The sequence below is a fragment of the uncultured Zhongshania sp. genome (assembly GCF_963975605.1).
Taxonomy (GTDB): Bacteria; Pseudomonadota; Gammaproteobacteria; order Pseudomonadales; family Spongiibacteraceae; genus Spongiibacter; species Spongiibacter aquimaris.
The window spans coordinates 288358-346028 of record NZ_CAXBHN010000001.1; the positions used below are offsets into that span (position 1 = coordinate 288358).

Here is a 57671-nt window from a genome sequence, read left to right on the forward strand (position 1 = left end):
GGTGTTGTTTACGACACCGAAACCTACGCCATCGATGAGGCAGAGACCGCGAAGCGCCGCACAGAAATACTCAAGGGTCGACTTGCCCAAGGTATCAGCTGGGATGAATTTATGGCGACACGTGTCAATCCTGAGCCACCACCGGCGGTGCCGTTCTTTGGTCGTTGGAATAACTCCGAAGAGTTGTATTGCGGGCCATTCGGTAAGGCGCTGCCGTCCGAGTTGCCTCCTATCATCATGCCGGACCCAAAGGATGTAGAGATCCAGCAGCTAAAATCGCAGCTTGCGGCGTTGCAAACGCTATCTTAAGGGCTTTCGAAATTGTTGATAGGTGAATAGAAAATGATGGTAGAAAAAAACAAGACAGGTCCGGCAATTTGGCTTAATGCCCATGCTTTCGCAGAGCATGTACTGTGCGGCGGTAGGGCGCTACCGTGGGCTAATAATACAGAGTTCGCCGAAGTATATAAAAAGCTTCAGGGTATCCTCGAAGCTGATCGAATCAGTGTGCCCTTGATGGGGTTTTTAGACAGCTGGATCGATAGGCATCCCCATGTTTTGCAAACAATGGCCGGCAAAAGTCGTGTTCGTTTTGCGATAAAACGATTTCTGACAAACCAGGATTTACGCGCAGATATGCTGGAGTGGATGACAGTGTGTTGCGCGATGGTGGACACGGAGGTGGTGCTAGAGATTCCGTCGAATGCGGCCCTTATTTCGTGGGCGCATGCTCGTGCCAACCCCGCCGCGAAAATTGAGCCCTTGTCTGACCTCGATATTGACTCGACCTCAGTGTATCTGGCGGACACCGTGAGACAGCTAAAGCCGTCGGGAATAGCGGGTATCGTTAGCACCTTGTCTGAGTCGGATTTAAATGCCGGTGCCAGCGTTGAGCTTTATAAACCCCTGGCGAATGTCGCTGAAAATTATCACTGGCAATTTGCCTTTCGCAAACCGTTGGTCGGCACACAATTTGATAGCCAGCAATATTATTGCCTGGGTGATGATGCCGGTAGTGACAATACAGATTTGGTATCGCTCTCAGCCGAATTTTGGCAGGAGAGTGAAAGTAAGACGGCAGCGCTAGATAGCAAATGGGCTTACGCAGAGCTACCAGGTTTTGTAGAGCCCGAAGTTGTTCGAACAAAGATCGCCGCACTGCGTCAGCAATAAGAAGGAGAGTCTGATGTCTGTAAAGGAAGGTCAGTGCTTGTGGTCACCCACAGAGGAATTTGTTGCTAGCAGCAATATGACGAGCTTGATGTCCTGGTTGAAACAACAAGGAATTGCGAGCTGTGATGACTATAGCGCGCTTTGGCAGTGGTCGGTGGCGGAGCCAGAAGACTTTTGGGCTGCGCTGTGGCGATATTTTGAGGTGATATCGGATACCCCTTATCAGCAGGTTATGAGCAGCCGTGAAATGCGGCCTGGGGTGACATGGTTTACTGGGAGTAAGGTTAATTTCGCGGAACATATTCTCCGGCATAAAGGGGATCATCCCGCCATATCGGCGATGTCAGAAAGTGATTCGCTCAGCGTGCTTAGCTGGAATGAGTTACATGAGCAGGTCAGGCGGGTCGCTACTGCGCTGCGCTCATTGGGAATTGAACCAGGCGATAAAGTCAGCGCGGTACTACCGAATCGCACAGAAACAGTTGTCGCGATGCTTGCAACGATAAGCGTTGGCGCGGTATGGAGCAATGCGGCGCCTGAGTTCGGAACTCAGGCGATTCTTGACCGGCTTGGGCAAGTTAGCCCAAAGCTGGTCCTTTTTTGCGATGGTTACACCTTTAACGGCAGTCGGTTTGATCGCACACAGGTGCTGTCGGATTTGCTTGCTAAATTACCCTCAGTTGAACAGCTGGTGCGGTTAGATGTGCTCGGCGATTGCCCGGCCTTTAATACCAAACTTCCGGTTCAAACGTGGCCGACGCTGCTGAGTACAGAGGACCCTGGTGTTGAGGGATTTAAATTTGAACGGGTAGGTGCGCGGCATCCCCTTTGGTTTGTTTTTTCCTCAGGTACGACAGGCTTACCGAAAGCCATTGCACACTCCCATACTGGCGTCTTAATCGAAATGTTGAAGTTCATGAGTCTTCATATGAACTTGAAGCCGGGCGACAATAGTTTCTTTTACACAACGACGGGCTGGGTCATGTTTAATCTGCTAGTCGGCATGATGTTGTCGGGAGCAGGAATTATTTTATATGACGGTAGCCCAGTTTACCCCAGTACCGATACCTTGTGGCGTTTGGCCGAAGAAAGTGACGCTACGCACTTTGGGGCTAGTCCCACTTATGTTCAGCTAATGGAGGCCAACCATATTGTTCCCAAGGATCATTTTGCGCTGACAAGATTATCAACAGTATTGGTTGGTGGTTCGCCATCAATGCCATCCACTTTTGATTGGTTTTATCAGAATGTGAAGTCAGATATGTGGGTAACCTCCCAAAGTGGTGGCACTGAGATTGCAAGTGCATTTGTGGCAGCCACACCGACGCAGCCAGTTTATGCCGCAGAAATACAGGCTCGGGCTTTAGGTATGTCGGTAAAGTCTGTCGATGATCATCAGCGTGAATGTATCGATCAAGTGGGTGAGCTAATTTGCGATCTACCATTTCCATCGATGCCTTTATATTTTTTAAATGATGAAGATGGCGAGCGCTATCAAAAGTCCTATTTCGAAGATATAGCCGGTGTTTGGCGGCACGGCGATTTTATAAAAATCAATGGGCGGGGAGGTTGTTATATATATGGCCGTTCTGACGCTACTTTAAATCGCTTTGGCGTTCGTATTGGCACCGCAGAGATTTACCGCACTGTCGAAGCCGTAGCGGGTGTCGCTGACAGTCTTATCGTGTGCGTCGAGACTGAAAATGGTGGTTTTTATATGCCACTGTTTGTGGCTTTGGAACCCGGTGTTGAGCTAGATGATAGCTTGCGCAATACGATTAAGTCAGAGTTGAAAATGCAGTGTTCTCCGCGGCACGTACCCGACGAGATTGTCGTTGTTGCAGAAGTGCCTTACACCCTAACTGGCAAAAAATTAGAGGTGCCAGTCAGGAAGTTACTAAAGGGGGCGAAAGCGGCTGAGGTGGCTAGTGCGGGCTCTATGAAAAATCCAGATAGTTTGAATTTCTATATTGATTTTGCCATAGAAAGGCTAGCTAAGACTGTCTGACTTTGTATTCCGTAAATTTAGATTTCGATACGTAAATTCTAAAACTGCACAAATGGGTAGTGTGAGACATAGCCGCATTTTACATAAACTGAACTTGCTACTCAGAATGTTCAATGCAGGCTAGATTTATTTCATTGAGCGCATGAAAATATAAAAATAAGGATGAGATAAAATATGTCCCCAAAGTATAGAAGGAAATGTCCCCCTTTTGTTATTAGCCTCGTTTCTCTTTCCATTATGATGGCGGCAGCCACGTTTGCACAGGCACAGGACGGCATAGATAAAAAGAGCTCGCGAACCCGCAATGCCTTACTAGAAGAGGTGGTGGTTACGGCGCAGCGGCGAGAGGAGAACCTAAATGATGTCCCTATTGCGGTTACTGCGCTGAACGGTGAGCAGCTGGATATCCTAGGCGTAACTGACACCCGTGATCTCAATATCATTGTTCCAGGTTTTTCAGCGTCTGAAGGTGGGTACGGTGCGCCGGTCTATACATTGCGTGGTGTTGGCTTTCCAGATTCAACCTATTTTGCTAGCCCGACAACTGGGGTCTACATCGACGAAGTCAGTATGCCGTACTCCATTATGTCCAAAGGTCCTAATATTGATGTCGAGCGGGTCGAAATTCTGAAAGGCCCCCAGGGCACATTATTTGGCAGAAGCACAACGGGCGGGGCCATAAACTATATTGCTAAAAAGCCGACTGACAATTTAGAGGCGGGTGTGACTGCGTCCTACGGTCGATTTGATCGCAAAGATCTAGAAGCCTATGTAAGTGGCCCAGTGTCAGACAATTTGCGATATCGTTTTGCTGGGCGCTATATTTTGCAGGGCGATCCTTGGCAATACAGTAATACAGATCGCAGCCGCGAGCTGGGTGAGCAGGATAAGTTTTCTCTTCGATCCATCTTTGATTGGGATGCGAGCGACGATGTGAATGTGCGGTTGATGTTGGCTGGGTGGCGAGATCGCAGTGATAGCCGTGCCGGACAGCCGGTATATTTTAATGCGCAGAACCCCCAAAGTGATTTGCTGGCATCGGAAAATGTGAAGAATTATCCGTTTATTCCAGATTCTGATGACCCGCGTGCCGCCGAGTTTTGTAAGGGGCATTCCTCCTGTGTAGACGTAAATGGTAAACCCTACGATTTCACCCAGGATGAAACCTTCTATCAGGCGGCATTGCGTCTTTCCTGGATGTTTACGGAGACCGTCGAAGGTATTTTATTGGTTTCATATAATAATTTTGAAGCAGATGGCAGCGAAATTCCCGCTTCGTCTTATTCCGAACGACATATAGAAACTACGCTTTTCTCTGAAATTGAAAATGTCGACGTTGAGTTCCGATTAACGGGAAGCGCCGAGCTACTCAATGGGCCAGTTACGTGGACTGCCGGTCTGCATGCTACCCCACATGAAACCGGAACGGATTATCGTCTGTTTGGTGCTAGCGATAACAACAGCGTTTTTTATGTTGTTCCCCTTGTCGGCGCCTTACCGGGGCTTGACGATATAAGTCTATTGGGCAGCTATTACATTGGTGATGGGGAAATGGAATACCGTTCTCAATCTGCCTTCGGTAACGTCGAATGGCAATTCACCGACACATTAAAAGTGACCGCTGGAGCCCGTTACACTGATGAGGAACGGGATTTCAACGGCTGCCTAGCAGATGACGCCAAAGATAATAATACCAATGTAAACCTCGTGTTCACGGCATTGTCACTGCAGCGCGCGCTACTTGCATTAACCACTCCAGATGTCACCACACCCGGTGAATGTATTACCCTTACCGAAGATGGCCAGTTTGATCGCTACACAGATAATCTAGAGGAGCACAGCTTGTCTTGGCGTCTCGTTGGGGATTGGACGCCGAATGACAATGTACTGATGTATTTGTCTAGGTCGCGGGGCTTTAAATCAGGTTCATTCCCGGTCACAAACACCACCGATCAGGGGCAGTATGTACCCGCCCGCCAAGAGCAGGTTGACGCCTATGAAATTGGAGCTAAATTAAACTTCTTTGATCGTCGTTTGCAGCTCAATACTGCCGCTTTCTATTATGACTATGTCGACAAGCAGCTCTTTTCGCGTATTCAAGATCCGCTATTCGGCTCGCTACCACAGCTACAAAATGCGCCATCGTCCAAAGTTACCGGCTTTGAAATAGATATATCAGGATCACCGTTTGAAGGCCTATACCTTTCTGCCGCAGGTGCGTATATCGAGACCGAGGTTAAGGAGTTTCCGAATGCCTTTAATACCCGAGGCCAACCGGCAGATTTAACGGGCCGAGAATTTAACTATTCACCGAAGCTGAGTTATACGATTTTAGCGGATTACAGCTTACCAATTGGCAACGAATATGAGGCCGGTGTTGGGGTAGATTACAGCTTTAAAGATGAAACCAATTCTACCTTAGATGGTGACCCGTTCTTTGCACATGACGATTTCGCTATCACAAATGCGCGTTTGCGTTTTGGACGATCAGATGCGAAATGGATGGTGACGCTATACGGCCGAAACGTATTTAACGAGTACGCGACCACGGGGCATGTGCAGGTGGTAAGCGACATCGTAACGCGATACGTCAGCGATCCTCGCACCTACGGCATCACGTTTGATTATAAATACGACTAATTTTTTTTGCCGTGCGAAAAGCGCGGATTTTTTAATTTCTAGATCATAGTCGATACTTGCTAGCGCTTTATTAGGGGGTTTAATGAATCAGGTTCTTGTCGCTGGTGTAGGCATGGTGAAATTTGCCAAGCCTGGAAAGCAAGCTCCCTACAGAGAGATGGCTAGCGAGGCAGTGAGTGATGCATTAAAAGATGCGGGTCTAAATTACTCGGATGTTCAGCAGGCATTTGCCGGCTATATATACGGCGATAGCTGTAGTGGTCAGCGAGCGATCTATGATGTTGGCATGACCGGTATTCCGGTGGTTAATGTCAATAATAATTGCTCCTCGGGCTCTAGTGCGATTTATCTTGCTAGGCAAGCCATTCTAAGTGGTGAAGTGGATTGTGTTCTCGCCCTGGGATTTGAAGAAATGCCCAGCGGTGCAATTGCATCTCAGTGGGATGATAGAGAATCGCCATTTACTATTTTTGACGAAGCCTTAGACAGGCTAGATTACCCGGCCGCCCCGTTGGCGCTCCGTTGTTTTGGCGCTGCTGGCCATAGCTATATGGAACGCTATGGCGCAAAACCTGAGTTGTTCGCGCAGGTAGCGGTGAAAACCCGTAATCATGCGGTGAATAACCCCTATGCCTTATTCAATACGCCGCTTTCGCTTGCCGAGGTGATGAACTCACCGATGCTATATATGAACTATCTCACCCGACTAATGTGCTGTCCGCCAACCTGCGGCGCGGCGGCAGCGATTATATGTAGCGAAGACTTTGCAAAGCATCACGGTATTACCCGAGGTGTCGTCATTGCGGGACAAAGCATGGCTACGGATAAGCTCGACAGCTTTAGCGATCCGATGAACTTGGTGGGTTCGAGTATGACTAGACAGGCAGCAACTAACGCCTATTCCCAGGCGGGGATTGATGCGGCGGATGTGGATGTCGTTGAGCTTCATGATTGTTTCACCACAAACGAAGTGCTTAGTTACGAAGCTTTGGGGCTGTGTTCTGAGGGAGGAGCGAGTCGTTTCGTAGCCGATGGCGATAATACGTATGGCGGGAAAATTGTTGTAAATCCGTCTGGTGGATTGATGTCTAAGGGACACCCCATTGGAGCAACCGGTTTAGCCCAGTGTTTTGAATTAACAACCCAATTGCGCGGAGAGGCTGGGGCGAGACAAGTTACCGGGGCGAAGGTGGCTTTGCAGCATAATCTTGGTTTAGGTGGGGCCGCGGTGGTTACTGTTTACGCAAAAAGCGTTTGATAGCGTAACGGCATCGATTTGGGCTTCAATACAAGTCGATGCACGTTTTCTTGCTGTGTATTCAGTATTTCAAACTACATTGGCGCCGAATAACTAACCCACTAATGCCATAGGAACTTCATGACCCCACTCGGTATGCTCAATTCTGTGGTAGCTACTCGCTTCTAGCAGCGTTTCTTTTACCATGGCTAACATGCTGACCCAAGCGGCTTTACCGTCACCACTAAAATCGTCGCCAAGTGCCATCTCTAATGTTTCTAGCATAGCTTGTATAAAAAAATCGTAGTGACGTTCGTTGATGCCTTGTTCGCTATAGCGCTGTCCCATATTGTGGGCGACTACTTTGAGTCCATCCATATTTTCTAATGAGTGCACTGTGGTGCAAAGCATATTGATGAGCTTGCGGTCTTTGCCGTTATCCGCGCAGTTAAATAGGTTTCGTAAATCGGGTGCCAACTGAAACAGGCGTGCATAGAAGATCTTGGCAAAAGGCTTGCCGATGGACTTCACTGCCTGTAACTGCGATTGAACGATAGCTATTTGCTTGGGTGTCATGGTGCGCCTCATTTTGGTTGTCGGCGGCTGGCGATAGTGGATCGTCGCGTCGAGAAAAATTTAACTCCTTACTTGTTGGACAATGTACTCCGGTGGTGATGTCGTGATTATTCGAAATTACCGAGGTCTGCATACATAGATTGCGTAGTGAATTGCGGTAATTCACTACATCTTTAAGGGGGGATACCGCAATAAGGCTGAGACGCGCTATTTGTGAGGCAAATAGCGCTTAACGTCGAGCTTGATAGGGCGCTTATTCTGCGTTTGCGGCACCTAAAAATGCGGGGTTTTCGCCACCACCATGCACGGTTAGGGTTGATCCGCTGATGTATGAGGCAAGATTACTTGCTAGAAATAGGCAGGCGTCACCGATATCTTGGGGTACGGCCATCCTGCCCAGTGGAATCGTGTTACCTACCGCAGCGATCCCCGCCTCGTCGCCGTAATGCAGGTGAGCTTGCTCAGTGCGAATGAGTCCGGCGATGATGGTGTTGGTGCGCACCTTGGGTGCCCATTCAACGGCGAGAGAGGTAGATAAGCTGACTAAGCCCGCCTTTGCAGCACCGTAGGCCGCAGTACCTGGCGATGGTCGGACTGCGCTTACCGACGCAATATTGATAATAGCGCCACCGCTGTCTTGGGTTTGCATGACTTTGTTACAGGACTGTGCGAAGTTCAGCGGTGCCAGTAGGTTTAGTCGAATAATGGATTCTGAGAATCTTGGCGACACGGTGGCGGCGTCAGCAGCTGGCGCTCCGCCGGCATTGTTGACGAGCACGTCGATGCGACCGTAGTCGCGGACAATGGTATCGACGAAACTCTGTATAGCATCGGCGTCCCGCACATCCAGTGGCAGAAATACAGCGGTATTGCCATCTGCGGTGGGTAGCTCATCAGGTTCACTGCGGCCGCAGATAATGACGGTAGCACCGTTTTCGAGGAAGCGTTCGCTTATTCCACGGCCAACACCTTTGCCACCGCCAGTCACGATAGCAACCTGGCCCTTAAAGTTTAGTCTGTTCTGCATTCCCACTCCGTCGCACATGTGATTTGATAAGCTTTTTTATAGGCTGTGCCATTCCGCTGGTTGCTCCGGTATAAAACAATTCCAGCTGTTTAAGCTTAGCTAGGCCAATCTACGTTAAGTTTACCGTATTTTGATCGCACGGAAATGGAATATACAGGGACGTCAATTTTCTATGCCAATATGAAATTGCCGTAATACGTGGCCTGTAGCGTGGTTTTCGACAAGGGTAGTCTGAAGGGACTAATCTGTAATGCTTAATTGTTTGAGCGCTGGCAACTGATTAAATGCAGCTTGAGTGGGCACTCCTATTAAATGAGAACGATTTGGGCTGGAACACCCGCGTATTGTTATTTTGAATGCCTAAAACGATCGGATTTGTTTGATGATAGACCGTTTTTGACAGTATTCTCGCTGGGTCAACATGTATACACTAAACCTTATATACACGGTATTTTGCTTACTTCGGCGCTTAAATAATGAGCATTAGACGTCGCAGTCTGCATGACAAACTGAATAACAATGCGAGATTTCTACATGAGTGAAAGAAAAGCAGTAGTGGCAATTTTAGGTGGAACCGGCGGTTTAGGAACTGGTTTGGCGAGGCGTTGGGCCGAGGCCGGCTACCCAATCATCATCGGTTCACGCACCCAAGAAAAAGCCGAGACTGCGGCGCAGGAATTGCGTGAGTTAATGCAAGAGCGCGGAGTAGGGGACGTATCGGTTAGGGCAATGGATAATGTCGCTGCGGCCAATGCGGCAGATATTTCCGCATTAACTGTGCCCTTTGCTCACCATGCTGACACGCTGCTTAGTGTTAAGGCCGCTTTGCAGGGCAAAATCTTAATTGATGTGACCGTGCCCTTGGTACCGCCAAAGGTTGCCCGAGTGCAGCTGCCGGCTGAAGGCTCAGCGGGACAGATTGCCCAGAATATTTTGGGTGAGGACGTTAGTGTCGTATCGGCCTTTCAGAATGTGGCGGCAGTGCATTTGCAGGATGGCAAAGGGATGGACTGCGATGTCTTAGTGTGCGGCGACAATAAAGAAGCGCGTGCAAAAGTGATTGAGCTGGTCGAGGCGGCGGGGCTGCGTGGTTTTCACGCCGGTAGCATCGCCAATGCCGCTGCAGTTGAGGCAATGACCTCGCTACTGATCTTTATCAACAAGCAATATAAGTGTCACGCTGGGATCAAATTAACGGGCTTGGACCATTAATCCAACATGACGTCGTCATTGCTTATTCACGCGCTAGCTGGGATCCCAATGGTGGAGCCCGGCGATAATCTGGCGGATCTTATTCTCAAGGCCTTGGATGACTCCGAATGGGTGTTAGAGGATGGTGATGTTTTGGTGCTGGCGCAAAAAATTGTGTCTAAAGCGGAAGGCCGTTACGCCTATTTAAACGAAGTAGAGCCCGGGCCCGAGGCGATTGCCTTGGCGGCGCAGTGCGATAAAGATCCGCGTCATATGCAGGTCTTGTTAAATGAGTCCCGCGAGGTTATTCGTCGCCGACCGGGGGTGGTGATTGTTGAGCATGTACTCGGCTATGTGCACGCCAATGCGGGCATTGATCGCTCGAATATAAGCAGCGATGACGAGAATCCGCGTTTGTTACTGTTGCCCGAAAATCCCGATGGCAGCGCGGCTGCATTGCGTTCGTCGCTATCGGCGAGCACCGGCAAAAACGTCCATATTTTGATCAATGACAGCGCCGGCCGGGCCTGGCGCAATGGCACCATGGGCTTTGCGATTGGCACCGCCGGATTTGAGGCATTGGAAAACCGCGTTGGCGAGCAAGATTTATATGGCCGACCACTGGAAATTACCGAAGTTGCTGTGGCCGATGAGTTAGCCGCAGCGGCGTCTTTTATGATGGGGCAAGGTGACGAGGCGCTGCCGGTGGTATTGATTCGCGGTGCACAACTGCGCCCATCAGCGCTTGGCTCCGCGTCTTTAATCCGCGACCGAGAGAAGGATATGTTTCGCTAATGGCTGAGGTAAGTCTCCCCGCGGAAACAGCATTTAGCGGCGGCGTATTGGCCTTAAGTGGTGGTGTTGGTGGTGCAAAGTTATGCCGAGGTTTAGCGGCAGTGTTAGCCGCTGAGCAACTGACAATCGTGGCAAATACCGGCGATGATTTTGATTATTGGGATTTGCGCATCTGCCCTGATCTTGACTCGGTGATGTATGCCCTTGCGGATTTAAACGACGAGGAGCGCGGCTGGGGCTTGCGGGACGAGACCTGGCGAACGCTCATTGCCATGCGCAGATTGGGTGGTGATGAATGGTTTCAAATTGGTGACCAAGATTTGGCAACCCATATGCTCAGAACGCAGCTTATGGCTGCCGGCGAAACCTTGTCTACCGCAACGCAGCGCATAGCGACGGGCTTGGGTATTTGTCACACGCTGTTGCCGATGACTGAGCAGCCGGTAGCGACCAAGGTGAACACCGCTCAAGGTTGGCTAGATTTTCAGCATTATTTTGTGCGCGATAAATGTGAACCTGAAGTGCTCGATCTGCGCTTTGAGGGTGTGGATTCAGCTAAATTAAATCCACTGGTAAGCGAGATGTTGACGGATGCGAGCTTGGCGGCCATTGTAGTTTGCCCGTCGAATCCCTTTGTCAGTATTGATCCGATATTGAGTTTGCCCGATTGCCGGCGTTTGCTAAAGGCGTCGTCGGCGCCCGTTATTGCAGTGTCACCGATTATTGCAGGCCGTGCAGTAAAGGGGCCTGCGGCGAAGATGATGCGGGAATTAGATATGCCAGCCACGGCGCTGGCGGTGGCGGAGTATTACGGTGATTTGCTGGATGGCTTTGTATTGGATGAGGCCGATGCGGAGTACATGGATGACATTGCGGCCATGGGCTTAGCAGTTAGCGTGGCACCGAGTTTAATGACGGATATTGAGAGCAAGATTTCCTTAGCGAAAGACGTGTTGGCATTTGCGGCAAGCTTGCGGGCTTGAGGGTTTTCGCATAACAGGTTGGCAAAACACATTCATAGAGATCTTTGCAGGAAGCGGTGTTTTGTTCTCTGGCAGAGGATGAAATAGCAATCGTGCAAAGCTCTTTCATAATAAAAGTGAACGGACAGAAGCGTATAACAATATGTGGGCACTATTGCCGTTAAAAGATTTTGTGCAGGCCAAGCAGCGTCTTGCGGGATGTTTGACCGTGTCGGAACGCCGAGGTTTATTTCATGCGATGGTGGAAGACGTTCTGACGGTCTTAGCTGCGCACCCGGGATTTGAGCGTATTGTAGTGGTGTCGGATGATCCCGCTGCGCAATTATTGGCAGAACATTTTGGAATAGATTGCTGGTCTGAGCGGGGTCTTGGTCGCAGTGGCTTAAATGGCGTCGTCGCGGCGGCGCTGCAGGAAATGGCGACACTCACACAGAGCGAATCTAAGGTGAGTGTGGCAATGGTTATACACGGCGATTTACCGCTGCTGGGTGAGAAAGAGTTGGATTTACTTATTTCTCAGCACGCTGCCCTAACACTGGCTCATCCTTCCGCAGTGAGTATCGCCACGGATAGACATGGTCGCGGCAGTAATATTTTGATGTGCGACCCTGCGCGGGTTCCGGCCCTGTCTTATGGCCGCGACAGCTGCGCAGCGCATCAAGCGTCAGCCATGGCAATGGCGTTGCCCGCACAAGTTATTTCCCTGCCGGGGATTGCCCAGGACATTGACACCCAAGAAGATCTGCAGCGCTTGCTGGCGATGATTGCCTTGCCCGCCGCAGAGCGAACCTTGGCCTATTTACATCAAAATGGCATCGCGCAGAGATTAAAACAATTGGCTAATGGCGCAGCAAATACACCTGTACCCACGTGGAGTGTCGTATGAGCAAAGGGCTAGCCGTGGAACACGCACTTGCGGCAATACTGTCTCACGTAGGCGATGATGGCCTGAGCACCGAACAGGCATTAGCGCTTGCCGACATGACCGAAACTCAGGCGCTGATGACGGCGGCGGCAGGCTTGCGTGATCGTGGTTTTTACAATGGCATTAGCTATTCCCGCAAGGTTTTTATTCCGCTCACCTATCTGTGCCGCGATGTTTGTCATTACTGTACCTTTGCGAAAACCCCTAAAAAAATAGAGCAGGCCTATTTGCCCGTCGATGACGTCTTGGCTCAGGTAAAAGTGGCGGAGAGCATGGGCTGCAAGGAAGCGTTATTTACCTTGGGTGAAAAGCCTGAACTTCGCTATAAGGCGGCGCGGGATGCCTTGGCGGCGATGGGCTTTGCCAGCACACTGGAGTATCTCGCTCATGTTGCTGCTCGAGTGTTGGCAGAAACCAATGTGCTACCTCACATAAATGCGGGTTGCATGGACGATGCGGAAATCGCGATGCTCCGGCCGGTCTCGGCCTCAATGGGCATCATGCTTGAATCTGCCTCAAGCCGGCTTTGCGAAAAGGGCATGCCGCATTACGGCTCTCCAGATAAAGACCCCGCACTGCGGTTAGAAACGATTGCGCGAGCGGGCAGAGCATCGGTGCCATTTACCTCTGGTATATTGATCGGTATTGGTGAAACCCGTCGCGAGAGGGTGGAATCTCTCTTGGCACTGCGCGATCTGCATCAGCGCTACGGCCATATTCAAGAAATTATCGTTCAGAATTTTCGCGCTAAACCCAATACCAAAATGGCGACGGCCCCTGAACCAGATTTAAATGAGTTGCTGTGGACTATCGCGGTAGCGCGTTTGATTTTTGGCGCAGACATGAGCATTCAAGCGCCGCCGAACTTGAGCCCAGGTGTATTGCCGCAATTGGTTGCTGCGGGCTTAAATGACTGGGGTGGCGTGTCGCCGCTTACGCCCGATTTTGTCAATCCCGAAGCGCCGTGGCCGCACTTAGAGAACTTGGCGCAAGAAACCGCCAGCGCAGGGAAGTTTTTGCACGAGCGTTTGACCATTTACCCTCCATATGTGCGGCAATATACGCGCTGGCTAGACGCTGCGCTGCATACCAAGGTTTTACAATTAAGCGATGGCCAAGGTCTTCCCAAGGAAGATGATTGGGTTGCGGGGCAGGATGTGGCTGCACCAACTGCCGACTTGGCACTGTTGCGATCAGAGTCCGCTTCATTAAAGAACTACGGGCCGGTATCTGCTGATATTGGCCACTTAATTGATCGGGCACTACAGGCAGAAGCATTAAGCGAAGCTGATATTGTGCGCCTGTTTAGCGCCCGTGGCAGTGATTTTGCTGCGGTGTGTCGCGCGGCGGATCAGCTGCGGCAGCAGCGCTGCGGCGAACGAGTGAGTTATGTTGTTACCCGCAATATTAATTACACCAATGTGTGTTATTTCAAATGTCAGTTCTGTGCGTTTTCCAAGGGTAAGCTAAGTGAGAATTTGCGCGGTCGGCCCTATGATTTGTCAGGCGAAGAAATATCGCGACGCGCAATTGAGGCATGGCAGCGCGGTGCCAGTGAAGTGTGTATGCAGGGCGGAATTCATCCCGAGTACACAGGCCAAACCTATCTCGATATTGTGGCCACGCTGCGCTCGGCTACACCCGATATGCACATTCATGCTTTCTCGCCATTAGAAGTGTGGCAGGGAGCTGAAACCTTGGGCCTGGATCTGGAAAGTTATTTGCAGAAATTAAAAACAGCTGGCCTACACACTCTGCCGGGAACTGCAGCAGAAGTGTTAGATGACGAAGTGCGAGCCGTATTATGTCCAGACAAAATAAACTCTGAGCAATGGCTGACGGTGATGCGGACAGCTCACAAAGTGGGTCTGCGCTCAACGGCAACCATCATGTATGGCCATGTTGATAGTTATCAATCGTGGGCACGGCATTTATTGCGGGTTCGACAAGTGCAGGTGGAAACCGGCGGTTTTACCGAGTTTGTACCGCTGCCCTTTGTGGCGTCAGAAGCACCGATTTACCTAAAAGGAAAGTCACGGCGCGGGCCTAGTTTCCGTGAGGCGGTGCTGATGCACGCCGTCGCGCGACTGGTGTTCAATGGCTTGATCGACAATATTCAAGCCTCGTGGGTGAAGATGGGCGAACAAGGTGTAGAGGCGTTGCTAAATGCCGGGGTCAACGATCTTGGTGGCACCTTGATGAATGAGACTATCACTCGCGCTGCAGGCGCTGTGCACGGCCAAGAAACGGCGCCAGAGCAGATGGAGGCGCGTATTCGTCGCGCTAATCGTCAACCGTTTCAGCGCAATACCCTTTACGGGCCCGCAGATGAGCAGCAGAGTCAGCGCTCTCGCGTTGCCGCTCCGCTCGATGAGATCGTCAATACACCCGCACATAAATATGAGCGCAGTAAGTTGGCCGCTGACGAGGCTTTGATTGCGGTCGGATAAGTCTTGTTGCCAAACATAAAGGAATAAGGAATGGGCATTTATGCATTAACAGGCGGCGCGACTGGCATTGGCGCGGCGATTAAATCGCAACTTCGCGACGCGGGTCACAAGGTGATCGTGGTTGACCTCGTTGAGGGTGATGTTTGTGCAGACTTGTCGGAGTTGGCGGGTCGACAAAAGGCCATAGATGGCATTCGGGCGCTGGCACCAAACGGCCTCGACGGTTTTATTCCCTGTGCCGGTTTGGGGCCATCAGTACGACCTTTTTCACTAATCACAAAAGTAAATTACTTTGCCGCCGTAGCCGTCACTGAAGGACTTCTCGATTTACTCGTGAAGCGCAAAGGCAGTGTAGTGATGATTTCCTCTAATTCCGCGGCCATGGTTGGGCACGATGATTACGTCGAATTATTGTTAGCTGATAAAGAAGCGCAGGCCTGCGAATTCGTCGACGGCAAAGATGGCCACACTGCTTACGCGGGTTCAAAGCATGCGCTAAGTTGTTGGCTGCGTCGCAATGCCCCTGACTATGCGCGGCAAGGTGTGCGTATAAACGCTGTGGCGCCGGGCATTATCAATACGCCGCTGAGTGATAAAGTTCTCGCCGATAAAGATCTTGGCCAAGTGATGAAAGATTTTGGTGACAGTGTACCGATCGGTTCAATTGGTAAGCCTGAACAAATCGCCGATGTGGTGTGCTTTATCTTGAGCAGCAAAGCCAGCTTTATGGCGGGATCGATTGTATTTGTCGACGGCGGCCACGACGCCATGTTGCGTCCAGATCAGTTCTAGTTAATGTGTTAGCACCAGCCCGCTTGCCAGCGGGCGGTGTTTTTTAAATCCCGCCAGTCAATTTCAAATTCTCGCTTGGTCATGATGGCTTCCACGAGGCAGTGAATCACCTGGCCATCCTCATCAAACTCGACTTCTCGAATCAAAAAGTGCTTTTCTTTGCGCTCGGGCTTAAGCGCAGTCCATTTACTGTTGAGGAGCTTTTTGGGATTTAAAGGAGTCATGAGTAGTCGTTGTGTGTAGCTTGTTATATAGATTTGCGATTGCTCAGTGTACGTTGAGCTCAGCGTTCTAGATGAACGTAGACATAGCTGCGTAATTTTCCGTGCAATAAATGCTTCACTTGGAAATGCCTTGGGATACGCTGATAATACTGCCTCGCGAGCTGTGTTGGTAATCGCGATGTCGGAGTTGTCATGTCGCTAGTTTATCCACTTATACCCATTATTTTGCCGATTATATTGTGCGCCGCCATCGGCGTATTTTGGGTGCGTTTACGCCAGCCTTTTGATCATGACTTTGTGCGGGTACTGGTACTGAGTGTGGGTACGCCTGCGCTGATCGTGGGTACGCTGGGAAAAACAGAGATTGGCGCTGCGCAACTCCAGCACGTCTTGTATGCCAGTATGTGCATGCTAGGTTTTAGCGCTTTGTTTGCTGTGCTGTCCTGCTTGATCTTGCGCGTTGATTTGCGCAGTTTTCTGGTGCCCTTGGTGTTTGGCAATTTTGGCAACATGGGCTTGCCGCTGTGTCTTTTTGCCTTTGGCGAAGAGGGACTTGCAATTGGTTTGGGGATATTTCTGATCTCCACCATCGTCCACTTCTCATTGGGGGCCGCGATATTAAGTGGCAAGGCGATGGTCAAAGGCGTACTTAGCTCGCCGATCATATATGCGGGTGCGATTGCCTGCGTGCTAATTTTAAATCACTGGAGCTTGCCGCTCGCGCTGCAAAATACCTTGAGTCTCTTGGGTGGGCTTGCCATTCCGCTGATGCTAATTACCTTGGGTGTATCCCTGGGTTCGCTGAAATTGCACGCGGCCGGAAAGTCGATTGGTCTGGGTGTGCTCCGCTTAGTTGTTGGGCTCGCCGGCGGGTTCGCTGCCGTGTATTTTTTGAATCTCGAAGGTATGGAGCGCAAGGTACTGTTACTGCAGTCCGCTACGCCGGTTGCGGTGTTCAATTATTTGCTGGCAATGCAGTATAAGCGTGAAGCTGATGTGGTGGCGGGAATGGTGGTGAGCTCAACCCTGATCAGCTTTGTTAGTATTCCGGTGTTGCTGTATTTTCTGGGTGTTTAGGTGAGCTAGCAAGGCAGCGATGGACTTCGCTGCCTGTGGGTTCTCGCATTAGCGCACAATGATTTTCTTTTTAGCTCGGGCAATTTCAGATTCTAGTCTTTGGTATATCGCCTTGACGTCTATGTCGCCGCCAACCGCTGCGCGACTTGATATTTGGGTGACAGGGAATATCGCCTCGTCTTTAAAGGGCACCTCTAGGGCGCGACTGCGACCTAATCTGTCGATATAAATGACCCATTTGAGACTGTGTTCCTTGCGCAGATAGTCGCCCATGACAATACCCATTGCCTGCAGCAGGCGGGTTTGATCGCCGGTGACGATTTTGCGGTCCAGCAGGGTTTGTATCAGGCGAAGGTCATTGTCGCGGCTTTCGCCGAAACTGCGCCCGAGTTCAATGCGGCTGAGGTCATTTAGCTGCGTGCGGCTATCCTCCATATACTTTTCATCTAAGGGAGTCATGGGGTCAGTGCGCCAAGGATCGGCTATACTCAGCGGCGCCAAAATAAGCAGAAGCACTAGGGCTGGGAAACGCATTGGGTTTTCTCCTGTCTCAAGTCGGCAAAACGTTGGTTTTCTAAGGCGTTTGATTGCAATTAACGCAATTTGTTTCGCAAAAGTGGCTAAGCCTAACCGGTTTACAGTGATTTGTCCCTTGAGCTGTGTGGCACTGGCCAGTACCATTAGCGGCTTGCACCAAATTTGGAGATAGCGGCATGATTTCGGGTAGTGTAGTTGCCCTGGTAACCCCGATGCACAGCGATGGCAGTATTGACTGGCAAGCGTTGTCGCGTCTTATCGAATGGCATATAGAGCAGGGTACAGACGGTATTGTTGCAGTGGGTACCACTGGTGAGTCTGCGACCCTTGCAATGGATGAGCATAAAATGGTCATCAAGGCCTGTGTTGATCAAGTTGCTGGCCGCATTAAGGTTGTGGCGGGTACCGGTGCCAATTCGACAGCCGAAGCGATAGAGCTGACTAAAGTCGCCCGTGAAGTAGGCGCAGACGCGTGCCTACTGGTGACGCCATACTATAACAAGCCTACCCAAGAGGGTTTGTATCGCCACTATATGGCGATTGCCGATGCGGTGGATATTCCCCAAATTTTATACAATGTGCCGGGTCGTACAGCCTGTGACATGTTGAATTCAACGACGATTCGCTTGTCAGAGCACCGCAATATTATCGCGATCAAAGACGCCACCGGTGACGTGGCGCGCGGTAAAGAATTGATTGATGCGGTCGGCGATAAGCTGGACGTGCTGTCTGGCGATGACGCCACAGCCGCAGAACTGATGTTGTTAGGCGGCAAAGGTAATATTTCGGTGACCGCCAATATTGCCCCTGCAGCGGTAAAAGCGGTATGTGTGGCGGCGATGTCTGGTGATAAGGCAGCGACTATTGAGGCGGATGCACCATTGAGAATATTGCACGAGCGTCTTTTTGTTGAAGCTAACCCCATCCCTGTGAAATGGGCTTTGTTAGCCATGGGGATGATGGAAGATGGCATTCGTTTGCCCTTGACGGTATTAAGTGAAGCGGCACAACCACGCGTTAGTGAAGCGCTAACGCAAGCGGGATTATTAGACTAGATGAGCACTTTTATGCGCAGCACCAGTTTTCGATTAACGGTAGTGGGTCTGGGGCTGGCAATGTTGTCGGGCTGCTTTGGCGGCGATGGGATGTTTCGTGATCGCGGACATGATTATCGTCGTGCAAAATTAAGCGCGCCAATTGAGTTGCCGCCGGGAGTGCGTTCCGACACCCTTGATGACCAATATGTGGTGCCGGGAATACAAAACCACAAGCCCCTCGAAGGCGAGTTTGAGGTTTTGCGGCCGGAGCCACTCGCAAAGAATGTAGGGACTGCCGAGGTTAAAATTCAGACCTTGGAGGACCGCAGCTGGATATTGCTAGATGGCGACCCGAACCAAGTATGGCCGCGTATGCGGGTTTTCCTTGGCCGTGCAGGTTTAGAAATTGCAAAAGCGGACGGTGAGGCTGCCATTATTGAAACCCAGTGGCGCGATCCCAATGGTGATGGCGCCAGCCGCGAGCGTTTTCGCTTCCGCCTGGAAGAGGGTGTACAGCAGGGAACCAGCGAAATACACGTGTTGGTCCAAATAAACGGCAATGAGCAGTGGCCGGCAAAGTCGGATAGCTCTGAGCGTCAATCACAGATGGTACGAGTGGTAGCCCAGTACTTGGCTGACCAGGAGACAGCTGGGTCGGTGTCAATTTTGGCGCAGCGCAAAGATGGTCAGGGTAAAATATTTATAGAAGGTGGCGAGGGTGGCCCGGATAGTCGCCACTTGCGCCTGGAGCTTCCTGTTGATCGTGCATGGGCTGCGCTGGGGCTTGCGCTGGTGAAAGCCGGATTTGAAATTGAAGACGAGCGCCGCGAAGTTAATAAGTATTGGCTTACTTACGTTGATCCAGAGGCTGAGCAGCCGAGTTGGTTTGCGCGTACTTTTGGTGCTCGCCGTAATGGTTTGAGCCGCTATGTGGTTGAAATGCAGGAAGTCGGCCCAGAAAAAGCCCGTATTTACTTAAATTACCAAAAGGGGCGTCGTCTCCGAGAAGCAGAGCGTGAAAGATTGCTTACTCGCATTATGGGGTATTTGTATTAGTGCGCTTTGCATCGCTGGGTAGCGGCAGTAAAGGTAACGCTACCCTGCTTGAAACCGATCAAAGCTGTGTGCTGATTGACTGCGGATTTACCATTAAGGAAACCGAACGGCGCATGGCGCGTTTGGGGCGGTCGCCGACGGACCTGGCCGCAATCTTGGTTACCCATGAACACAGCGATCACATCAAAGGTGTGCTGCCACTCGCTCGAAAGTATAAGTTGCCAGTATATTGTAGTCATGGCACCGGTGAATACGGCCAGCTTCGGCTTTCGCATCACTGGCAACATTTAGCGCTGGGAACTGAAGTGGATATTGGTGGTATTGCTGTGACGCCAGTCGCTGTTCCACATGATGCCCGTGAACCCTGTCAATTTGTGTTCAGATACCGAAAAAAAACATTTGGGCTGCTCACGGATTTAGGTAGTATTACGCCCTTCGTTCGAGAGCACTACCGGCGCTGCGATGCCCTGCTTTTAGAATGCAATCACGATGTCACCATGTTGGCCAATGGTCCTTATCCGTATTCACTAAAACAGCGGGTGGGCGGCGATTGGGGGCATTTGAATAATCAGCAGGCGGCTAGCTTGCTGGCTGAAGCAGAAGTGGAGCATCTCCAGCACGTGGTGATGGCCCATTTAAGTGAACAGAACAATACCCCCGCCTTGGCGAGGGCAGCGATAGAACCGATGTTGGCAAACAGTGACGCGCTGCTGTCTGCTGATCAAGAGGCTGGTTTTGACTGGCTTGAAATAGCGTGAATTTATTGTGCTAATGAGGCAAACCATGGAAAAACGCGAAGAGTTGTATTCCGGCAAGGCAAAATCAGTATACAAAACTGATGACCCTGACCGTTATATCCTCAATTTCAGAAACGATACCTCGGCCTTTGACGGTTTGCGGGTAGAGCAGCTGGATCGCAAAGGTATGGTGAACAACAAGTTCAATGCCTTCATTATGCAGGCATTACAAGCCGTGGGTATTCCCACCCATTTTGAAAAGCTGCTGTCAGACAACGATGCCTTAGTGAAAAAGCTCGATATGTTACCCATCGAGTGTGTTGTGCGTAATATTGCTGCCGGTTCGATCGTTAAGCGGTTGGGCGTGGAAGAGGGTAAGGAGTTAAATCCGCCTACCTTCGAAATGTTCCTTAAAAATGACGCCCTGCATGACCCGATGATCAACGAGTATCACATTCGGTCTTTCGGTTGGGCAAACGACGCGCAGCTAGACCGGATGAAGGAACTGACCTTTAAAGTGAACGACGTGCTGAAGAGCATGTTCGCTAATGCCGGAATGCTTCTGGTGGATTACAAGCTGGAGTTTGGCGTATTCAGCGACGGACAAATTCATCTCGGTGATGAGTTCTCACCAGATGGCTGCCGTTTGTGGGATGCCGATACCCGCGAGAAGCTGGATAAAGACCGCTTCCGTCAAGGCTTGGGCAACGTCGTTGAGTCATACGAAATTGTTGGGCGCCGTTTAGGAATTGATTTCGACGCCTAATTTAAACACAGCGAGTTGTAGGATGATTGTCATAAACGGGCTTTATCCTACTCTCCGCTAAACACCCTCTTCTCAAGATCTAAGTTTACATGACGAGATTAGTCCACAAACATCGCTTATCGCTGCTGGCAGTATTATTACTGTGCCTTAGCTGGTCGGTGTGGTTGCAGGGTAATCACGTCCATGTTGCGGAACACTCAGCGATTGATGCCTGTGTGGTCTGCCACTACAACGCGGCAAGTTTGCCGTCCACGACGAGCAGTCCCGATATTATCCGCACGGCAGCCGTGTTTTCGGATACGGTGTCGCTTGCCGTATTTGTACTCCTTGTCACATTGCGCCCACCTGCGCGCGCCCCACCTGCAAAACTCATCGTTTAAATCTCTGGAAGTGTCGAATTTATTGAATGCGTACAGCGAGGCTTAGCTCCTTGTTTACTGTGCGCGCGATTATTTTATGGGCGCGTGCTAGTTGCTAGCAGCGCGTGAGTTCGATGTTTCCTGAATAGCATGTTGATTCGGTAGTCGCGCGACTGCCGATTGCGATGACTTGATACGCAGGATGTTTTCTGATGAAAAAATATATTCTATCTTCGCTGGTAGCAGTAAGTGCTGCGCCGGTGATGGCCGCAAATGAAAATCGTATGGAGCATGTGTTGGTGACTATGCCAATACATAAAAAGGAAGCGCAAACCGCCTTACCGGTAACCGTTTTAGATGGCGCCGAGTTGCGACGCCGAGCAGCGGCAACGATTGGCGAAACCTTAAATAATTCGCCGGGCTTGAGTAGCGCAAGTTTTGGTCCTGCGGTAGGGCAACCGGTTATTCGCGGTCAGCAAGGGCCGCGAGTACAGGTTCTACAAAACGGCATGCAAGCCTTAGACGTTTCTACCAATAGTGCAGATCACGCTGTGTCAGTAGAGCCTATTTTGGCAGACAGTATTGAGATACTGCGCGGGCCGGCGACAATGCTTTACGGCGGCGGTGCAATTGGCGGCGTGATTAATGTGGTAGACGGGCGTATTCCTGCTAAGCCGGTAGACGGTGTTGAGGGAGTCGCAGAGCTGCGTAGTAGCAGTGTGAATGACGGCCGCAGTGGCGTTTTTAGAGTGGATGCGGGCGACGGTCAGTGGGTTGTGCACCTCGGCGCGTTGTACCGAGATTGGTCTGACCCAGACATTCCGGGCTTGGCGATAAATCCCCGTAATGTTGACGACGTCGACGAGAGCACTGACGGTAGTATAGGCAATGCCAGCGGGCGAACCCGCCGCCTAACCCTGGGTAGCAGCTATCACTTCGACAGTGGCTACTGGGGTTTAAGTTATTCCGAACTGAGTAATCAATACGGTATTCCCTCCGGCGTTCATAATCATGATGAGCACGAGGAAGATCATGATGACGAAGACCATGATCATGAAGAGCATGATGAAGAGCACGGCGAAGCGGGTGTTAGCCTCGTTATTGAGCAAACGCGCTGGGACATGGCGGGTGATTTCCATTTCGGCGGTCCCATAGACCTCATGCGTTGGCGTCTAAGCTACAGCGATTACCAGCATCAGGAGGTTGAACCCAGTGGTGAAGTGGGCACCACATTTAGCAAAGAGGCCTGGGCTGGTCGCGTCGAGGTGTCCCATGCGCCGTGGGGACAATGGCATGGAGTATGGGGCTTGCAGTGGCAAGATGCCGATTTTTCGGCCTTGGGCGAAGAGTCATTTGTGCCTGAAAACACCACGCGATCTGTCGGCCTTTTCTGGCTGGAGGATTACCACGCCAAGAATTGGTCGCTGGAAGCTGGACTGCGTGCAGATGTTGATCGTTTAGAGATATCGCAAGCGATTGCTGATGATCAGCAGGACACGAGTTTTAGTGCGTCACTAGCGGGTATATACGATATTAATGAAGTGTGGACGCTGTCGCTTTCGCTGTCAGAGTCGCAACGCGCGCCGAATGCGGAGGAACGCTTCTCTAATATCGGTAATACCGTTGAACAATATGTTGTTCACGGTGCAACGGGTGCTATTGAAGTTGGTGACGTAAACCTATCAACTGAAAAATCACGTAATGCCGATTTTAGTGTGCGAGCAGATATTGGTGGTTTAAGCGGGAAGTTGACTGCGTTTCACAATGAGTTTGCAGACTATATCTACCTTGATAATACCGGTACCGAGAGTGATGACGTGGAAATTCTGCAATATCGCCAGCAGGATGCAAGGTTTACGGGGCTCGAATATGAGTTTAGTTATACTCTGTCGGCAGCCAGCACAGCGCAGCAATATGTAGTGACATTATTTGGCGATCGCGTGAGCGCTGAACTAGATAGCGGCCAAAATGTGCCACGTTTGCCACCCGGGCACGATGGTTTGAGCCTAGCGTGGCTATGGCAGCAGTGGCGGGCTGATGTGAGCTATGTACACGCCCATGCGCAGAATAAAGCAGGTGTAAATGAGGCGGCCACCGCTGCTTATAATCGCTTGGACGCCAGTATCTCGAGGGAGTTTAACGTGGCGGGAAATGACTACACGATTATGCTTTCTGGGCACAATTTGGGCGATGAAGAAATTCGTAGCAGCGCTTCTTTTATTCGTGATTATGCGCCTGAGGCGGGAAGAAATATCGAACTTGCGCTGCGAGTTAAATTTTAGTTTTTTAAAAAGTACGTTAATTTCAAGTAAAAAAAGCCGCAAAGATAGAACTCTTGGCGGCTTTTTTTGTTTGGGTTCGGTAATAATTTCAAATTTTCATATAAGTTCACTAATTGTAATTAAGTCGTAATTCTTCCCTGCCGGGGAACAATCAGTAGACAGCTCGTGTCAGATCACCTGAATACGCAAGTAAGCGGTATGGATTAACGTTTGTTACTGTTCTAATGGGTTTAACGGAGTAAAGCACTATGAATAGAGATCAGGCTGAAGGCCGGTGGCGTGAATTTACCGCGAAAGTGAAGCAGGAATGGGGCGATCTGACGGATGATGAAGTATTGCAAGCCGAAGGCAATATTGACGCGATCGCAGCTAAAATTCAGCAGAAATACGGTGACTCAAAACAATCCGTAGCAAAAAAGCTGAATCAATTAATGGAGAATTTTGAAAAATGAAAAAATTATTGGAAAACTTAAAATCTACCCAAACCAGCAAATTGTTAGTCGCATTTTTCTTGCTGTCGACTACCGTTTTTGCCATGAGTGCATGCGAACAAAAAGGTCCTGCTGAGAAGGCCGGTGAGCAGATTGACCAAAGTATGGATAGCGCTAAAGATTCATACAACGAGGGTGTTGAAGAAGTGAAGGACGAAATAGACGATCATAGCTAACCCTGGCATGATGCAAATAGATCCGTATTTGGGTCGTATCTTTAAGTACCTAGAAAGCCAGTTGGAATGACACTAGTCTTAGTGGATTATTTCAGCTGGCTTTTTTTATGGGTTAATTTATTGCTAGGCAATACAATGTCGCCAGTGTCATTAATTCCTTGAGGCAAGGTGTGCTATCTAATTCCGCCCGTTTAGATCGATTTCTCAGTGTCCGTTTAGGGATTAAGCGAGGGGATGTTCGTCTACTTCTCGCGCAAAAGAGAATAGAAGTGGACGGTGTTTTTGCCACTGATATCAGTCAGCTTGTTGGAAAATTTTCTCGTATTTGTTTGGACGGCGAAGTGCTGACTAGCAGACAAGCGCGCTATTTGATGATGAACAAGCCGGCAGGTGTGGTGAGTGCGACCAAAGACGATAAGCATAAAACAGTTGTCGATTTGCTTTCGTCAGGTGAGGGCGCGGGCTTACATATTCCAGGTCGTTTAGATTTTAATACCACTGGTTTATTGCTATTAACTGATGATGGGCGGTGGTCGCGGCAATTGAGTTTGCCCGAACGTAATATCGCCAAAGTATATACGGCGCTATTGGCGCAGCCATTAGACGATTCCTATATAGCAGCATTTGCCGCAGGTATGTACTTCTCTTATGAAGATGTAACTACTCGACCGGTGATTTTAGAAATAATATCGGATTATGTAGCAAGACTTCGGCTCGTCGAAGGGCGTTACCATCAAATAAAGCGAATGTTTGGGCGCTTCCAGAATGAGGTCTTAGCATTGCATCGCGACGCGATTGGGTCTGTCGTTTTAGATCCCGGTTTAGCGCCTGGCCAGTATCGCAATTTGACGCAGGACGAGATCTTAGCCTTGGCGTGTTAGTGGAATGTTTAATTGCGATAGCCGCAAGGCGCTATTGTTGCGCTTCTTATTTTATACTTCGCCGCTGAAACAATGATAACTCGCCAATTTGGAGCGATAGCCGTATATGGCTGATTTACCCATTCAATCTGTGATTGCCGATATTCGCTCAGTATTGGCGACCGGCAATGAACTCGTTTTAGAGGCGCCACCCGGCGCGGGTAAAACAACCTGCGTACCATTGGCCTTGCTGGCGGAAGCGTGGCTTGAAGGGCAGCGTATTGTGATGTTGGAGCCCCGCCGGATAGCGGCGAAATCCGCTGCGGAGCGTATGGCTGAGCTGTTGGGTGAGCGCACCGGGCAGACCGTAGGCTACCGAATGCGAATGGAAACGGTAGTCGGTCCGACGACTCGCATCGAAATCGTGACCGAGGGCGTTCTCACTCGTATGTTGCAGGACGACCCCTCGCTAGACGGTATTGGCTTATTAATTTTTGATGAGTTTCACGAGCGAAGTTTAGATGCCGACCTCGGCTTGGCACTTACATTGGAAAGCCGAAAATTATTTGCTGATCTCCGCGCAACACCGTTAAAGCTATTGATCATGTCGGCGACCTTGGACGGCGATCGAGTATCTGAATTATTGAACGGCGCGGCAATCGTACGCAGCCTCGGTCGTCAGTTCCCCGTCGCATTGCGTTATGGTGACGCTTATAGCCCGCAACAAGATCTAATAAGCCGTGTTTGCTCTACCGTTCGCCAAGCGCTGGACGAAAATACGGGGAGTATTTTAGTATTTTTGCCAGGGCAAGCAGAGATCCGTCGCTGTCTTAGCCGTCTTTCTGAGGATCACTTTGGGGTGTCTGTGGTGTTAGCTCCGCTGTACGGAGATTTAAGTCTTGCGGATCAGCGTCGCGCAATCGCGCCGGCAGAAGAGGGTTGTCGCAAAGTCGTGCTGGCGACGAGTATTGCTGAAAGCAGTTTAACAATCGAAGGTACTACGGTTGTGATTGATTGTGGTTTGTCGCGGGTGCCGGCGTTTGATCCTCGCACGGGAATGAATCGCTTGGATACTCGCCGTGTTTCGCGTGCCTCGGCTGAGCAACGCGCTGGTCGTGCGGGGCGTTTAAGCGAAGGGGTGTGTTATCGACTGTGGAGCGAATCGCAAAATAATGATTTATTGTCTTATAGCGAACCAGAGATCGCACAAGCGGACTTGGCCAGTTTGTGTTTGCAATTGCATCGCTGGGGAATGAGTGATCCAAGCGAATTGCAATGGATGGACACGCCGCCGAGCGCGGCATTTCAGCAGGCGACAGATTTACTGCAAAAACTAGGTGCTTTGACGACAGACTCCGGGGCGCGCTCAATTAGTTCGCATGGCGAGTTAATGGCCGGTTTACCGCTTCATCCGCGCTTAGCACATATGCTTTTAAAAGGACGGGAGCTCGGTCACACCGTGCTCGCGTGTCAACTGTCAGCCTTGCTGAGTGATCGCGATTTTGGCCCCAGAGGCGCTGCCGATATTCAACTGCGACTGGATATATTGAACGGTGATATGGCGATTGATCGGCAATCTAAATCGCTAGTTAGTCGGTTGCAAAGACAGCAGCAACAGTATTTAAAAATATTGTCGCGTGTTCAGACGAGGCTCAGCCCTGTTCCGGAGATTGCGGTAGACGCCGGTTTGTTATTAGCCTTCGCGTATCCAGATCGTATCGCTAAGCAGCGGCGTGAGCGGGGCTGTGATTATGTATTAAGTAACGGTCGAGCGGCGGTGTTGCAGGAGTCTGACGGTTTGCGCGCTGCCCCTTATATTGTTGTCGCGTCTCTGGGTGGGAAAGCCGGACGTCGCGACGATACCATTTACCTGGCGGCGTCTCTGCCGGTATCTCATTTTGATGGAGCGCTAGCGGAATTGGTCGACGTCAATTGCACCGCCGAGTGGAGTGAGGCTAAAGCGCGATTTGTCGCCGAGCGTCGGCGCTCAGTGGGAGCAATTGTTCTACATACCGAAACACTTGCGAAGGTACCTGGGGACGAAAAGCGTAGAGCCTTACTGGCCTTTGTGCGCAGGCGTGGTCTGGCGGTATTTGAATGGCCGGAGCCAGTATTGCAGTGGCGTGCACGGCTTAGCTTGCTAAGACAGTTAGCGTGCCAGCCGGGCAAGTGGCCAGATGTGAGTGATGAGGGTTTGCTTGAAAGTTTAGAAGACTGGCTGTCGCCCTATTTGATTAGTGTGAATACACTGCAAGATTTTAAGCGTTTAGATCTGGCGAAAATAATGACGGGCTTGATAGATTGGCCACAGCAGCAGGCCCTAAAAACATTAGCACCTGAATCTTTCACGGTACCATCCGGTTCCGTAAAGAAAATTGATTACTGCCAGTCGCCGCCAGTATTGGCAGTGAAATTACAGGAAATGTTTGGTTGCCAAGACACGCCGCGTGTTGCCGAGGGGCGGCAGGCTCTGGTAGTTCATTTACTCTCTCCCGCGCGTCGACCTCTACAGGTCACCCAGGATCTTGCCGGATTTTGGCGGGGTAGCTATCACGATGTAAAAAAGGAAATGAAGGGGCGTTACCCTAAGCACCCCTGGCCGGATGATCCAACGACCGCCGTCGCCACGGCGCGCTTAAAACCCAAGCCTTCGTCTAAATAGCAAATTTACGACATAAAAAAGGCCCCATATGGGGCCTTTCGTTTGCATAGTGATTAAGGCTTAGAAGCGCACTGCCCCGCCGATGATGATGCCATCGGAGTCTGCATCACCGCCAACATCAAATATTCGGGCAAATAGCTCAACTTGCTCATTCGGGAAGAAGCTAGCTTCAATGCCAATCTCATCTGAACTGAAGTTGCCCACGTCTATCAGTTCTGCGTCTACGCCCAAGCCAAACATATTGCTGAAGTAATATGTGCCGCCAACACCAATACGGTAGCCATCGTCACTATCAGCATCGATATAGCCAACGCTAACATCATAGGCGACGGAGGCACCTTGATTCAGTGAATTTACGCCATGGAAATCGACATTCAGATAATCAACGTCGTTATTGTTGTCATCGTCCTGGCTTGTGTAGCTGACAACAACGTCGCTAGTTTCGCTAAGATAAGTACCCACGCCGATTCGAACTGCGTCGGTGTCGTTGTTGCCATCATCTTGTGTAGTCCAGTCGGCCTCGATGATAAGGTTTGTAGCTGTGACGAAGCGACCGCCAATATTGGTGGTGTCTTCGTCATCGGCATTTGGGAAATCTGGCTCGACAGTTAGGAAAGCAAAGTTAACAAAAGAGGATTTGTCGAGAAAGGCGGCCTCTGCGAGAGGTCCTTTACTGGTGTCGACTTTATCGAAATGGAATTCGCCACCAACACCGAAGCCATCAAAATCAACCGTATTGCGCTCAAAATCAGTGTAAACTGCGCCCACTTCAAATTGGTAGTCTGCATAGGCTTGACCAGTCGCTGCTATGGCGATGGCGCTTGCTAATAGTAGTTTTTTCATTTTGTTCACTCCCCGTAAGAACTGAGCACCACGATAAAGATCGTCTGTGACACAGCTGTTTCCATTGTGTGATATTTTTATATTTCCATAGTGATGCACCGAGATAATGCGATTGCTTTATTTTGGTGCGATCGCGACTGAGATTAACACAGTATTTTCAGCGGAGGGAGTAGCGGGGGGCTGGTATTATTGCCACAAAGTGGTGCCGAAACGTGGCTTATCGCTGTTGTCCGTAGTCTGCGTATTGTGCCAATACCTCAGCCATTTCCTGTTCGCTTAACAAGGTGGGGCCGCCGTGTTGTAGGCTGAAATAGTAGTTTGCTGCTAACTCTTCAACTTCTTTTGCTAAGGCTAGGGCTTTGATCGGATCGCTGCCAAAGGCAATTTGACCGTGGTTTGCTAATAGGCAGGCTTTGCGCTGTTGAAGGGCATGACTCACCCGTTCCGATAGCTCCTTACTGCCGTATAGCGCGTAAGGCGCACACGGTATGGATGACCCTCCCGCGACCGCAATCATGTAGTGGAAGGCCGGTATCTCTTTGCGTTGGCAGGCTAATACTGTGGCGTAGCGAGAGTGGCAGTGAACAATGCCACCTGCCTCGGGGTGATCTTGGTATACTTGCCAGTGCATCCGCCATTCGCTGGAAGGTTTTAATTGGCCGCCAGTGATTTGCCCGTCCGGTTTGATATAAACCAGATCGCTTGGCCTCGTATTCGCGGCGATTTGGCCAGTGGCGGATATCAGCATGCCGTCATCAGGAGTCTTTACAGACGCATTACCACTGGCGCCGGGACTGAGCTGGGCTCTACTTAGCCCGTGAAGCGCGCTAACAAGCAGCGCGCGCTGTTGCTCCCATTCCACTATGCCGCATCTCTCAGTGCCTGAATCCGCTTTTCTAGCGGCGGGTGAGAGCTAAACAGGGCAGCTAGATCGGTTTTCTTTTGGCTGCTAATGGCGAGGGCGGTCATTTCACCGGGCATGTCGTTGGGCAGCCCCTGTTGCGCTTGTAAACTTTGCAGAGCCGCAATCATATCATTGCGACTGGCTAGACTGGCGCCTGCGGCATCCGCACGAAATTCTCGCCAGCGCGAAAACCACATTACGATGGTCGAGGCGAGAATCCCTAAGACCATTTCGGCAAAAAACGTCGTGACATAATACCCAATGCCGTAGCCGCGCTCAGTTTTAAATACCGCGCGGTCAACCGTGTGCCCGATAATGCGTGCGAAAAACATTACAAAAGTGTTTACCACGCCTTGTATTAAAGTGAGGGTAATCATATCGCCATTGGCAACGTGACCAATTTCGTGCGCGAGTACGGCGCGTACTTCGTTGGGCTTCATTTGTCGTAGTAAGCCTTCCGACACCGCGACCAAGGCCGAATTTTTGTTCCATCCCGTAGCGAATGCGTTGGCTTGGGGAGACGGAAATATACCGACCTCTGGCATACCGATTCCTGCTTTTTGGGCGAGCTCCGCAACAGTCTCGAGCAGCCAGCGCTCGTTGCTGTTTGCTGGTTGGGTAATAATCTGAGTGCGGGTCGAGCGTTTCGCGATCCATTTGGAGATCAGCAAAGATATCAGCGAGCCGGCCATACCGAAAACGGCGCAAAAGATCAGGAGAGAGCCCAAATTCAGGTCGACACCGTTTTGCGCCAAGAGACTTTCAACCCCGAGTAAACTCAGGGTAATACTGGCAACCAGCACAACGGCCAAGTTTGTGGCCAAAAACAGAAAAATACGCATCATGGGAAATAATTCCGGTAAGTGGATACTGCCTATTAGATGGAGGTTCGTGCGGCTAGTTTCAAGTTACTGACGACGATTTTCGTCGCTATCCTCAGCCAATATAATGTCGTCAGCTGCTTCCCCTATATGGTCTGGAGTGCTTTCGTCAATTTGCTCATCGTCGGCCAGTAAATCGTCGACTTGGCTCATGATAGCCGGCCCGGCTTCCACTTTAGGATTTGCAGTTTCATCCGTTTCACATTCGAGGGGGTGGGCGCGCAGTTCAATATTTTTGCTGCTTTGTTCAAATACCACGTTGATGGCCTCATCGCGGTGAACCGTTCTGTACAGTACGCGTTTGTCGCGGCCATCAACCCATTCCAATTGTTTGTTTAGGTAGTGTCCGTGCTGATTCTGAATAACAAATACAGTAGCCATTATTGCCTTACATCATGTTGAAATTGTGAAACAAGTGGGTAATTTTAAACTGTTTGACGCGGGGCTTGAATACGTCCCTCGTCTTCAAACTTTAGGGTCATCGAGTAGTATATCTTTGGCGTCATTGATCTGGCTGGCTAGGAAGTCGTTGCCTCCGCGGTCAGGATGAATTTTTTGCATAAGCTTGCGATGCGCAGCAATGATATCGTCTTTGCTGGCGCCAGCTTGCAGGCCAAGTACTGATAAGGCTTGAGCTCGGTTCATTGCACTGTTTGATTTTGGCTTTGATTGTCCCTGACTATTTTCACCTTGCTGCTTGCTAGCCCCAATTTTGTTGTAGGCGTATTTCAATGCCAGCTGCCGTATAAATGGCAGCGCGCCGCCGATAAGACCGGCAATCCAAGGCACTCGACCGGTTAGTGATAATAGAACTAATGCTGCTGCGCTGAGGCCAATGAGCAATGTGACGTAATAGCCACGCCGCTCCTTGGCAGGCTTGCTTTGCACTAGTTTTACAAAACGATATAGGCCGTACAAAACCACGGCGGCAAAGAGCAGACGAATTATCATGTTTATCCTTAAGTCGACGCGGCACGTTATTTTGCATGCCATCGCAATTTTTAGCTGTGCTAAAGTATAAGGCCTCGAGCGTCATATACCCACAGTTGTGACGACGGTGTTTACCTTCTAATAACGGATTTGTAGATGGCTTCTGGTTTTTCACCCGCGCAGCGCTTTGTATTATTTCAATCTTTATATCAGGCCAGTCAGTCCGGCGATAATAACTGGGATCAGGTCGTTGCTTTGTTGAGCAAGGGGCAGCAAGCGGCCCAGCGCGCAAAGCTCGACAGCGTGGCGGCGCAGTTTGCCGACGGTCAGCGGGTGATGCTGGAGGAGTTGCGGGAAGGCGGTGTTTTTTTAGAGTGGGAACTGCAATTTTTGCAACTGGGTTTGGCCGTGGGGAATCTCGCCAAAATGTATTTGCGCCTTGCTGAGCACTACCGCTTAATGGCCGAATTTCAGCAGAGTGTAAAGCGTCACACGCGCTGGCCTTTAGTCTTAGTGATTGCGTTTGCGGTGATATTGCCGGCTTTGGCTGTGAGTGCAGGAGTCACTGCCGGACCATATGCGGGGATCGCTATGGTTGCTGGTGTATTGCCACTGGTATTGGGTTTTGTGTTTTTAAAGATAGCGGCTGGTGTGCCGTTTTTGGCGCGCGGTATGACGTCACTTTGCTATCGTTTGCCGGGCTTGGGAAGGGCCTTGGCACAATACCAGAGTTACCACTATATGAATCACCTTGCCGATTGTATTGCTGCCGGTTTCAGCTTGCCACAGTCTTTGAAGCAGTCAGCGCGGCGCTTACCCGAGTCGCCGATCAATAGACGATTTCATAAATTAGCAGCAGAAGTGGAAGCCGGTGAACAGTTTTCTGCCGCGTTGTTACGAAGTGGTATTTTGAACGGGGTGGAGTTGCCGTCGGTATCTAAGCTGGGGGAGGCTAAACAAGTGCCAGCCCAATTAGGGCTGGCGATACATCGGGTTTGCGAGGAACAACTGACTTTCTGGTCGGGCTATTTGCCCTGGTTACTACTGGGTTTACTGCCGTATATTGTCTTGCTTAATGCATTGTTTCTCGGCCGCTGAGCTGTTCCAATTCTTTCACATAGTGGCGGCGATCTGACAATTCGCTTTCAATGGCGAAACGTTCAGTGTTGCTTTGCCATTCGGCGTTCTTCAATAATTCCCACAATTTGCGGCTACATAGGTTTTTAACATTCATATCATTACTTTGCTTGTTCATCTTCTTCTCCTTACTTTGCGCTCTCTGCGCCTTCTTCCATCATCACTTTAGTTTTGCATCGGTTTGCTTACCGTTCACTACTATCTATGCTGTCCGTGACAGCCTTATGACAACGCCATTTTTTTGCCTGTTTAGTCGAAATTTATTGACCCATATTGGTGCGATGTCAAAAACATGGTCACTGTGGGTCATCAAAACAGCGCTTTTCCAGACCTAAGACTTAGGTGTGCTGGATGAAAGCGTCCTATTTTGAGCAACTGATCTAGATAATGGGTGCTAGTACTGTATGTACTACCAACCGTGCTACGCGGGGTTTTGCGGGTAAAGCTGGCCCAAATGCGGATACTATCAATTGCTTAAATCGACTGTTTATTTACCTTGAATAATTTTTGTGTTTCGTCAAGGTTAATGCTCAGACACCTTTAAGCTAGCAAAGTTCGGGCCAGTGTGTAAATAGGTTTTTGCGCGGTTTTGAAAAAATAGTTTGGCTGAGTATGCTCGGCAGTGTGCCCGAGCATACTCAAGCTAGCTAGAAAGTCAGGTGAACCCGCCAGAAAAAGTCGGCTTCTAGAGAGTCTAGCTCACTGCTGTTAACTACGTCATCGTGGACGGGCAGTGCGGCGACAAGCTCGGTGAAGAGATACTCACTGAATTCGATTCTTAATTTTACCCCCGCGTCGGCAATACTTTGGGTGTCGCCGAGCTCACTATTGGTATTGTTAAACCAGCTTGCGCCGTATTCCGCGAACACAGATGGCGAGATTTTGTACTCGTTCCATGTAAACGTTTTTTCCAGGCTGGCGTTGATGTAGTAACCCTCATCACCGATTAATACACCTGGCAGGTAGGCGCTTAAGGTATTCATACCGCCTAAAACAAATTGCTGTTGTTGCGGCACTTGTTCGTCGGTAAATTGACCATTTGCAGAGAAGGAGAGCAAGGTGTCTTCCGCTACGCGCACCAAGTAGCGAGCACTTGGCTGCAGTGCAATGAATTCAGCGGTTCTGGCTGATGGAACAACATCTGGAGCGGCAACGCCAGGGTTTTGCGCCATAAAGGCAGCTTGATATTCGGCGTAGTTGTCTAGTGTGCCGCCATCGCCATAACCCGCTAAGAAGTTGAGGCCTACATTGAGTTGCGCCGCTGCTATTTCTTCAGTCTGGTAGCGTACTTTTTGGTATTTAAGTCCGATATCGACAACTTGATAGGTTTCTTCCAGTAGCTTGCCATTGGCTCCCGCCTGCTGAATGGTGGAGTCGGTATGTGACAGCCTTTCGGTGAGGGAGATACGTGATTCAAGGTCGCTGAATAGTATTTGTTCGCCGTGGAAGGCAGCTTGTAAAATCTCGGCATCTAGGCTCACTGTCGTCATCACCGTTGTGGTGCTGCAGCCGAGCAAGCCAAGGAGACACAAGCCTTGTTGTTGAACTTGCGCGAATTTAGGGTCGCGGCTGTATTCAACGTAGGATAAATCAACGCCGTAAAGTCCGCTGGTAAAGGGGCGGTCGATACTAAGGCTAAATTGATCTAAGTTTTCACCGTCGCGGGATTCGCCCAAATCGGTAAATGCGGTCTGGTAGGCAACTGATAGTTCAGTACCACCTTCAAAGCGGTGTTTTATACCTGCTAAGCCAAAGTAGCGTCCTAAGAAGCGACTACCTTTGTTGTTGGCCTCAAGAATGTAGTCAGTGCTGTCGTAGTTTTCGACGGCAGTTTTGGTCATTACCAAGGCGACAGCGTCGTTGCCAGCTTCTTGGTAACTCATGCTGTATTGGTAGCCGCCGCGTTCCGCTTTAAGATTAGCCAGAATGCGCGCGCGATCAAACTCGGAGATACTCAGGTCTGTATCGCCGACCAGTTCTTCGAAAAACGGTTTGATATCAGCGTCGACAAGAATATCGGCAAGCGTCAGTTGCTCTACAAATACGACAACGCCGTCGCCTTCCCGAGCATAGCGAATTCTGACAAGCAAATGACCGCTTTGGTAATAGCGTTTGGTGAGGTTGATAATTCCTTCGGCAGGTGTTTTTGCGCTGCCTAAAACATCTTGTACATCAGCGTCGGCAAGGTAGCTATTACCTAAAACCCGAACATTGGTGCCGTTGATGACGCTAGAAATGGCGGTGTTTGATACTGCGCTGTAGGCACTGACTTGTGCTGGTGTCGCAAGTTGTGGCGGTATTACTGGGGGCAAATCGATTGCCATGTGAAGCTCTCCCTATATAGTAAGTTTCCATAGGCCCGCCACTAGGCGGGCCATTGAAGTTGTTATTGCTCTGTTTCGATAATTGACAATTCGACGCGGCGATTCTCTGCGCGCCCTGCATCACTAGCATTGTCTGCGATTGGTTTACTTTCGCCGTAACCTTTAGCGCTTAAGCGACTGCTGGCAACGCCGTGCTCGCTCAGGTATTGCTTAACTGACTGAGCGCGGTTTTGAGATAGGTTTTGGTTGTAGCTGTCGCTACCCTTGCCATCGGTGTGACCTGCGATTTCTATTTTCTCAGCCTTTGACTGCTGAATAACGACTGCGGCTTCATCTAAAATTGTAGTTGCGTTAGCGGTCAGTACGGCGCTGTTAAACTCAAAGAATACGCCGTCTAATCGCAGTGGGGCAGCCTCGCTGAGGTGGCAACCGTTGGCGAGAACCGCGTTACCTAAGGGTGTGTCTTGGCACTCGTCTTTGTCATCACAAACACCATCGGCATCTTGGTCTGCGCAGCTAGAGGCGGCACTCGCACGATTGGCCATGAGGTCGCGATCTAGCAGTGCAACGAGCGCCGGCTGATCGAATGGACCATTGTTCGGGCCACCGGTGAGACCGCCATTATTACTGCCGCCACCGCCAAGCGTATCGTTTACAATGCCATTGCCGTCGCTGGTATTGGTGTCGTTGTTGGTTAGGGCATCCTCTAGGCTGCCGCCGGTAAGATCGGCCAGCGCACCGTCAAGGGGATCGGTGATTGGGGCAGCCATCTCTAGAACTGGCTCAGTTACCGGCGCAAGCGCGTCAAGCAAGGTGTCGCCAATTTCATTGTCGACAACTTCTGTAAGAGGGTCTAAGCCACTATCAAGGCTATCGATAACGGGTTCTATAGCGTCGCCAACTAGCTCAGTAATAGGTTGTAGCGGCGATATTTCATCACCGTTGCCGTCACTGCCACCGAGTAGGTCATTTACAATGCCGTCGCCATCGGACGTGTTGTCATCATTATTTGTTAGTGCGTCTTCAATGCTACCGCCGGTGACGTCGGCAAGAATCCCATCAACTGGATCGGTAATCGGTTCTGCGGCATCAAGCAAAGGATCGACAGCTGGGCTCAGTGCATCTAACAAGGCCTCGCCAACTTGATCGTCAATAGCGTCGGTGACTGGGTCAAGTGCAGTATCTACTGCGGAAACTAAGCTATCAATGGAGTCGCCAAGCGGGCCAGTAATGGGCTCAAGGGCCGAGCTTTCTCCTGCTTCGGTGCCGCTGTCAGTGTTAACATCGCCGCCGCCGAGCAAGTCGTTTACCAAGCCATTACCGTCTGCGGTATTTTCGTCATCGTTAGTAAGTGCGTCTTCAATGCTACCGCCGGTCAAGTCTTCGATAATGCCGTCTACCGGATTAGTAACAGGCTCTAGTCCAGCAAGTACGGGTTCTGTTACGGGGCTTAGTTGTTCTAGCACGGGCTCTAGAACTTGATCGTCAATAACATCGGTAAGAGGGTCTAAGCCGGTATCAATTGCGTCAATCAAGTCTGAAAGACCGTCGCCTAGCGATGCAGTGATTGGTCCTAAAGGAGATATTTCATTGCCATTGCCATCGCCGGTGCTTGATTCATTTGAGCCGCCGAGTAAATCGTTGACAATGCCGTCGCCGTCAGCGGTGTTGTCATCAGAATTTGTTAGGGCATCTTCGATACTGCCGCCGGTGACGTCCGCTAAGAGTCCGTCTACTGGGTCAGTAACGGGTTCTAGGGTGTCTAGCAGGGGTTCCGTGGCCGGTGCTAGCGCGTCTAATAGAGCTTCACCGACTTGGTCATCGACGGCGTCTGTGATGGGGTCCAGGCCCGAGTCTATTGTGCTAACTAAACCGTCTAATGATTCACCTAGCGGCCCGGTAATAGGGGCCAGAATTGAAGCTTCGCCCGCTTCGGTGCCACTTGCGGTATTAGCCGATCCGCCGCCGAGTAGGTCATTGACGGCACCTTCGCCGTCGGCGGTATTGTCATCGGTATTGCTAAGTGCGTCTTCAATACTACCGCCAGTGAGGTCGGCAAGTAGACCATCTACCGGGTCTGTGACAGGCTCAACGGCCGCCAGCAGTGGATCTGTCGCGGGTGTTAAAGCGTCTAGGAGAGGTTCTACTAGTTGGTCGTCAACGACGTCTGTGAGTGGATCCAGGCCCAGATCTATCGAATCGATAAGCGGGTCTAGCGTGGCACCTAAGCTCGCACTGATTGAGCCTAAGGGCGATAATTCCCCCGCTTCGGTGCCGCTGCCAGATACCTGGTCGCCGCCGAGTAAGTCATTGACAATACCGTCGCCGTCGGTGGAGTTTTCGTCGAGATTACTTAGTGCGTCACTTACGCTGCCGCCGGTTAGATCGGCAACGATACCGTCAATAGGGTCAGTAATTGGTTGCAGCGCGCCCAGCAGTGGGTCGGTTAATGGCGAGAGTGCGTCGAGTACCGGTAGGCCCAGTTGATCGTCGATGGGATCTGTTAACGGGTCAAGCGCCATATCGACAGTATCGATTAAAGGTGCCAATGAGTCGCCGAGAGGTTTGGTGATCGGTGCGAGAATTGATTCGCTACTGGTAATGCTCTGTTGGTTTTGCGGCGCTAGTAATGCACCTAAGTCTAAAATTCTCGTGAGATCTTGTGCATTGGCAGAGGGGCTAAGTGTTAAGCCGGTGCTACTTGCTGCGGTTAATATGATTACAGACGCTAAAGTTGATGGCGATCGTAAATTCATCATATTTTTCATCCTGAATAGTTAAAAATTGCAATTGCTAAGTTGCAAGGCGCGATTATTCGCCAAGTCCTTGACGCTAAATGTTTTGAGGCTGCGATTATAGGTATGCTCAAGGCCCAATATAAGCACATATTGTGTTAATAATGTGCTGTTACGGCTAGCTGCTTTTGTGACTGGAGTCACAGCTTCATTTGAAAGACGGGTTTTTGGCTGCTGCGCGTGAAAATCTAACGCCAGGTTTTAGCGTTAAGATGTTTAGTGCAGAGGATGAGGCCGGAGTCGTCGTCTCTCCTCCAGCCTAGGGTATTGCAAATTCCCCACTATTTTTAGTGGGGTTTATTTCATTCTAGTTGTCGATAACCGCATCGACAAAGTAGTGATCCACGCCATTAACACGCTCTTTAACCAGTCCGTGGCAGTCAGTTTCAAAGCCGGGAAAACGCGAATTGAAGTCGCGCACAAACTGTAAATACCGAACGATGGTTTTGTTAAAGCGCTCGCCCGGAATCAATAGTGGAATACCTGGCGGGTAGGGTGTTACCAACATTGCAGTAATGCGGCCTTCTAGCTCATCGATGGCAACACGTTCCACTTTTCGGTGAGACATTTTTGCCCAGGCATCGGCGGGAATCATCGCCGCTTCCATTTCCGATAAATACATTTCGGTGGTAATACGCGCTAGGTCGTACTCTTTGTAGACATTGTGAATATTGTTGCATAAGTCACGCAGACCCACTTTGTCATATTGGGGGAATTTCGCGGCGAATTGCGGCATGACGCGCCAAAGCGGTAAGTTTTGATCGTAGTCATCTTTGAATTGCTGTAGCTCGGTTACCATCGAGTTCCAGCGGCCCTTGGTAATGCCGATGGTGAACATGATGAAGAAGGAGTACATGCCGGTTTTTTCAATAATGATACCGTGCTCAGCGAGGTATTTGCTGACAATAGATGCCGGAATACCGATGTCATCAAAGTTGCCGTCGACATCGAGGCCGGGAGTGATGATGGTCGCTTTAATGGGGTCGAGCATGTTGAAGCCCGACTCGATTTCGCCAAAGCCATGCCAGCTGTCGTCAGAGTGAATAACCCAGTCGTCGCGGTCGCCAATGCCTTCTTCAGCAAGGGTCTTTGGCCCCCACACACGGAACCACCAGTCGTCGCCATAATCGGCATCGACTTTGCGCATGGCGCGACGGAAATCCAGTGCCTCAAGAATAGATTCTTCTACCAGCGCTGTGCCGCCGGGCGGTTCCATCATGGCAGCCGCTACGTCGCACGACGCGATAATCGCGTACTGCGGGCTGGTAGACGAGTGCATTAAATAGGATTCATTGAAGCGGTGGGTATCCAGCTTACGCTGGGTGCCATCTTGCACCAAAATTTGCGAGGCTTGGGACAGGCCGGCCAGCAATTTGTGGGTGGATTGGGTGGCGAATACCAGCGTGTCGTCCGAGCGTGGGCGACCGGAGCCGATGGCGTGCATATTGTGATAGAACTCATGGAAGGCCGCGTGGGGCAGCCATGCTTCGTCAAAGTGCAGGGTGTCGATGGTCGAGTCGAGAATATCTTTAATTTCTTCGACGTTGTACACAATGCCGTCGTAGGTACTTTGGGTAATCGTCAATATGCGCGGTTTTTTATCTTCGGCGTGACGTGCAAAGGGGTGGTCTTCGATTTTTTTGCGAATTGCCGCGGGGTCAAATTCGCTTTTCGGTATTGGGCCGATAATGCCGTAATGATTGCGCGTGGGCATTAAGAATACCGGAATAGCGCCGGTCATAATAATACTGTGCAGAATGGATTTATGGCAGTTGCGGTCAACCACCACGATGTCGCCGGGGGCTACGGTAGAGTGCCAGACCACTTTATTTGATGTGGAGGTACCGTTGGTGACGAAGAATAAATGATCGCAGCCAAAGATCCGCGCCGCGTTGTTTTCACTGGCGCTAACTGGGCCGGTGTGGTCGAGTAATTGGCCGAGTTCTTCCACCGCATTACAGACGTCGGCGCGGAGTAGATTTTCGCCAAAAAACTGATGGAACATTTGTCCAACAGGGCTTTTTAGAAATGCCACGCCACCGGAGTGCCCTGGGCAGTGCCAAGAGTAGGAGCTGTCGCTGGCGTAATTCATAAGCGCTTTGAAAAACGGTGGCGCCAAGGACGAGAGGTATTTATTGGCCTCGCGAATAATGTGTCGTGCAACGAACTCCGGGGTGTCTTCAAACATATGAATGAAACCGTGCAGCTCGCGCAAAATTTCATTGGGAATATGGCGTGAGGTGCGAGTTTCACCGTAGAGGAAAACCGGAATATCGGTGTTGCGCTGGCGCACCGCTGTCATGAATTCTGCAATCGATTCTAAGGCTTGGCTCACCGTTTCATCGCTGCCGTCGCCAAACTCTTCGTCGTCGATCGACAGGATAAAGCAGGATGCACGGCTGGCTTGCTGGGCAAAGGCAGTGAGGTCACCGTAGCTCGTTAGTCCGACTATCTCCATGCCTTCTTTACTGATGGCATCGGCAAGGTCGCGAATGCCTGAGCCTGAGATATTTTCGGAGCGAAAGTCTTCGTCAATAATGACAACGGGAAAACGAAATTTCATTTATATGGCCATTGTTGGGTTAAGGCTATTCCCAGTTTCTAGCTGGGCTCGTTTGCGCATTTAGTTGGTCAGATCGAGGGAATTATTTAGCCCAGATTCTGAGGGTGCTCGCGCGCTGATTTTGAAACTTTTTTACGGTTTAGTCCCGCAATATTTCTACCCTATCAATAATCCATGACAACTGTCAGCTATATAGGTGCAATTTGGCTGTCGATTGGCATGGAATTGAGGGGGTTACTGCTGTGTTGCGTGTTTTGGTGGCCTGCTGCGAACAGGCCGCCACGCTTAGCCCAAACTATCCACAAGATATTGTGGTAGTGCAAAAGCACCCATGTGGAGGGCGGGATTATAATAGCGAGTTTGAATGCCACTGCTGATAAAACGACTTGTTAAGGTCGCCAGATCGAGCTCGCGCGCAGTGCTGCTGTCACTAGCCCAGGCGAATGTCATTATGCCACCTACATAGCTCGGAACGGCTGCGGTATAAAAGGCGGTATCTGCAAATAACGGCGATAGACGTTTGTGGGTGGTGCTCACTTCGTCTGGCTGCATAAAGGCAACGCCGTTTTGTGCGGCAAAGATACCTCCAGGCTTTAAGCAGCGTTGAATACCCTGATAAAACGGAGAGGTAAACAATACTTCGCCAGGCCCGATTGGGTCTGTGCTATCAGACAGAATAACGTCGAATTGGCGCGAGCACTGTTTGACGAAATCAATTCCGTCACCAATCACAATTTCTGCTCTGGGATTATCGTAGGCACCGGCAGAATGATTGGGTAGGTACTCTACACACATGTCGATAACCGCTTGGTCGATTTCGACTTGCACGACACTTTCTACTTCCGGGTGTTTGAGTACTTCGCGCAATAGACCGCCGTCTCCGCCGCCAATAATCAACACATTTTTAGCATTGCCATGTGCGAATAAAGGCGTGTGGGCCAGCATCTCATGGTAAATAAACTCATCGCGCTCGGTGGTTTGAATAATACCGTCGAGCGCCATTACCCGGCCGAAACTGCCGGATTCAAAAATAATAAGGTGCTGGTGTTCGGTCTTGCTTTCGAACAAGACCTTGCGAATTTTAAAGCCCTGGTGGTACGCGTCGTGGAGTGTTTCGTCAAACCACTCAGACATCGTCCATTCTCCCGCGCAGGTTCTCGCCAACTTCTATACGTGAAGGAGAGAAGGCCTTTTGCAGGATTTCCACGGCCAATTCGGGCTTAGCGTCACCGCACATAAAGACGTCGAACGCGGCGTAATCTCGCTCCGGCCATGTGTGCACGCTAATATGTGATTCAGCTAGTACCGCCACACCAGAAATACCGCCATTGGGGGTAAAGTGGTGCATATGGATGTGCAGCAGTGTTGCACCGCATTCTTTGACGCAGTCAATAAATGCTTTTTCCATGCGGGGGAGTTCGTCGAGGTGCGAAGCGCCCCAAAGATCGATAATTAAGTGCGTACCAGCGTAAGCAACGCCGTCGCGGATGATGAAGTGGTCGAGATTTTCGTCCGACTGTGTAATCGGATTACACGTGGCTGCGCCGGCCTCCAGAGAAGGCATATGATCTAAGCTTTTCATTTAGCATAAATCCTCCGCGTTGGTTAAAGAGCGGGCGATTTAAACGTGTTTTACCCCAAATAGCAATAAAAAATCCCGTAAAATTCCCCCCGTTTGCCGATAGCAAAGTCCTTGAGCCGCCAGTGTTTTTCCGCAGCTGCTGGGGGTGGCGGAATGTGGGCGAATCAAGGCATAGTAGTACTATTCCGCGAGGCTATTATGAGGAGCATGACAAATGAGTATGTTTGACCGTTACCGCAAGCCGGCAGTGCTTCCAAGTGCTGAGCAAGCCCTTCCTGGTCGCGAAGAAAAAATGCAAGTGCCAGCGGAGCACACCGTGCTCAAAACGCCGTTGCAGGGCCCGTTTCCGGAGGGCATGGCACAGGTTGTGTTTGGTTTGGGGTGCTTTTGGGGCGCGGAGCGCAAATTTTGGCAGCAAGCCGGCGTGTATTCTACTGCCGTGGGGTACTGTGGTGGCCACACCCCCAACCCCACGTATGAAGAAGTTTGCTCAGGTATGACGGGCCACAACGAAGTGGTGCTGGTGGTATTTGACCCCGGCCAAGTCAGTTTTCAAACTCTGCTTAAACTATTTTGGGAAAGCCACAACCCCACCCAGGGAATGCGGCAGGGCAACGATGTTGGCACCCAGTATCGCTCTGGCATTTACTGTTCTACGGCTGAGCAGCAAGAAGTGGCCAAAGCGTCTTTAGAGTTGTATCAGGAAGCTCTAGCTAAAGCGGGATTGCCCGAAGTGACAACCGAGATTGTGACGGCGGGTGAGTTCTACTATGCGGAGCCTTACCACCAGCAATATCTCGATAAAAATCCCGGTGGCTACTGCGGTTTGGGCGGCACAGGTGTGAGCTGCGTTTTGTAGTGAGGTGCGTCCGACGTCAGACGTCGGACGTCAGGCGATTAATTCCCTCTCCATTTCATTTGATACAAATCGTGGCGACGGTCGCGTAGATTCTGCACAGTGCCGCTATTGCGGGCTACCCGCAGTGATTCTGGGCGCAGATCGGCAATAGCGACGGTTTCCACATTGGGAGTTGTGTCGGCGGCGATACCGTCCCGCGCGAAGTGGAAATCGCAGGGCGTTAAAATACAGCTCTGGGCGTATTGAATATCCATATTTGCCACATTCGGCAGGTTGCCCACATTGCCAGACATAACGACATAAACCTGATTTTCAACCGCCCGTGCTTGGCAGCTGTAACGCACCCGCATATAACTTTGGCGTTCGTCGGTACAGAAGGGCACGAAAAGTATTTCCGCGCCTTGGTCTACTAAGTGACGGCCTAGTTCTGGGAACTCAGAGTCATAGCAAATCAATACACCAATTGGGCCGCAGTCGGTGTCGATGACTTGTAGCTCGTTGCCGCCTTCAATATTCCACCAATACACCTCGTTCGGGGTGGGGTGGATTTTAGCTTGTTCGTCAACGCGGCCGTCGCGGTGGAATACATAGGAAATATTTTCTACTCGGCCATTGGGTACACGGGTTGGATGTGAGCCGCCAATAATGTTGATGTTGTAGCGAACCGCTAAATCTTGCATGGCTTCAACATAGCGCGGTGTGTATTTGGTGAGCGCTTCTATCGATTGAATCGGTGTCAGCTCTTGGTCTTCAATAGAGAGCAGTTGCAGCGTGATTAGCTCTGGAAACACCACGAAGTCGCCTTTGTAGTCAGCAACCACGTCAACAAAATATTCGATAAACGACATGAATTCGACAAACGAGGTGACGCGACGTTGCATATACTGCACGGTGCCGACGCGCACGGTGTCTGGCTGGCGGCCGCCGTGGCGTTTGGTGTGAGCGACGCTGGCAGCGGTCTCCACTTTGGGGTTGTGCCACACAAGGTGGACGCCATAGCCCATAGAGTCTTTGTCATCGGTTAAGTAGTTCGGCATTAAATCGATGACTTCGAAGTTGTTGCGAAGCTGAAACGATAATACCGGGTCGCGGGTTTTTTGGTTGACCACGGCGTCGAGATAATTTTCGGCTGTGCCGTATTTTTTAATGCGTCGCGACAAGCTTGGCAGCCGGCCGACAAAGACGATGCCCTTTAGGCCAAGTTCTTCGCAAAGTTTTTTTCTGGCGTTATACAGTCTTTGGCCAATGCGATAGCCTCGCACGCTGCTGTCTACACACACTTCCATCCCGTAAAGCCATTCGCCCTCAGGGTCGTGACGGGTGCCGTAACCATTGGCGGTGATGGCGGCCCAGCTATGGGGTCGCAAACAGACGTCGCCGCTAACGCGAAAGGTTGCGCAATAGCCGACGATTTCTTCGTCGAGGGTGACCGCAAATTTCCCCTCCGGAAAATTATTTAACTGGCCACGCAATTCGGCGCGAGAGTAGGGGTCAATGCCGGTGCCGGTATAGACGCGCTTTGAGAGCGCCGCGATAGCGGAAATATCCGCCAAGGTTGCGGTGCGAACTCGCAGGACTTTGCCAGAGGCAGCAATATTCTTGCTGCCCGCTATTGTGTTTGCCATGTTGATGCCACTCTGAATTAGGTGAGAAGTCGTGTGTTGTGCCAGCAGTGCTGCGCTTAGGTTTTGCTCTTGCTGGAGGCGCTGCGACGCAGTGGCGCGGCTTTATTGGGAGTTGATTTTGAGGTTTTATCGTCAGTTGCTTCCGGTGTTTTGGTTTCTGTTTTGTCACTGCCTTTGCGATTGCTTGCCAGGCCGCTCAATGATTTTAAAACGCGGGCGGACAAGTCTATGGTTTTCATGCCTTCGGTAAATGCGGTTTTGGCCATTTGTTGGATCATTTCTGAGTCCCCCTCGCCAATGCGTTTATATACTGCATCCCAGAGTGGTTGAGCGTCGGGAAGGCCGACAAGGCGGCGCATTTCTTCCGGACTAATTTCAACCTCAACATGAATTTTCATAGATCTGACTCCGTCTTATGTTCGCATTCAGTATGTCACTGAGTGGCCTGTGTATGCCAGCGCCGAGCGAGTTTCAATGGTTTAATATAGAGACTTTTGCACGATTGTTATTTTGCCGTTCGCCGGCGTCGCTTAAAGGCGCTTACCGTTGGCAAAATCGTAGCCAACGCACTCGCTCCGCCCGCGTACCCACAGGGCATAAAAAGTGAGCTCTACTCAATCTGTCATTTATAACAATAAAAACGATGGTCGGCACCGCCCTCATTTACCGTTCCCACTCGTCACTCGCACAATGTGCGTGATCTCCGATTCGTGCGTTTTTTCCTTGCCGGAGAGTAAAACTCCGGCTCGTGTAAAGGTCTCAAATAGTCGCGGCGATGCATAATAACCATGTGAAATCGCCGTTCATTTAGTCCCTGAGAATCAATTTCCCAGCTCGGCCAAAACGTACTGCAAGATGCCACCGTGGCGGAAATACGCCATCTCCTCGGCGGTATCAATCCGCAGTCGCCCCAACACTTCATGGCGACTGCCATCGCTGCGCGATAATATAATCCTGAGCTTTTGCTTCGGTGCGAGTTTATCGTCGCAAGATACGATATCGACGTATTCATCGCCCTGAAGGTCTAGCATTTCCTGAGGTATTTCCTTGTCGAACTCTACGGGCATGACACCCATACCGATCAAATTAGAACGGTGAATGCGCTCAAAACTTTCGGCAATTACCGCCTTTATACCCAGCAGTAAGGTGCCTTTTGCGGCCCAGTCGCGACTTGAGCCGGTGCCGTATTGCTTGCCGGCAATAACCACCAATGGCGTATTGCTTTCTTGATATTTCATAGCCGCTTTATATATAGGCACGACACTTTTGCCGTCCGGTGACAGGGTGTAACCCCCTTCGCGGTCTACCAACTTATTGCGCAGTCTGGTGTTGGCAAAGGTGCCCCGCAGCATAACCTCGTGGTTGCCTCGTCGTGAACCGTAGGAGTTAAAGTCATCTGGCTCAACGCCAATACTCTGCAAATAATGGCTGGCGGGGCTGTCGAGGGCGATTTTACCCGCCGGTGAAATATGGTCGGTGGTAATGCTGTCGCCAAATAAACCGAGAATCCGTGCGCCGCGCAGGCTTGGGAATTCCTCTCCTGCTAAAGATGGCGACTCGAAAAAGTTCGGCAGGCGAATATAGCTAGAGTCGGCTTGCCACTGGTATGTATCCGTTTTTTCAATATCGATAGCTTGCCATTCGTCTGTGCCTTGATAGACATCGTTGTAGGCTTCGCGAAACATGCTGCCGCTGACAATTTTGCGAATGTCATGAATTTCAGCGTTGCTCGGCCACAGGTCTTTGAGAAAAACCTTATTGTTCTTACTATCAACGCCAATGGGGTCTTCTTGTAGATTGAGTAATGTGCTGCCCGCTAGCGCGTAGGCAACAACAAGTGGGGGCGATGCTAGCCAACTGGCTTTTACCTGCGGATGAATTCGACCGTCGAAATTGCGGTTGCCCGACAACAGTGCCGATACCACCATGTCTTTACTGTCAATGGCTGCGGCGACTGGTGCCGGCAGCGGGCCAGAGTTACCGATACAGGTGGTGCAGCCATAGCCAACTAAGTCGAATCCGAGAGAATTGAGGTCTTCTTGTAAATCGCTGTCGTTTAAGTATCTGCTAACGACTTTTGAGCCTGGTGCGAAGGAGGTTTTTACCCACGGTTTTACGCGCATACCGCGCTCTCTCGCTTTGCGGGCGACAAGGCCGGCCGCAATCATCACGTCTGGGTTGGAGGTGTTGGTGCAGCTGGTTATAGCCGCAAGCACCACATCGCCATGATGAAGTTTTAATTTCATGTCGGGAATATCCACACTTTCCTTGAGGTCGCGGCCGTTTATTTCTAAGTGCTCGCGCATAGCGGCGCCTAAATCTCTCAGCGCAACACGATCCTGTGGTCGACTCGGCCCGGCGAGGCTGGGCTCGACAGTATCGAGATCTAGTTTTACTGTGTTGGTGAACGTCGGCTGGTCGCCGGCATTTCGCCACATTCCTTGCGCCTTGCAGTAGGCCTCTGTTAAAGCGATATTTTCACTGCTGCGCCCGGTTAGCTTCATGTAGGCGAGGGTGGCCTCATCAACCGGGAAGTAGCCGCAGGTTGCGCCGTATTCAGGTGCCATATTGGCAATGGTGGCGCGGTCGGCCACACTTAGCTCAGCGAGCCCGTCGCCGTAAAACTCGACGAATTTGCCGACGACGCCCGCTTTGCGCAGAATTTGTACCACCGTCAACACCAAATCGGTTGCGGTAAGCCCTTCATTTAACTTGCCGTTTAATTCGAAGCCGATGACTTCGGGTAGCATCATTGAATAGGGTTGGCCAAGTAGGGCGGCCTCGGCCTCGATGCCGCCAACCCCCCAGCCAAGGACACCTAAGCCATTGACCATTGGGGTGTGGCTATCCGTGCCTAATACGGTGTCGGGATAGGCCATACCATCGCTGTTCCACACTACTTGCGCGAGATATTCCAAGTTTACTTGATGGCATATACCGGTGCCGGGCGGCACCACATTAAAGTTCTGGAAGGCGGATTGCCCCCATTTTAAAAACCGATAGCGCTCGTCATTTCGGGCCATCTCATTGGCCACATTTTCACCAAAAGCTTGCGGGGAGCCAAACTGGTCTACGGTGACGGAGTGGTCGATAACGAGGTGGACTGGAATCTGTGGATTAATAGCCGAAACATCACCGCCACGCTTGGCGACGGCGTCCCGCATTGCAGCTAAGTCGACAATGGCAGGTACGCCGGTGAAGTCTTGCATTAATACCCGAGCAGGCGAGAAATTAAGATCTTCACCGCCGCTTGGCTTATCGAGCCAGCGCGAGAAGGCGACGATGATATCCGCGTTGACCGACTCACCGTCAAAATGACGAAGTTGGTTCTCGAGTAGTATTTTTAGCGATTTTGGTAATTGCGAAAGCCGGTCGTCACCGAGTTTGTTTAAATCAAAATAGTCGTAACTGTGGCCGTCGACATTGAGAGTGGCGCGCAGATGTTCGGTTGTTTGCATGGTGAGCTCCCTCGCTAACTATGTATTGCCTACCCTAGCACAGACCGTCAAATTTGCGGGACTATCCGCGTGCTATTGCTGCTAAATTTAAGAATGCCTCGTTTACTGCCCGTATCAGTCACGCTCGGGGGTTGTGGCCAAGGCATCTGAAATCTTGTCAGGCATATGCCTGAATTCAATATGGATAAATTAATAACTATGGCGCCATTTTTCTAATGAATTTATGTTTCTGCTGTGTTGTAATCTCTGGGTTTTGAGGGGTGTCGGCCCCAGCAAGACCACCGACACCTGCTACCCAACTCGCTGTTAATAATAATTTGAGGGGGCGCATTGAAAGCCACTAACACCCATGACCCCGAGTATTTTCACAAGGTGGTCGATTGTCAGTATGCCTGCCCGGCACATACGCCGGTTCCAGAATATATTCGTTTAATTGCCGCTCAGCGTTATACCGACGCGTATATGATCAACTGGGAATCGAATGTGTTTCCCGGTGTGCTGGGGCGTACGTGTGACCGTCCCTGCGAGCCAGCCTGTCGGCGCGGTCGTATCGACGAAGAGCCAGTGGCGATATGTCGATTAAAACGTGTAGCCGCCGATAATAAAGGCGACATCACTGACCGCATGCCGATCATTCCCAAAAAGAAAAATGGCAAGCGGATTGCGCTAATTGGGGCGGGTCCCGCGTCGTTAACCGTCGCGCGAGACTTGATGCCACTGGGTTACAGCGTAGATCTATACGATGATCAACGCGCCGGTGGTGGCTTTATGCGCAGCCAAATCCCCGCTTTCCGCTTACCGGAATCGGTGCTAAACGAAGAGGTTGATCGGATACTCGATATGGGTGTGTTGACTCATTTCAACCATTACGTCGATAGCCTCAAAGCCGTATTAGATAAACATTACGACGCGGTGTTTGTCGGCAGCGGCGCGCCTCGTGGTCGCGATTTGGATTTGCCTGGTCGCCAAGCCGCTGACGCCAATATTCATATTGGTATTGATTGGCTGTCCAGTGTGGCTTTTGAGCATGTTGAAGCCATTGGTAAAAATGTCATTGTACTCGGCGGTGGTAATACCGCGATGGACTGCTGCCGCACCGCCCGCCGCTTGGGCGGCGACGAAGTAAAAGTCATTGTGCGCAGCCCCTTCGCGGAGATGAAAGCGTCACCCTGGGAAAAAGAAGACGCCGCCCATGAAGGTATTCCGATTCTGGATAATCACGTGCCCCAGGAGTTTATCGTTGAAGATGGGCGTCTCGTGGCGATGCGCTTTGATCGTGTGAAAGCGGTATATGACGATAAAGGTAAACGGAGTTTGGTCTCCACCGGTGAAGAGCCGGTGATTGTGCCCTGCGACGATGTCTTGGTGGCCATTGGCCAAGAAAACTCCTTTCCGTGGATTGAGCGTGACGTCGGCATAGATTTTGGCAAATGGGATATGCCGGTGGTGGATGAGACGACCTTCCAGTCGAGTAATCCCACCGTATTTTTTGGCGGCGATGCGGCCTTTGGTCCGCAAAATGTTATTACTGCCGTGGCCCACGGTCATCAGGCCGCTATCTCAATCGATTTGCACTGCCAGGGCGACTCGGTTAGCAAGCGACCACCGCCAGGGGTGACCTTGGTTAGTCAAAAAATGGGTATCCACGAGTGGAGTTACGATAGCCAAGTTGAAAATGACGACCGCTATCATGTTCCGCAAGCTGAGCTTTCGCAGACCCTTAGCAATCGTAAATTAGAAGTGGAGCTTGGCTACGACGCCGCGACCGCTTTTCAAGAGGCTCAGCGCTGTTTGAATTGCGATGCGCAAACCGTATTTAGCGAAAAACTGTGTATTGAATGCGATGCCTGCGTCGATATTTGTCCGACTGATTGCTTAAGTATCGTTGTTAATAATGCCGACGAGGACAGCGTTCGCCAGACCTTAAAAATGCCGGCGAACAATATTGAGCAAGACATTTACGTGTCTGCTGATTTACGCACTGGCCGCGCCATGATTAAAGACGAGAATGTCTGCTTGCACTGTGGCTTATGCGCAGAGCGCTGCCCAACAGCAGCCTGGGATATGCAGAAATTTTATTACTCGGTGACTAAAGCGGGGCAGTGCGGCTGATATGAAACGCATCGAAGCAGTAAACGATTTTGTCATTAAATTCGCCAATGTGAACGGTACCGGCTCTGCCAGTGCAAATAATATGTTCGCCAAGTCCCTGTTTCGAATGGGCTTGCCAATAAGCCCCAAGAATATATTTCCGTCGAATATTCAGGGCCTACCAACCTGGTATGAAGTGCGGGTGAACGAGAAAGGTTATCTCGGCCGGCGCGGTGGCATAGACATGATGGTGTGTATGAATCCGCAAAGTATGGCGAAAGACATCCAAGAAGTGGAGGCGGGTGGTTATTTTTTCTATGACTCCAGCAAGCCCTTAGACCTGCGTATGATGCGCAGTGATATTCATTTTATTGGCGTGCCGTTAAAGGACTTGTGCCAGCGCGAATACAGTGATGCGCGTCAGCAGCAGTTATTCCGCAACATCATCTATGTTGGCGCCCTGTCGGCACTGCTTGATATTGAGTTTGATGTGCTCACCGGCTTGGTGTCGGATCAGTTCCGCGGCAAGGAAAAGTTGATCACGTCGAATGTTCGCGCCTTGGAAATTGGCTATCACTATGCGGCTGAACATTATCAATGCCCATTGGGGATTCGAGTTGAGCGCCGCGATGCGGTGGGTGATCAAATACTGATTGACGGTAATACCGCCGCGTCACTTGGTGCGATATATGGCGGCGCAACGGTTGCGGCGTGGTACCCCATAACACCGTCGACCTCGGTGGTTGATGGTTTTGATAAATACTGTAAGCGCCTGCGTATAGACCCAGGTAGTGGCAGTAAAAATTATGCGATTGTACAGGCGGAAGATGAGCTAGCGGCAATTGGTATGGTGATCGGCGCTAGTTGGAATGGTGCGCGGGCATTTACCGCAACCAGTGGCCCCGGCATTTCTTTAATGAGCGAATTTTTGGGCTTGGCTTATTTTGCCGAAATCCCGACGGTACTCATTGATGTCCAGCGCGCCGGTCCCTCTACCGGCATGCCAACCCGTACCCAGCAGTCTGATGTCCTCGCCTGTGCTTATGCATCCCATGGTGACACCAAGCATGTCTTGCTGTTTCCGGCGACACCGCGGGAATGTTTCGAAATGACGGCGGAAGCCTTTGATTTAGCGGAAACCCTGCAAACCCCGGTCATTATGTTAACGGACCTCGATCTCGGTATGAACGACACCATGTCGCCGCCGCTAGTCTGGGATGACAAACGTCAATACCAGCGTGGCAAAGTCTTTAACGAAGAGCAGTTAGAGGCGATGAGTGAGCGCTTTGGTCGCTATTTAGATGTCGACGGCGATGGCATTCCCTATCGAACCTACCCCGGCACTCATCCGACTAAAGGCGCCTTTTTCACTCGCGGTACGTCGCGGGATGAATACGCGGTCTACACCGAAGACGGCGAAGCCTATGAAAAGAATATGCAGCGCCTGCTGAAGAAGTGGGACACCGCCAAGAACTTAGTGCCAATGCCTGAGATTATTGAGGCTAAGAAGGGCGGCGCTAACGTTGGCGTGATTCATTTTGGTACCAGTCGCGATGCGACCCTGGAAGCTGTCGACGCGTTAGCCGCTGAGGGCATTGTGGTTGATACCTTGCGGATAAGAGGTTTTCCCTTCCACAAATCTGTCGATGCCTTTATCGAACAGCACGAGACCGTGTTTGTGATAGATCAAAACCGCGATGCGCAAATGCGAACATTGCTGGTGAATGAGTGTTTGGTATCGCCACGAGATTTAATTTCAATTTTAAATTACAACGGCACACCTATTTCTGCGCGCAAAATTCACGATGAAATTATTGCGGTTCTGCGAGGTGACAACGTGAGGCCGCTGCACAAGAAAAAAATGGCTAAGGAGTCTGTGTAATGACGTATATCCGCCCCGCGTTTCGCCATCCAGATTTGCCGCGCAATGATATTGGCTTTACCCGCAAAGATTATGAAGGAGCGATATCGACACTGTGCGCCGGCTGTGGCCACGACTCCATTAGTGCTGCTATTGTGCAAGCCTGTTTTGAACTGTCTATTGCACCGCATAAGGTTGCCAAGCTTTCTGGTATTGGTTGTTCCTCAAAAACCCCAACTTATTTTCTGGGCAATTCCCACGGATTTAATTCGGTACACGGTCGCATGCCCTCGGTTGCCACCGGCGCGAATCTCGCCAATCGGGACTTAATTTATGTGGGCGTATCCGGCGATGGTGATACCGCGTCTATTGGTATGGGGCAGTTTACCCATGCGGTACGTCGCAACTTAAATATGATGTATGTGGTGGAGAATAATGGCTGCTACGGCTTAACTAAGGGCCAGGATTCAGCCACTGCCGATATTGGCTCGGCCAGTAAAAAAGGTGAGCCTAATCACTTTGAGCCAATCGATTTGGCAAGTGTTGCACTGCAGCTTGGCGCCACCTTTGTGGCACGCAGTTTTTCGGGGGACAGAGAGCAGCTAGTGCCACTGATAAAAGCGGCGATCAGTCACCGTGGTTTTGCTTTTATCGATGTGATTTCGCCCTGCGTGACCTTTAATAATAATCCTAAATCGACCAAGGGCTACGAGCACGTGCGCGATCATCTCGCGGCGACGGGTACGGTTGATTACGTGCCATTTAAACAAGAAATTTCCACTCAATACGAGCAGGGTAAATCCAAAGAGGTCACATTGCATGACGGCTCTGTTGTGCATCTTCACAAAGCAGATCCGGAGCTCGATTTAAATAGCCGGCGCTCCGCCTTGCGCTTAATTAAGGACTACAAGGCAAAGGATCAAATACTTACGGGTCTATTGTTTATGGATGAAAAATCCCAGGACTTGCACGAAATCCTGGGCACCAGTAAAACCCCGCTGCGGGATCTTGGCGCGGCAGAGTTATGTCCTGGTCAGAAAGTTCTGGATAAGCTTAATGAAAGTCTGAGATAATTTTTATTGTTTCTTGGAGAAGGGTGGCCCGTATATCAGGTGCTGGCTGTCCTATTTATATATTCTTATTTTCCTGTTTTATTGGCGCACAAAAGTTTTCCCCCCGCTATATCTAAATTCATCGAATTTTTATTTTCTTTTACCAATCTTTATCGACGGAGCAGTGTTGATCGTTACCCAATGCATGAATTGACAAAAATCTTGTGCCAGTGCGAGCGACGTGGCGTTTAGCCGGAACGGCAATAAAATTGATTTTCCCGCACGTTCTTCCTCATAAGCTCTAACACTATTTGGCTAATGACATTACAAGGCAATGATGTCAGTTCGTTTCTTTCTTCGTCATCGATCCAAGCACTCAGTCTAAGTATTAATACCTATAATTCCCGTGCTTGCGCGCATCAAATATTGGTGATATCTTCATGAACACCACTGTTGATTAAAGTGATGGGAAGCTGGCGGGCGAAGTGTGATAATAAGAGTGCAGAGGAAGTCCACGGTAAACGGCTTTCATCTACTTAGTTCGATTTCAATATTTACTCTGAAAAAGATCCTCTTAGAATAAATTTAAATCCAAAATATGGTAGTTGTGAACTAGTGTGAGTCATATTTTGTGGTGTGGCGCGCTAATTGTGCGTGCTTGTTCTGTTGCGTATCTACTTGGCGAAGCTTAAGGCCGAGTAACTAAATAATAAGTATTAGATAAACCTCAGGAGAGATATATGCAAGTGCCAAAACCAAAGATAAAGTCCATGCTGCAAGAGATGCGACATGCTAGAACGAATTCGAACAGCCGATTAGGAGGACTTTTACTGGTTCCCTTTATCGTCGCTACTTCCAATATTGGTCTTGCTGCGGAACCTGTCAGTGAAGGTAAGGAGTTCGCAATCGAAGAAGTGTTAGTTACTGCTAGACGCCGTGACGAGTCACTTCAAGAGGTACCTGTCAGTGTCGCTGTGGTGACATCTGAAAGTATTGATAAATTAAATATTCGAAAATTAGAAGACATGCAATCGGTCGTTGCGGGTTTAACCTTGGAAGAAGATTCAATTGCGCCAAATTCGTCATTGCGCGGCGTTCGCTTTGATACCTTCGCTAGTGGCTTTAATCCCACTGTCGAATTTTATATGAACGATGCCCCCATTGTTTCGTTGGCAGCTATACAGGCGTTATTTGATATCGGCCAAATTGAAGTGCTACGTGGCCCTCAGGGTACATTGCGCGGGCGCGCGTCGCCGTCTGGTGCAATTACGATTACAACTAAGAGACCTGATCTTCAAGATTTGGGTGGCTATGTTGATTTAACCTCGTCTAGCAATGGTGGCGGAAATGCGAAGGCAGCGATTAATATTCCGCTGGTCGAAGACAAAGTGGCAATGCGTTTTGCAGGATTTTACGAGGAAAATGATGGCAATGGCGTGCGCAGTATTAATAGCACCGACCGATCTGAATATACAGGTGAAGGCTATCGCGCATCGTTCCGTATTGAACCCACCGATGTCTTATCCATCAATTTAATGCATCAGAAAATTTCGCCGGATCGCAAGACTTTGTTTCAAATGGAGTCCGCCAATATTGCTGAGCCGTCACTGGCGGCGAGTCCAAGAACTATCCGCAGTGGTGACCGTTTAGCGGTAACCAATTATGCTGAGAAAAGCAGCCAAGATATCGAGCGCACCGGAGTTGAGATAGCACTTGATCTCGGCGAATTTACCTTAAATTATTCCGGATCGAAAACCGATATGATGGTTAAGCGGAAGACGCCGTATGAAAGTGGCGATCTCGGCGATTTCTTTGACGCGAGCTACAATAATCCTGCGCTTGATAATATTGGGCAACAGCTTTCGACTGAAACAAGTGGTAGAAGTCATGAGGTTCGCGTGGCCTCGAATGAGCCGCTGGCGGGTAAATTTAATGTCATAGCTGGTTTCTTAATTCAGGACAATAGCTCAGAAAACAATATTCTTAATCCCACCGCGTTATTTGCTCAGATTCTAAACCCTGCGACGTTTGCCGGTATAACGTTGACGCCCATTAAGTCGGAAACGGCATCTAAAGAAAAGTCTGTGTTCGCTAACGTGACATGGGACCATAGCGAAATGGACGAACTCTCGCTGGGGCTGCGACGTATTATGTATGAAACCACATCTACCGTAGACGTGACTTCGCAAGGCGTGACGAATAGAGTGTCTAACTTTGATGAGGATTGGGCAGAGACTATTTATCTACTGTCTTATCGCCACCAATTTACCGATGAGTTGATGGCGTACGCGACGGCGGGCAGTTCTTGGCGCCCTGGTATTTCCGCGGTGGGTGATTTTAGCGTGACGCCTAGTGCGAGGGAGCGCTCGTTTATTAGTTTAGAGCCGGAGACCTCTGATTCAATTGAATTTGGCGTTAAGTCGACTTGGCTGGATCGTAGGTTGACGGTTAATGCCGCGGCGTTTTATCAGCAGTTTGATGACAGCCATGCCAATTCCTGTTAACGTCCTGGACTCCCTTACCGGCTCCTGCATTTCAACAAGAAGTGCTTCCCCGTCAGGGGAAGTTTGACGGTGGTCTTTTGCGCACCTTAGGACCTCAAATGCTTCGTTCCATGTCGACGTTCCGCCAAATACGAGTAACAGGAATGCGTGATAGTCAAACACGCTGTCTGGAGGGATTTCCGCTGGACGTTGCTTTGCAACCGTTTTGCGTAATTGCTGAAGCAGCTCATGAGAATGTAAATGGAATTCTGTGAGCGGTATCGGCTGTCCAAAGTCCCAGAACAGTCTTGGCGGAAACTCTACCACCCATTGATGGCTGAATTTGAGTGATTTGATTTTTCTTTCGAGAAGATGAGTTGCCGAAAGCAGGCCTGTTACATAATTGGTTGGAAGATTCACAAGCACATCACGATAGATGCGCTTGCACTGAGCTTCATCCAGATGGAATTTAATAGGTAGGGCTGACCAATTATCCGCACCGCAGGCAAGGCAAATACCTTTTTCGATGACTTCTCTGCTGGTGGTCGCATCAATCGCTAGGTCCGAGCCATACATATTCTTAGTACGCTCAGTGTCTTCTCTCAGGCTCTTGCTTATTTTCGCAGCAAGTTGGTGCCAATTTTCCACAGGCACGACATCCCAGCTATGCTTCGTTGACATTGAGTGTTCTTCGATAGTGTCGAAACCGCAAAGCTTAAGGTAGTCGGTCAGATGCGGATCCAGATCTCTGGCCAGCTCAGTCAATGACACAATGCTGTTATCGCCAAACACGTCGTAGCCAATACCGTGCCCAATCTGAATTTCGATTAGCGAAGCAGAGCATTGTGTGCGATAGCGCATTTGGGTCGCCATCATGTGTCGCGGCAGATCACCCTGAACCCCATCCCCAAATCGCGACTTTATAAAAGCTCGCCCATCCCATTTTCTGCAGCGATAGCCAAACTTGGTATGGCTTAGTCTATGAGCTAGTTTCGCTCTTGGAACCTGTTCTCCGTGATGTTGGATGAGTACAAGTAGCGGGCGGTCGCCTTTACTTGCTTCTCGAAGATATTCTCCAATAGCTAGGAGATCAGTAGCTGATCTGAATTTGGCTAACCGCGAACTCAGGCGACGTATGTGGGCAATATAGGTCAGTAACTCATTGATAACATAATCTGGTAGGAAGCAAATTCGCCGAAACAACGTTGGGTCGGAGCCTTTGTCGTAAAAAAGAAGGCATTTGAGCGCAAAGGAAATTTGCGCTAGGCGCAATTTAGGGAAGTCCTTTTGGTTTCGATTCCCCGTCACAACCAAAAGTAACCAGCCCAGATATTCCACTCTTGCGTTGTGGTCTCTTATTAGTTGATCGATTTCGGGGCCATCCGGATCACCGATACAGCGTTCATCGTATAGCGACTTCGTAACTAATTGATAGGCGGAAAAACTGAATGTCGAGGTCGGTGCGCCAATCCAAGTTGACTCTTGCTCTAGGTTGTTGGAATTCGATGAGTAAAATATTCCTGGGTACTGTGCCGCTAGTGCTTGGTTGAGGATTGACTGGACCGCGGACATTGGGTATGCAGTGTAGTGTAGGGCGGCATTGGAAAGACCGTTTTGATCGCCGGTCAGAAGCTGGCATAAAGGGATGTCGTGGCATAGCCCGAAAGCGCTTTGATACAACCCAGCTCTAAACGAGTTTTCGTGAAAGTAATCGCAGAACTCACGTACTTTATCTTCAATTTCGCCTTTCGCCGTGGTCACAGCTTTGCGTAACGCGTCGTCTAAGGAGCGGATTCCTTGGAGTTGGCTTAGGCATGCAAGGTCTAATGACCCAGGTAACTCAATTTGTAGCGAAACCTTCTGGCTAGTGCCGGAATAAAGGTGAGCAATCTCAGGTTTGATTGCCTCAAAATTAACTTCCGCCGGAGGATCGAATTCGATAGTGATTGTGTTGCCGCGAACACTTACGGACACGTCTGGCTTTGGTCTTGAGGTAAGAGGGAGCTGGGCTCCGCATCCAACTAGTAAATTATCGAAACGTAGCGTTGATGCGCCAGATAATACCCATAGAATTTGTGCGATTTTTCCAGCTAGCGAATCAGGCTGGTACACGTAAATAATATAATACATGCAAGCTTTCCCTTGATCTGGGAGTAAGGCTTGAATGGAGTGTCCGCTCCACAGGCTATTTATCCTCATAGCAGAGCTGAATAGGGCTAAGC

Annotated in this window: 47 protein-coding genes (2 of these 47 only partly in view); 28 read left to right on the forward strand and 19 right to left on the reverse strand. The window is 50.3% G+C overall.

All coding sequences use genetic code 11. The annotated features are described in order from the left end of the window. The 5 genes from AAC007_RS01265 to AAC007_RS01285 all read left to right on the forward strand — a co-directional run. Positions 1 to 309, forward strand: partial view of a hydantoinase B/oxoprolinase family protein gene (locus tag AAC007_RS01265; protein WP_295870804.1) — the final stretch only. Its footprint begins 1938 nt before the window's first position; only the last 309 of its 2247 coding nucleotides appear in the window; its start codon lies beyond the left edge, outside the window; its stop codon occupies positions 307 to 309. Positions 310 to 342: 33 nt separating this feature from the next. Further along, positions 343 to 1173 (forward strand): hypothetical protein, encoded by an 831-nt coding sequence (locus AAC007_RS01270; protein WP_339674203.1) that lies wholly within the window; start codon positions 343 to 345, stop codon positions 1171 to 1173. A 13-nt stretch (positions 1174 to 1186) separates the two neighbouring features. Continuing rightward, a complete protein-coding gene (locus tag AAC007_RS01275) occupies positions 1187 to 3181 on the forward strand; it encodes an acetoacetate--CoA ligase (RefSeq protein ID WP_339674206.1) in 1995 nt (664 codons plus the stop codon). Positions 3182 to 3355: 174 nt separating this feature from the next. Continuing rightward, positions 3356 to 5821: a TonB-dependent receptor gene (locus AAC007_RS01280; protein ID WP_339674208.1), complete on the forward strand. Its 2466-nt coding sequence runs from the start codon at positions 3356 to 3358 to the stop codon at positions 5819 to 5821. An 82-nt stretch (positions 5822 to 5903) separates the two neighbouring features. Continuing rightward, a complete protein-coding gene (locus AAC007_RS01285) occupies positions 5904 to 7079 on the forward strand; it encodes a lipid-transfer protein (protein ID WP_339674210.1) in 1176 nt (391 codons plus the stop codon). A 93-nt stretch (positions 7080 to 7172) separates the two neighbouring features. On the opposite strand, the gene AAC007_RS01290 is transcribed toward AAC007_RS01285, so the two are convergent. After that, on the reverse strand, positions 7173 to 7634 hold the full coding sequence (locus tag AAC007_RS01290; RefSeq protein WP_339674212.1) for a globin domain-containing protein: 462 nt from the start codon (positions 7632 to 7634) through the stop codon (positions 7173 to 7175). A gap of 253 nt (positions 7635 to 7887) precedes the next feature. Beyond that, a complete protein-coding gene (locus tag AAC007_RS01295) occupies positions 7888 to 8661 on the reverse strand; it encodes an SDR family oxidoreductase (protein ID WP_296434686.1) in 774 nt (257 codons plus the stop codon). Between the two features lie 534 nt (positions 8662 to 9195). Here AAC007_RS01295 and npdG point away from each other — a divergent pair. The 6 genes from npdG (at position 9196) to AAC007_RS01325 (ending at position 15797) form a co-directional block, all read left to right on the forward strand. Then, positions 9196 to 9873, forward strand: coding sequence for an NADPH-dependent F420 reductase (gene npdG / locus AAC007_RS01300; protein WP_339674216.1), 678 nt, complete (start codon positions 9196 to 9198; stop codon positions 9871 to 9873). Between the two features lie 6 nt (positions 9874 to 9879). Beyond that, positions 9880 to 10647, forward strand: coding sequence for a coenzyme F420-0:L-glutamate ligase (gene cofE, locus AAC007_RS01305; RefSeq protein WP_339674218.1), 768 nt, complete (start codon positions 9880 to 9882; stop codon positions 10645 to 10647). Further along, positions 10647 to 11630, forward strand: a complete 984-nt coding sequence (gene cofD, locus AAC007_RS01310; protein WP_339674220.1) for a 2-phospho-L-lactate transferase — start codon at positions 10647 to 10649, stop codon at positions 11628 to 11630. The genes cofE and cofD overlap by 1 nt, the downstream gene beginning before the upstream one ends. Positions 11631 to 11772: 142 nt before the next feature. Next, entirely contained in the window at positions 11773 to 12516 is a 744-nt protein-coding gene (cofC, locus tag AAC007_RS01315) for a 2-phospho-L-lactate guanylyltransferase (protein WP_339674222.1), read from the forward strand. Next, complete coding sequence (gene cofH / locus AAC007_RS01320) at positions 12513 to 15005, forward strand: 5-amino-6-(D-ribitylamino)uracil--L-tyrosine 4-hydroxyphenyl transferase CofH (RefSeq protein ID WP_339674225.1); 2493 nt, start codon at positions 12513 to 12515, stop codon at positions 15003 to 15005. The genes cofC and cofH overlap by 4 nt, the downstream gene beginning before the upstream one ends. 30 nt (positions 15006 to 15035) lie before the next feature. Then, entirely contained in the window at positions 15036 to 15797 is a 762-nt protein-coding gene (locus AAC007_RS01325) for an SDR family oxidoreductase (RefSeq protein ID WP_339674228.1), read from the forward strand. Positions 15798 to 15805: 8 nt separating this feature from the next. Here the strand turns inward: AAC007_RS01325 and AAC007_RS01330 are convergent, their stop codons facing one another. Continuing rightward, complete coding sequence (locus AAC007_RS01330) at positions 15806 to 16021, reverse strand: TIGR02450 family Trp-rich protein (RefSeq protein ID WP_219042098.1); 216 nt, start codon at positions 16019 to 16021, stop codon at positions 15806 to 15808. Positions 16022 to 16213: 192 nt separating this feature from the next. On the opposite strand from AAC007_RS01330, the gene AAC007_RS01335 reads away from it, so the two are divergent. Next, the gene (locus AAC007_RS01335; RefSeq protein ID WP_339674233.1) at positions 16214 to 17098 is read left to right on the forward strand and encodes an AEC family transporter; all 885 of its coding nucleotides are present in this window, start codon (positions 16214 to 16216) and stop codon (positions 17096 to 17098) included. Positions 17099 to 17146: 48 nt separating this feature from the next. On the opposite strand, the gene AAC007_RS01340 is transcribed toward AAC007_RS01335, so the two are convergent. Further along, positions 17147 to 17632 carry a DUF3806 domain-containing protein gene (locus AAC007_RS01340; protein WP_219042096.1) on the reverse strand — a complete coding sequence of 162 codons (486 nt, stop codon included), beginning with the start codon at positions 17630 to 17632 and terminating at the stop codon, positions 17147 to 17149. Between the two features lie 179 nt (positions 17633 to 17811). Between AAC007_RS01340 and dapA the strand changes: the two genes are divergently transcribed. The 10 genes from dapA (at position 17812) to hrpB (ending at position 28061) form a co-directional block, all read left to right on the forward strand. Beyond that, positions 17812 to 18690: a 4-hydroxy-tetrahydrodipicolinate synthase gene (gene dapA / locus AAC007_RS01345; RefSeq protein ID WP_295870838.1), complete on the forward strand. Its 879-nt coding sequence runs from the start codon at positions 17812 to 17814 to the stop codon at positions 18688 to 18690. Further along, complete coding sequence (bamC, locus tag AAC007_RS01350) at positions 18691 to 19728, forward strand: outer membrane protein assembly factor BamC (protein WP_339674237.1); 1038 nt, start codon at positions 18691 to 18693, stop codon at positions 19726 to 19728. Then, complete coding sequence (locus tag AAC007_RS01355; RefSeq protein WP_219042093.1) at positions 19728 to 20486, forward strand: MBL fold metallo-hydrolase; 759 nt, start codon at positions 19728 to 19730, stop codon at positions 20484 to 20486. The genes bamC and AAC007_RS01355 overlap by 1 nt, the downstream gene beginning before the upstream one ends. Before the next feature lie 25 nt (positions 20487 to 20511). Then, entirely contained in the window at positions 20512 to 21231 is a 720-nt protein-coding gene (gene purC / locus AAC007_RS01360; RefSeq protein WP_339674240.1) for a phosphoribosylaminoimidazolesuccinocarboxamide synthase, read from the forward strand. An 89-nt stretch (positions 21232 to 21320) separates the two neighbouring features. Next, positions 21321 to 21611, forward strand: a complete 291-nt coding sequence (locus AAC007_RS01365; RefSeq protein WP_339674242.1) for a hypothetical protein — start codon at positions 21321 to 21323, stop codon at positions 21609 to 21611. A 191-nt stretch (positions 21612 to 21802) separates the two neighbouring features. After that, complete coding sequence (locus tag AAC007_RS01370; protein ID WP_339674245.1) at positions 21803 to 23872, forward strand: TonB-dependent receptor; 2070 nt, start codon at positions 21803 to 21805, stop codon at positions 23870 to 23872. A 248-nt stretch (positions 23873 to 24120) separates the two neighbouring features. After that, complete coding sequence (locus AAC007_RS01375) at positions 24121 to 24324, forward strand: CsbD family protein (protein ID WP_219042089.1); 204 nt, start codon at positions 24121 to 24123, stop codon at positions 24322 to 24324. Next, positions 24321 to 24539 carry a hypothetical protein gene (locus AAC007_RS01380; RefSeq protein ID WP_296434702.1) on the forward strand — a complete coding sequence of 73 codons (219 nt, stop codon included), beginning with the start codon at positions 24321 to 24323 and terminating at the stop codon, positions 24537 to 24539. The genes AAC007_RS01375 and AAC007_RS01380 overlap by 4 nt, the downstream gene beginning before the upstream one ends. A gap of 170 nt (positions 24540 to 24709) precedes the next feature. Then, positions 24710 to 25420 carry a 16S rRNA pseudouridine(516) synthase gene (locus AAC007_RS01385; RefSeq protein WP_339674249.1) on the forward strand — a complete coding sequence of 237 codons (711 nt, stop codon included), beginning with the start codon at positions 24710 to 24712 and terminating at the stop codon, positions 25418 to 25420. Positions 25421 to 25526: 106 nt separating this feature from the next. Further along, a complete protein-coding gene (gene hrpB, locus AAC007_RS01390; RefSeq protein ID WP_339674251.1) occupies positions 25527 to 28061 on the forward strand; it encodes an ATP-dependent helicase HrpB in 2535 nt (844 codons plus the stop codon). Positions 28062 to 28121: 60 nt separating this feature from the next. Here the strand turns inward: hrpB and AAC007_RS01395 are convergent, their stop codons facing one another. From AAC007_RS01395 to AAC007_RS01415, 5 genes are all read right to left on the reverse strand, one after another. Continuing rightward, positions 28122 to 28904, reverse strand: coding sequence for a putative porin (locus AAC007_RS01395; protein ID WP_339674254.1), 783 nt, complete (start codon positions 28902 to 28904; stop codon positions 28122 to 28124). Positions 28905 to 29121: 217 nt separating this feature from the next. Then, the gene (locus AAC007_RS01400; RefSeq protein WP_339674257.1) at positions 29122 to 29766 is read right to left on the reverse strand and encodes a class II aldolase/adducin family protein; all 645 of its coding nucleotides are present in this window, start codon (positions 29764 to 29766) and stop codon (positions 29122 to 29124) included. Next, positions 29766 to 30653, reverse strand: coding sequence for a protease HtpX (gene htpX / locus AAC007_RS01405; RefSeq protein WP_339674259.1), 888 nt, complete (start codon positions 30651 to 30653; stop codon positions 29766 to 29768). Before htpX ends, AAC007_RS01400 begins: the two co-directional genes overlap by 1 nt. Before the next feature lie 63 nt (positions 30654 to 30716). Beyond that, on the reverse strand, positions 30717 to 31070 hold the full coding sequence (locus AAC007_RS01410) for a hypothetical protein (RefSeq protein WP_339674260.1): 354 nt from the start codon (positions 31068 to 31070) through the stop codon (positions 30717 to 30719). An 84-nt stretch (positions 31071 to 31154) separates the two neighbouring features. Next, positions 31155 to 31640 carry a DnaJ domain-containing protein gene (locus AAC007_RS01415; protein ID WP_296434710.1) on the reverse strand — a complete coding sequence of 162 codons (486 nt, stop codon included), beginning with the start codon at positions 31638 to 31640 and terminating at the stop codon, positions 31155 to 31157. 135 nt (positions 31641 to 31775) lie between these two features. Here AAC007_RS01415 and AAC007_RS01420 point away from each other — a divergent pair, with 135 nt between their 5' ends. After that, on the forward strand, positions 31776 to 32717 hold the full coding sequence (locus AAC007_RS01420; protein ID WP_339674262.1) for a type II secretion system F family protein: 942 nt from the start codon (positions 31776 to 31778) through the stop codon (positions 32715 to 32717). Here the strand turns inward: AAC007_RS01420 and AAC007_RS01425 are convergent. The 6 genes from AAC007_RS01425 to speD form a co-directional block, all read right to left on the reverse strand. After that, the gene (locus AAC007_RS01425; protein WP_159238819.1) at positions 32692 to 32874 is read right to left on the reverse strand and encodes a hypothetical protein; all 183 of its coding nucleotides are present in this window, start codon (positions 32872 to 32874) and stop codon (positions 32692 to 32694) included. The genes AAC007_RS01420 and AAC007_RS01425 overlap by 26 nt on opposite strands. A gap of 529 nt (positions 32875 to 33403) precedes the next feature. Beyond that, positions 33404 to 35080, reverse strand: a complete 1677-nt coding sequence (locus AAC007_RS01430) for a ShlB/FhaC/HecB family hemolysin secretion/activation protein (protein WP_339674267.1) — start codon at positions 35078 to 35080, stop codon at positions 33404 to 33406. Positions 35081 to 35142: 62 nt separating this feature from the next. After that, the gene (locus AAC007_RS01435) at positions 35143 to 37839 is read right to left on the reverse strand and encodes an OmpA family protein (protein WP_339674269.1); all 2697 of its coding nucleotides are present in this window, start codon (positions 37837 to 37839) and stop codon (positions 35143 to 35145) included. 343 nt (positions 37840 to 38182) lie between these two features. After that, positions 38183 to 40438, reverse strand: a complete 2256-nt coding sequence (locus tag AAC007_RS01440; RefSeq protein ID WP_295870877.1) for an arginine/lysine/ornithine decarboxylase — start codon at positions 40436 to 40438, stop codon at positions 38183 to 38185. Positions 40439 to 40723: 285 nt separating this feature from the next. Continuing rightward, the gene (gene speE, locus AAC007_RS01445) at positions 40724 to 41572 is read right to left on the reverse strand and encodes a polyamine aminopropyltransferase (protein ID WP_339674272.1); all 849 of its coding nucleotides are present in this window, start codon (positions 41570 to 41572) and stop codon (positions 40724 to 40726) included. After that, positions 41565 to 42020: an adenosylmethionine decarboxylase gene (gene speD / locus AAC007_RS01450; RefSeq protein ID WP_219042076.1), complete on the reverse strand. Its 456-nt coding sequence runs from the start codon at positions 42018 to 42020 to the stop codon at positions 41565 to 41567. Before speD ends, speE begins: the two co-directional genes overlap by 8 nt. A 214-nt stretch (positions 42021 to 42234) precedes the next feature. On the opposite strand from speD, the gene msrA reads away from it, so the two are divergent. Next, entirely contained in the window at positions 42235 to 42879 is a 645-nt protein-coding gene (msrA, locus tag AAC007_RS01455) for a peptide-methionine (S)-S-oxide reductase MsrA (protein ID WP_295870883.1), read from the forward strand. Positions 42880 to 42917: 38 nt separating this feature from the next. Here msrA and AAC007_RS01460 read toward each other — a convergent pair whose 3' ends face one another. The 3 genes from AAC007_RS01460 to acnA form a co-directional block, all read right to left on the reverse strand. Then, on the reverse strand, positions 42918 to 44504 hold the full coding sequence (locus tag AAC007_RS01460) for a bifunctional GNAT family N-acetyltransferase/carbon-nitrogen hydrolase family protein (protein ID WP_295870885.1): 1587 nt from the start codon (positions 44502 to 44504) through the stop codon (positions 42918 to 42920). Between the two features lie 56 nt (positions 44505 to 44560). Further along, a complete protein-coding gene (locus AAC007_RS01465) occupies positions 44561 to 44902 on the reverse strand; it encodes a DUF6489 family protein (RefSeq protein WP_296434719.1) in 342 nt (113 codons plus the stop codon). Between the two features lie 423 nt (positions 44903 to 45325). Continuing rightward, on the reverse strand, positions 45326 to 47962 hold the full coding sequence (acnA, locus tag AAC007_RS01470) for an aconitate hydratase AcnA (RefSeq protein WP_339674276.1): 2637 nt from the start codon (positions 47960 to 47962) through the stop codon (positions 45326 to 45328). Between the two features lie 330 nt (positions 47963 to 48292). Here acnA and AAC007_RS01475 point away from each other — a divergent pair, with 330 nt between their 5' ends. The 4 genes from AAC007_RS01475 (at position 48293) to AAC007_RS01490 (ending at position 55470) form a co-directional block, all read left to right on the forward strand. Next, a complete protein-coding gene (locus AAC007_RS01475; protein WP_339674278.1) occupies positions 48293 to 50074 on the forward strand; it encodes an FAD-dependent oxidoreductase in 1782 nt (593 codons plus the stop codon). A 1-nt stretch (position 50075) separates the two neighbouring features. After that, entirely contained in the window at positions 50076 to 51935 is a 1860-nt protein-coding gene (locus tag AAC007_RS01480; protein ID WP_339674280.1) for a 2-oxoacid:acceptor oxidoreductase subunit alpha, read from the forward strand. Beyond that, complete coding sequence (locus AAC007_RS01485) at positions 51935 to 52987, forward strand: 2-oxoacid:ferredoxin oxidoreductase subunit beta (protein WP_339674282.1); 1053 nt, start codon at positions 51935 to 51937, stop codon at positions 52985 to 52987. The genes AAC007_RS01480 and AAC007_RS01485 overlap by 1 nt, the downstream gene beginning before the upstream one ends. Positions 52988 to 53706: 719 nt before the next feature. After that, positions 53707 to 55470: a TonB-dependent receptor gene (locus AAC007_RS01490; RefSeq protein ID WP_339674284.1), complete on the forward strand. Its 1764-nt coding sequence runs from the start codon at positions 53707 to 53709 to the stop codon at positions 55468 to 55470. Here the strand turns inward: AAC007_RS01490 and AAC007_RS01495 are convergent. Beyond that, on the reverse strand, positions 55366 to 57671 hold the 3' portion of the coding sequence (locus AAC007_RS01495; RefSeq protein ID WP_339674286.1) for a hypothetical protein. Its footprint extends 898 nt past the window's final position; only the last 2306 of its 3204 coding nucleotides appear in the window; the start codon falls outside the window, past its right edge; the stop codon is at positions 55366 to 55368. The genes AAC007_RS01490 and AAC007_RS01495 overlap by 105 nt on opposite strands.

What these genes read in the sequence shown, in the direction of transcription:
- AAC007_RS01270 (WP_339674203.1), top strand. Translation starts at nt 343, where the DNA reads ATGATGGTAGAAAAAAACAAGACAGGTCCGGCAATTTGGCTTAATGCC.
- AAC007_RS01275 (WP_339674206.1), top strand. Translation starts at nt 1,187, where the DNA reads ATGTCTGTAAAGGAAGGTCAGTGCTTGTGGTCACCCACAGAGGAATTT.
- AAC007_RS01280 (WP_339674208.1), top strand. Translation starts at nt 3,356, where the DNA reads ATGTCCCCAAAGTATAGAAGGAAATGTCCCCCTTTTGTTATTAGCCTC.
- AAC007_RS01285 (WP_339674210.1), top strand. Translation starts at nt 5,904, where the DNA reads ATGAATCAGGTTCTTGTCGCTGGTGTAGGCATGGTGAAATTTGCCAAG.
- AAC007_RS01290 (WP_339674212.1), bottom strand. Translation starts at nt 7,634, where the DNA reads ATGACACCCAAGCAAATAGCTATCGTTCAATCGCAGTTACAGGCAGTG.
- AAC007_RS01295 (WP_296434686.1), bottom strand. Translation starts at nt 8,661, where the DNA reads ATGCAGAACAGACTAAACTTTAAGGGCCAGGTTGCTATCGTGACTGGC.
- npdG (WP_339674216.1), top strand. Translation starts at nt 9,196, where the DNA reads ATGAGTGAAAGAAAAGCAGTAGTGGCAATTTTAGGTGGAACCGGCGGT.
- cofE (WP_339674218.1), top strand. Translation starts at nt 9,880, where the DNA reads ATGACGTCGTCATTGCTTATTCACGCGCTAGCTGGGATCCCAATGGTG.
- cofD (WP_339674220.1), top strand. Translation starts at nt 10,647, where the DNA reads ATGGCTGAGGTAAGTCTCCCCGCGGAAACAGCATTTAGCGGCGGCGTA.
- cofC (WP_339674222.1), top strand. Translation starts at nt 11,773, where the DNA reads ATGTGGGCACTATTGCCGTTAAAAGATTTTGTGCAGGCCAAGCAGCGT.
- cofH (WP_339674225.1), top strand. Translation starts at nt 12,513, where the DNA reads ATGAGCAAAGGGCTAGCCGTGGAACACGCACTTGCGGCAATACTGTCT.
- AAC007_RS01325 (WP_339674228.1), top strand. Translation starts at nt 15,036, where the DNA reads ATGGGCATTTATGCATTAACAGGCGGCGCGACTGGCATTGGCGCGGCG.
- AAC007_RS01330 (WP_219042098.1), bottom strand. Translation starts at nt 16,021, where the DNA reads ATGACTCCTTTAAATCCCAAAAAGCTCCTCAACAGTAAATGGACTGCG.
- AAC007_RS01335 (WP_339674233.1), top strand. Translation starts at nt 16,214, where the DNA reads ATGTCGCTAGTTTATCCACTTATACCCATTATTTTGCCGATTATATTG.
- AAC007_RS01340 (WP_219042096.1), bottom strand. Translation starts at nt 17,632, where the DNA reads ATGCGTTTCCCAGCCCTAGTGCTTCTGCTTATTTTGGCGCCGCTGAGT.
- dapA (WP_295870838.1), top strand. Translation starts at nt 17,812, where the DNA reads ATGATTTCGGGTAGTGTAGTTGCCCTGGTAACCCCGATGCACAGCGAT.
- bamC (WP_339674237.1), top strand. Translation starts at nt 18,691, where the DNA reads ATGAGCACTTTTATGCGCAGCACCAGTTTTCGATTAACGGTAGTGGGT.
- purC (WP_339674240.1), top strand. Translation starts at nt 20,512, where the DNA reads ATGGAAAAACGCGAAGAGTTGTATTCCGGCAAGGCAAAATCAGTATAC.
- AAC007_RS01365 (WP_339674242.1), top strand. Translation starts at nt 21,321, where the DNA reads ATGACGAGATTAGTCCACAAACATCGCTTATCGCTGCTGGCAGTATTA.
- AAC007_RS01370 (WP_339674245.1), top strand. Translation starts at nt 21,803, where the DNA reads ATGAAAAAATATATTCTATCTTCGCTGGTAGCAGTAAGTGCTGCGCCG.
- AAC007_RS01375 (WP_219042089.1), top strand. Translation starts at nt 24,121, where the DNA reads ATGAATAGAGATCAGGCTGAAGGCCGGTGGCGTGAATTTACCGCGAAA.
- AAC007_RS01380 (WP_296434702.1), top strand. Translation starts at nt 24,321, where the DNA reads ATGAAAAAATTATTGGAAAACTTAAAATCTACCCAAACCAGCAAATTG.
- hrpB (WP_339674251.1), top strand. Translation starts at nt 25,527, where the DNA reads ATGGCTGATTTACCCATTCAATCTGTGATTGCCGATATTCGCTCAGTA.
- AAC007_RS01395 (WP_339674254.1), bottom strand. Translation starts at nt 28,904, where the DNA reads ATGAAAAAACTACTATTAGCAAGCGCCATCGCCATAGCAGCGACTGGT.
- htpX (WP_339674259.1), bottom strand. Translation starts at nt 30,653, where the DNA reads ATGATGCGTATTTTTCTGTTTTTGGCCACAAACTTGGCCGTTGTGCTG.
- AAC007_RS01410 (WP_339674260.1), bottom strand. Translation starts at nt 31,070, where the DNA reads ATGGCTACTGTATTTGTTATTCAGAATCAGCACGGACACTACCTAAAC.
- AAC007_RS01415 (WP_296434710.1), bottom strand. Translation starts at nt 31,640, where the DNA reads ATGATAATTCGTCTGCTCTTTGCCGCCGTGGTTTTGTACGGCCTATAT.
- AAC007_RS01420 (WP_339674262.1), top strand. Translation starts at nt 31,776, where the DNA reads ATGGCTTCTGGTTTTTCACCCGCGCAGCGCTTTGTATTATTTCAATCT.
- AAC007_RS01425 (WP_159238819.1), bottom strand. Translation starts at nt 32,874, where the DNA reads ATGAACAAGCAAAGTAATGATATGAATGTTAAAAACCTATGTAGCCGC.
- AAC007_RS01430 (WP_339674267.1), bottom strand. Translation starts at nt 35,080, where the DNA reads ATGGCAATCGATTTGCCCCCAGTAATACCGCCACAACTTGCGACACCA.
- AAC007_RS01435 (WP_339674269.1), bottom strand. Translation starts at nt 37,839, where the DNA reads ATGATGAATTTACGATCGCCATCAACTTTAGCGTCTGTAATCATATTA.
- AAC007_RS01440 (WP_295870877.1), bottom strand. Translation starts at nt 40,438, where the DNA reads ATGAAATTTCGTTTTCCCGTTGTCATTATTGACGAAGACTTTCGCTCC.
- speE (WP_339674272.1), bottom strand. Translation starts at nt 41,572, where the DNA reads ATGTCTGAGTGGTTTGACGAAACACTCCACGACGCGTACCACCAGGGC.
- speD (WP_219042076.1), bottom strand. Translation starts at nt 42,020, where the DNA reads ATGAAAAGCTTAGATCATATGCCTTCTCTGGAGGCCGGCGCAGCCACG.
- msrA (WP_295870883.1), top strand. Translation starts at nt 42,235, where the DNA reads ATGAGTATGTTTGACCGTTACCGCAAGCCGGCAGTGCTTCCAAGTGCT.
- AAC007_RS01460 (WP_295870885.1), bottom strand. Translation starts at nt 44,504, where the DNA reads ATGGCAAACACAATAGCGGGCAGCAAGAATATTGCTGCCTCTGGCAAA.
- AAC007_RS01465 (WP_296434719.1), bottom strand. Translation starts at nt 44,902, where the DNA reads ATGAAAATTCATGTTGAGGTTGAAATTAGTCCGGAAGAAATGCGCCGC.
- acnA (WP_339674276.1), bottom strand. Translation starts at nt 47,962, where the DNA reads ATGCAAACAACCGAACATCTGCGCGCCACTCTCAATGTCGACGGCCAC.
- AAC007_RS01480 (WP_339674280.1), top strand. Translation starts at nt 50,076, where the DNA reads ATGAAACGCATCGAAGCAGTAAACGATTTTGTCATTAAATTCGCCAAT.
- AAC007_RS01485 (WP_339674282.1), top strand. Translation starts at nt 51,935, where the DNA reads ATGACGTATATCCGCCCCGCGTTTCGCCATCCAGATTTGCCGCGCAAT.
- AAC007_RS01490 (WP_339674284.1), top strand. Translation starts at nt 53,707, where the DNA reads ATGCAAGTGCCAAAACCAAAGATAAAGTCCATGCTGCAAGAGATGCGA.